We start from the raw sequence: 57,671 nt of genomic DNA on the forward strand, positions 1-57,671 counted from the left end.
GATCTGGATTAACCCCCCGCTTTTTTTGGCGATTTCAGCCTGAAATCCCTGCCCTGACGGCAGGGATTGTTTGTATTACCAGCGCGTTGCCTGCATATCAATGACGAAGCGATACTTCACGTCACCCTGCAACATACGTGTAAACGCCGCTTCAATCTGTTCCCCGGCAATCAGTTCGATATCCGCCGTGATGTTGTGCTCACCGCAGAAATCCAGCATCTCCTGGGTTTCTTTAATGCTGCCAATCGACGAGCCGCTGATACTCAGGCGGCGGAACACCATCGGCGTCACGTTGGGTGCCGGATGCGGCTGATCGGGAATGCCCACCAGCACCAGTTTGCCGTTGGTTTTCAGCGTGGCGAGATAAGGATCGAGGTCGTGCGGGGCGGCCACACAATCAACAATCATATCCAGCGAGGTCTGGCAGGCCGCCATCTGCGCCGCATCACGCGACACCACCACCTGCTTCGCCCCTAAGCGGCGTGCATCGGCACCCTTCTCCGGCGATGTGGTGAACAGCGTCACGTCCGCCCCCAGGGCCGTCGCCAGTTTCACTGCCATATGGCCTAAGCCACCCAAACCGACCACACCGACGCGGTCTCCCGCTTTGACATTGAAATGACGCAGCGGCGACCAGACCGTCACGCCAGCACATAGCAGCGGAGCAACTCCCGCCAGCGCCAGCTGCGGCGGCACTGCCACCACAAAATGCTGATCGACCACCACATGCTGCGCATAACCGCCCCAGGTGCGGTCGCCGGTATATTTATCGATGCCGTTATAGGTCGCAGTAAACCCGGCTTCGCAATATTGTTCTTCCTGCTGCTGGCAAAAATGGCACTCGCGGCAGGAATCGACCATCACGCCCACCCCGACCACATCGCCCACTTTAAAGCGGGTGACATCGCCACCGGTTGCCATCACGCGCCCGACAATCTCGTGCCCTGGCACCAGTGGATAGTGACTGACGCCCCATTCGTTACGCGCCATATGCAGATCTGAATGGCACACGCCGCAGTACAGAATCTCGATTTGGACATCCTGCGGCTGCACGCTTCGCAGCACGATTTGGCCGGATGACAAAGGTTGTGTGGCATGGGGTGCGACTAACGCGTTGATTTTCATTGCGCCTCCGAAAGCTTACTGGCAATGGCTGAGTGAAGGCGGCAGACTATAGTGAAGATGGTTCGATATTGATAGTAGTCACCATTTGGTGACCATAAAGCGAGAAACTGACTATGCCTGCCTGGGTTGATGGCAAACTGATGTTCTACGCGGATTCCCCGCCGCGTCGCCTGATGGATCTTTTTTCACTGAAATGGAGCAGCATGGTGCTGCATGCGTTATATCACTGGCCGGGACATCGCGCCCGTACCGGCGAGTTACAACGCAGTTTGCAGGGGATTTCGAAGAAGATGCTGTTTCAGACCTTAAAAGAACTGGAGCAGCGCGGTTTGATTGCCCGCCATGTCTATGAAGTGATCCCGCCAAAGGTGGATTATCGCCTGACGCCCCTCGGCATGACCTTTGCCGCGCCGATTGAGCAGATGTATCAATGGGGCCTGGAAAATCAGGCAGCGCTGGATGAGATGGCCGCCAATTATCAGGCCGCTATGGACGAGCCATCAGCCGCGTCATACACGCATGATCCTGCTCCCGATGTGGATTAAACACCACCAGGCTGAGTCCAGGTTTGCCCTCTACCGCGAAGGTGCTGTACTCCAGTTCCAGCACCCCTTCGTCCGGTAGCCACAGTTGCTTGATGCCTTCCCCGTGCTGGCTGACTTCATGCGATTGCCACAGACGGCGGAAGGTCTCGCTCATGGCACACAGCTCCTCCACCAGCGCCCGCACATGCTCGCTGGCACCGGTACGCGCCACGTCAGCGCGGAAATTCGCCACCAGCCCACGCGCAACGCTCTCCCATTCGGGTAAGCGTTTTTTCATCTGTTCATCGCGGAAGATCATCAACAGGATATTGCGCTGCGCAGGCGGCAACTGTGCGTAATCGACAAAGACCTTCGTCGCAGCCCGATTCCAGGCCACCACCTGCCATTCAGCGGTTTTCACCAGCGCCGGGGTCACGGGCATACTGTCGAGCACCCGTTGCAGTGAAGGTGAGACGCTGACGCCCGCCTGCCAGGTGACGCCGGGCAGGCGGTTCTGCGCCAGCAGAAACAGGTGGTCACGCTCTGCCGCACTCAGTTCCAGCGCTTGCGCCAGGCGTTCCAGTACCACTTCTGATGGCGCGCCACCCCTGCCCTGTTCCAGCCAGGTGTACCAGGTGGTACTGACACAGGCGCGGATCGCGACTTCTTCCCGGCGCAGGCCTGGCGTACGGCGACGCTGCATCGGGTAGCCCAGTCGGGCCGCATCCAGCCGCTGGCGGCGTTCACGCAGATAATTGCCCAGCAGATTGTCGTCTTGCATTGTCATGGTTTTATCCTGTTAGTCCCGATACCCGTATAAGCTCACGACTTTTCGCCGCGCCGCAGGCTTTTATCATAGTGCCTGTTACCAGCCAGTGAGGAGCACGATTATGCGAATTTTTGTGACCGGGGCGAGCGGCTTTGTCGGCTCCGCCATTGTGAAAAAACTCCACGCCCGTGGATATCAGGTGCTGGGTCTGGCGCGCAGCGACGCATCAGCAGAGAAGCTACAGCAACAAGGGGTGACGGTGATACGCGGCGACCTGGAGGATATCAGCAGCCTGCGTGCGGCAGTGCAGCAGAGTGATGGCGTGATCCATGCCGGTTATATCCATGATTTCAGTCGTATGGATCATGCTGCGGCCGTCGATCAACGCGCCATTCTGGCGATGGGGGAAGCACTGGCGGGCTCAAATCGCCCGCTGATTGTCACCTCCGGTACCGCACTGGTGGCGCCGGGGCGTATGGCAACCGAACAGGATCCACCGGCAGCGGGTGTGCATCCCCGTTCTGACTCCAACGTTGCCGCGCTGGCGCTGGCGGAAAAAGGCGTGCGCGTGGCGTTAGTCCGCCTGCCACCGACGGTGCATGGCGCAGGGGATCACGGTTTTGTCCCCATTCTCATCAACCTGGCGAGAGAAAAAGGCGCTGCGGTTTATATTGAGTCAGGCGAGAACCGCTGGCCTGCGGTGAATCGCTTTGATGCTGCTGAACTGTTTTGCCTGGCGGCGGAAAAGGCCGAAGCCGGTACGATTTTGCACGCGGTGCAGGAGGAAGGCATTGCCTTCCGGCAGATTGCCGAAACCATTGCCAGCGGGTTATCGCTGCCGGTGAAAAGCCTGACGATGGACGAAGCGCAGAGCTGGCTGGGCTGGATGGCACGTTTTGCCGCCATCGATAATCTGGCTTCCAGTGCGTGGACGCGCAAGACATTTAACTGGCAGCCAGATGGGCCGGGGTTGTTGCAGGATATGCGCGAGACGGATTATTTTCGTTAACGGTAATGGCGCGATCATTCGCGCCATTTCACATTAAAATCAGGCAAACGGAAATTCACGCGCCAGCAGGCGGGCAATGACATTCAACACGCCGTCGTCATTGTTACTTTCCGTTTTGTAACTTGCCACAGCACTGACTTGTGGGGCGGCGTTCGCCATCGCGAAGCTGTAACACGCCTGACGCAGCATTTCGAGGTCATTGGCGCTGTCACCAATCGCCAGCACTTCACAATCATCGATACCCCATTTCTCCTGCAACAAGGCGATGCCGTGTGCCTTATGGCATCCGGGGATAATCAGATCAACAAAACCGAAGCCGCTGGAGACCGGATGCATAATATTTTCAATCGCATTCAGTTCCGAGTGCAGGCGTTCCAGCAATGCATCCACCCCTTCGTGTGCCAGATTGAGGGAGAATTTAAAGATGGTGTCATCGATATTGTAGAGGTTGTCGCGCTTTTCCAGCCGATGATAATGATTAGCCAGCATCGCCATCACCTCATCCGGCATCGAGGTATGGACGTAGGCACCGTTACGACCACACACCACGGTGCTGATTTCCGGCTCTTTCGCCAGAATGTCGAGTACCTGACGCACCGATTCGGGAGCCAGTTCGCCACAGAAAATCTCTTCGTTGCTGTCTGATACCCAGGCACCGTTTTCCGCCACAAAGGCGATTTCATTTTTGATTTCGGGAAAATAGCGCAGCAGCTGGTAATACTGATTGCCACTGGCGACCACGAAGCGGATGCCTTTTTCTTTTAACAACGCGTACTGGCGCAGGAAACGCTGCTTGTTGTACTGCTTGTTGTCATCCAGAAAAGTGCCATCCATATCCACCGCAATCATTTTCACTGCCATATTACTCTCCCGTATCAGAGTGCCGTCGAATCCGTCCGGCGAAAAGGTTTTATAAAGCTTACTCGCGGTGTGGGTTCTTGAGAATGCGAATTCGCGCTTTCAGAGCTTTCCAGACCTCTTTTCGTGCATTTTTGCACCTTTTTCCTGTTCGCGGTTCTGAATATGGCGTGATCGATGTGATGAAACCGGTGGGACATCGTTAACATGCCCCACCCCGGCCTTAAACTATTGCCTTTTCCTCATTCAATCCAGCGAGTAGTTGCTCTGAAGTCGTAACCGCACCAAAGATACCCCCCTGCATATGAATCATACTTAATGCTGCTTCGTGATGTTTCAACTCAGTCGCCGCGCAGCAGTCCGACACGACAAGACACTCAAACCCACGGTCATTAGCCTCGCGCAGCGTGGTATGGACACAAACATCGGTGGTAATGCCGGTGATGATTAAATTCCGTATCGCGCGACTCCGCAGGATCAGCTCAAGGTCAGTGGCATAAAACGAGCCTTTTCCCGGTTTGTCGATGATCACCTCGCCAGGCAAAGGGGCCAATTCCGGGATAATTTCCCAGCCCGGTTCACCACGTACCAGAATGCGGCCACATGGGCCAGGTGTACCAATCTCCGCCTGCATCTGCCTGGAACGCCAGCGCTTATTGGCAGGCAGATCGCTGAGATCCGGGCGATGTCCCTCACGGGTATGAATAATGGGAAAACCCAGTGCGCGCATCTGCGCCAGCACGCGCTGTAATGGCGCAATTGGCGCGCGCGTCAGAGCGATATCGTAACCCATGCTATCGACATAACCGCCCTTGCCGCAAAAGTCGGTTTGCATGTCGATAATTAATAACGCGGTATCGGCAGCAGTGAAACGTCCATCGAATGGCCATGAATAGGGGGTGGAATCAATCGCATACTCAGGCATTTTCTTTCTCCATGCTCTGAACCGTCACTTTTCCCTGCATTTTCACAATCAGGGTGTAACTGATAGCCGCAGCCACCAGGCCAATCACCGCTTCACCAAACTGCGGGAATGCCAGATGCGCCAATACCGCACATAAACTGCCGATCGCCCAGGCCGCAAAAGCGCTACCACGCAAACGACGTGTGGGGCGTTTTTCACTCACTTTAGCCATGAAGATCAGATCAACAATCATCACCGCGCCAAACGGTGGCACCACGATGCCGAGCAGGCTGAGCCATTCGAGGAAATAAGACCAGACACCCGCCAGCGCCAGGACGCCGCCAATGGCACCCAGAATCAGGGTCCACAACCGCATTTTGCTGCTGAACAGGTGACTGAACCCCACCGCACCGTTGTACAGGCAATGGGTGCAGACAGAACCCAGGTTGATAAACACAAACAGGAAGGCGATGGTTGACAGCAAAGCGCCGTGCCCCATCAGCATCGGCAGGAAATTCCCCCCGTTGCTGGCCGGATCGACCGCAGCACCTACCGCAACAATCACCACGCCAAACAGATAGGAAATCACGTTAGCCAGCGGAAACGCGGAAAACGCGGCGATCACCGCAGAGCGTCCATTTTTAGACCAGCGAGTGAAATCAGCCGTCATGGTGCCGGAATCAGCAAAACCCGCCACCACCATTGTCACCGCTGTCCCCATGCTCATCGCGCCTGCGGCACTGGCGCTGCCGTGCCACTGCGTGATGGTACTGAAATCGTGATTTTCACCGATCAGCCATAATGCGACCAGGCCAAGCACGACAAATAAAGGGGCAGCGATCATTCCCAGCACCGAAAGCGCCCTGACGCCAAGGAAGGTCACGCCGGTATAGAGCACCATCGCCAAAGCCGTCACCGCCAGTGCATTCCAGCCGAACGTCTGGTTGATCACCGTTCCCGTCAGGCCAGTCTGAAACGCGTACCAGCCAATCACCACCGTAGACAGGAAACCGGACACCAGAATGTAACCTTTGGTGCCAAAGGTCCGCTTCGCCTGTAACGCGAAGTTCATACCGGTTTCCCCGGCAAACCAGCTCAGCGCACCGACATAAGCAAACAACACCAGATTACCCAGCAGAATAGCGATGAGCGCAGGCCAGAAGCCGAGATGCCAGGTAATGATGCCGCCAAACAATGCATTGGTTAGGATCATCGGAAAACCAAACCACACCGCAGAAACTGAACGGGTGGAATGGCGATGGCTCAGGGGAACAGGCTCGTGTTCAAATTCCTGCTCCAGCGCAGGGGAAGATTTATGTTTCATGGACGACTCCAGTGAAAGCAGGATAGAGATGATTCCAGGGTTGAATGCGCTCAAAGGCGGCGCTCGCCGCCAGCACCAGGCCATCGTCCAGGTGACGACCAACAATCTGCATACCAATAGGTAATCCGCTACGGGTTAACCCGGCGGGAACCGATGCCGCTGGCTGACCGGTAAAATTGAAGGGGAAACAGAAGGAGAGCCAGTGATCGCTACTGACCATACGGCCATCAATGACCTCCGGGCCTTGCATCCCCAGCGGGAATGGCGGCACGGCCAGGGTTGGCGTCAGCAGCAGATCGTAACGCTGCATAAAGCGCCACATCTGATTACTGAGTTTTTTCCGCGCCACAATCGCATCGGTGAATGTCTCCGCACGCCATGGCTGTTGCAGCATACCTGCGAGGTGGGGCGACATACGATCACCCAGCTGAACGGACATCTCACGCATGCCACTCAGGTCACTCTCCAGTGCGACCAGCGCCCGGAAAGCTGCTGCCTGATCGGCGATATCGGGATTGACCTCTTCCAGGTCCGCACCCAGTTCTCGGGCAAAGCGGCGCGCTGCGGCGGTGACCACACGGCGCACTTCGCTATCAACCGCCACATAACCAAAATCAGCGCTGAAAGCGATACGTAAACCGTTGAGCGGTTTTTCCGGCGCGCTTAGCCAGTCCACATCGTTGCAGGGGATGGAATGGCGATCGCGCATATCCGGCCCCGCCATGACCGACATCATCAATGCCGTATCCCGCACGGTACGCGTCATCGGACCAATATGTTCCAGTGATTCCCAACTGGATACCCCTGGGTAACGCTCGTCACGACAGCCAGGCCAAAGCGGAACCCGTCCCATCGATGCCTTGAATCCATAGACGCCGCAGTGTGCGGCTGGAATACGTACCGACCCCCCGCCATCGCTGCCGAGCGCAATCGGACAAAGCCGCGCTGCCAGCGCTGCACCTGAACCGGCGCTGGACCCGCCCGGTGTTTTACTCAGATCCCACGGATTACGGGGTGAAGGGAACAGCGGATTATGACCCACGCCGCTATAACCAAATTCCGGTGCAGTGGTTTTTCCCAGCAGCACCGCATCAGCCGCCAGCAGGCGTTCAACGGTGATGTCATCCTCATCCGGGATAAAATCCGCATAGGCAGCCGATCCTGACGTGGTTTTTACCCCGGCAGTACAAATCAAATCTTTCACTGCCAGCGGCACCCCGGCCAAGGCACCGAGCGTTTCCCCCTTCGCTCGTCTGGCATCAATCGCGCTAGCCTGGGCCAGCGCCCGCTCCGGCACCGGGGTGCAAAAAGCCTGAATCTGCGGTTCCCGCTGGGTGAGGCGATCAACAGCCGCTTGCGTCAGTTCACGCGCGGACACCTCACCGTTACGAATCAGCGCCGCCAGCATGGTGGCATCGCCATCCAGTAACTCATCAAACATGGCTTTCTCCAGGTTAATCATTGATACCTGGAGTCATTGCAGATCGCATGCCAGATCGCGCAGGTAAAGGCGGATAAAACAGAAAAGTCAGTCAGGATACGGGCCTGGATACAAGATCGAATTCTTATGGGCTTTTTTTGATAGCACAATTGCTAGCAATGCACCAAAACCGTTCGTCGGATGCGCTATGACTTGGCAAAACCCGGCATCGTCTGTAACGAGATGTTGAGGAACTCGACCAATGCTCTGACCCGCTGTGGGATAAACCGCGCATCAGGAAAAACGGCATACAAATAGCGATCCGGCAGGCGATAGTCTGGCAAGATGTGCACCAGCCTGCCGGAATCCAGTGCCGCCGCGCTGAGCGGCCGTTGCAGGCCCCCGATGCCAATACCCGCTTCTATGGCCTGCATCAACGCCTGGCTGGTGTTGGCCCTGAACACGGTATTCACCGCCAGCGAACATATTCCTGCGCTGCTGAGCAAGGTTAACGGCGCATCTTTGGCGATACCGCGGAAGCGCACATGCGGCAGTTGCGCCAGTTGCGTCACCTCGTTAACCGGCGTGGCCCTGATGAAGGCCGGTGCTGCCACCAGCACCGTTTCCACTCGCGCCAGGGAACGGGCCGCCATGGTTGTCGGCGGCTGTTCTGCCAGGCGTAGCGCCACATCAACCCCTTCACCAATCACATCCGATAAGCGATCGTCGAGCGCGATATCCAGCCTGATCCCCTGATGCTCCCGCTGGAAATTGAGTAAATAAGGCAGGAAAAGCTGCCCGATCCCACTGGGCAACTGCATATGCAGATTTCCCTGCAACTGCTGCTGCGCCGGGCGCAGCTGGGTTTCAATCTCATCCATGGCCTCCATCAACGGTAATATCTGCTGCAAATATTGCGTACCCGCCTCGGTCAGCGCCATGGATCGGGTGGTGCGTCGCAGCAACACCACCCCCAGCTCCGCTTCTAACGCGGCAATCTGCTGACTTATCGCCGATTGTTTAAGGCCTGCCTGCCGCGCCGCCGCTGAGAACGAACCGGCTTCCGCGACCCGGATAAAAGTGCTGATGGCATTAAGTTTGTTATTCATCTATTAAATTTCGTGATAAGTGCTATCGAATGGATGGGATATAACCACAAAAAATAATAGATGAGAATGCAACCACAACCTCATGCGGAGACGGTCAAATGCATCATTCATCACACAACAAGGTAGCCCTGGTGGCGGGGGCAAGCGGGATTGTCGGTAGCCAGCTGGTTAATAGCCTGCTGGCGCAGCAGTGGCAGGTGATTGGGCTGACGCGTCAGCCAGCGCGGCAACATCAACCGATTCCCTATGTCAGCGTTGATCTGCTGGATAGCGCCGGGAGCACGAAAGCGCTGGCACCGCTGACAAACGTCACCCACATTTTTTATAGCGCCTGGCTCGATGCAGCGGACTGGTCAGCGATGGTCGAACCAAATGTGCGGATGCTGCGCAACCTGGTACAAGGCGTTGAGGCGCATGCCCCGCTACAACACGTTAGCCTGATGCAGGGCTATAAGGTTTATGGTGCACATCTTGGTCGTTTTAAAACCCCGGCGCGCGAAACTGATCCTGGTGTACCAGGCGCGGAGTTCAATGCGGCACAGCTGGCATGGTTGTCGGCATTCCAGCAGGGAAAAAACTGGCACTGGAGTGCTCTGCGCCCAGGCGTAGTGGGTAGCGCGGTGCCGGGTAATATGATGAATCTGGCACTCAGCATCGCGGTTTACGCGTCATTATGTCAGGCAGCGGGTTTGCCGTTACGGTTTCCGGGGTCTGAACTGAGCTGGCAAAGTATGGTGGATCATACCGATGCCCGCTTACTGGCTTCGGCCAGCGTCTGGGCGGCCGAAGCCCCGGCGGCACACAACCAGGCGTTTAATGTTAACAACGGCGATCTCTGGCGCTGGAGTGAACTCTGGCCAGCCATTGCCCGCTGGTTTGAACTCGACTGTGCCCCGGCGGTCGCGTTGTCGTTCCAGCAGCTGTTCCGCGACTCGCGGGATAACTGGCAGGCGCTGGCACAACAGCACGCGTTGCAGCAGGAGGATATCCTGCAACTCAACGATGGCCGTTTTGCTGATTTCGTTTTTGGCTGGGATTACGACATGTTTGGCGACGGCAGCAAACTACGTCGTGCCGGTTTCAGCCAATATCGCGCCACTGATCAGATGTTTTTTGATCTGTTCAGCGCCTTTCGCCAGGCGAGGCTGATTCCTTAGCTTCGGATTCGTAGAAGAAATTACACAGCAGCTGCCAGAGATAGCTGGCAGCTGGGGTGAAGCGATGATCGGCACTGCGCAACAGGTGGCTCTGGCTTTCGCGGGCAATACGATGATCAAGAGGAATCGCCCTGAGTTCCTGCTGGCGTAACACCTGTGGAATGGCCTGCTCGGTCATAAACGCAATGCCCAACCCGGCCTGACACAGCGACAGCGCACTGGAAAACAGGTTGCAACAATAAGCGGGGGCCAGCACCTGCCCTTCGCTTTTGAAGATGGCGCTGAGATAACGTTGCAAGCCAAAGTTTTCACTCATGGTAATCAGTCGGTGCTGGGTCAGCTCGGCAATGCTGATTTTGCTATATCCGGCTATCGGATGGTCCGGGCGCACGATGGCGCAAATGGGTCCACGCCGAAAGCTGTGGGATTTCAGCCCCGGCGGCCCGGCGGTGCCAAAACCGACCGCCATATCCACTTCGCCGCGCATGATCAGATCCACGGTGCTTTGCATATCACCCGAGCTGATATCGACAAACACACCCGGCCAGGCCACGGAAAACTCCTTCAATACGTTGTTGACCACCTCTTCCACGATGCCCTGCCCCACCCGCAATGTCACCGAGCCACCACGCATATGCCGCATATCGCGCAACTGCCGTTCCAGCAGCTTGCGCCGTTGGCTGGTTTGCGCGTAATCATCTGCCAGTAGCTTACCGGCTTCCGTTAACACCACATTGCGGCCACGCCGTTCCAGCAAGGGTAATTGCAGGCTACGTTCCAGCAACGATAACTGACGACTGACGACCGAAGGGTTGATGCCCAGCGCATCGGCGGCGCGCCGTATCCCGCCATGCATCCCGACTTCATATAAATAACTTATCGCCTTCTCCGGATAAGTGGCCGTTGTCATAAGTTGTTCCTATCTGTTGCTATCAGGTCAACAATTCTAGCATTCCCACCTCATTTTTATACGCTGAGTTTTCTGCGCATACTGCCGTCTGGACTCAGGCAGGAAACGATAAATGAACAACATAAAAAATTACTTACAACAGCATGCTGATGACATTCTGGGTGATATCAAACGACTGGTGCAGGCGGAGTCACCGTCATTAGATAAAGCGGCGGTGGATCGCTGTGGCGAGGTGCTGCAAAGCATTTTCAAACAGCGCCTGGAAATTGAGGCACAGGTGGATCACCAGACAAAATATGGCAACCATTTGCGTTTTTCACTCGGGAACGAGGGGCCGCAAACCACCCTGATGGGTCATTTCGACACGGTCTGGGATCACGGTGATTTAGCCCTGCGCGAAGAGGATGGCAAACTGTATGGCCCCGGCGTGCTGGATATGAAAGCGGGCCTGGTGCAGGCCATCTGGGCGGTACGCGCCCTGCAACAGCTGGATTTGTTAAGCGGGCAGCGCATTGTGTTCCTGTGCAACAGTGATGAAGAGGTGGGTAGCCCCAGCTCCAGTGACTGGATTGGCCGCAACGCCGCAGGATCACAGCAGGTGCTGGTGGTGGAACCTGCGGTAGTAGGCAGCAACGACCTGAAAATTGCGCGTAAAGGCACCGGACGTTATGACGTGGTGATTACCGGCCAGGCAGCACATGCTGGCAATAATCCTGAAGAAGGGATCAGTGCGGTGCAGGAGATGGCGCATCAAATCCATTTCCTCCATGCCTTAAATGCACCGGAACGCGGGACCACGGTCAACGTGGGCATCGCCAATGGCGGCAGCCGGATCAACGTGGTGGCCGACCATGCTGAACTGGGCATTGATACCCGTGTCACCAGCGAAGATGAAGCCCAGCGCATCCATGATGCTATCACCCAACTGCAACCGGTGCTGCCGGGCATTGTGTTGTCCGTTACGGGTGAACAGGGCCGCCCGCCAATGCGTCAGACTCCGGCGTCACAGCAGATGCTGGAACGCGCCCAGCAGATCGCACAACAGCTCGGATTTGCCGTTGAGGGTAAATCCGTCGGCGGCGGCAGTGACGGCAACTTCACGGCGGCGCTGGGTCTGCCCACCCTTGATGGTCTCGGTGCCACCGGCGCGGGCATTCACGCACGCCATGAACACATCATCGTTGCCAATATTGTCCCGCGTGCCGCACTGGTGGCAGGCATGGTGCTGGGCAACCGTGCAGCAGGGGATGCGGTATGAGCCAGGTAAACCTCGCACAGACAGCAACAGCACCGGCCGCCCGCCCCGTCGGGCAAAGTCCGTATCTGCTGCTGTTTATTATGCTGGTGGTGGCCGCTGTTGCCACCTGGCTGATCCCGGCAGGCGCATTCGATTATGTCACCCGTGAGGGGATCAAGTTTGCGGTGAAAGGCAGTCTGCATGCGGTGCCGCAGTCTGGTGTCTATCCGCTGGAGATTTTTACCGCCATCGCTGAAGGCATGGTCAAAGCCGCGCCAATTATCTTTTTGATTCTGTTTACCGGCGGTGTGCTGGCGGTGGTGGAATCCACCGGGGCGATTAAAACCGCGCTCAACTCGCTGGCCCGCAGTACCAGCCTGAGTGATACCCGCATCATCCTGATCTTTGGTGTGATTTTCGCCATTCTCGGCACCACCGGCGCGGTGATCAATGCGGTCGTGGCTTTTGTGCCGATTGGCCTGCTGGTGGCGCGTTCGCTGGGGCTGTCGCCGATCCTCGGAGCATCGCTGGTGTACCTCTCCTGCGCTGCCGGGTTTAACGTCTCGGTATTAGGCCCGGCGACCACTGGCCTGACGCAACATCTGGCGCAACTGCCGATCTTTTCCGGCATGCTGCTGCGTGGGATAACCTTCCTGTTGTTTGCGCTGAGCGCCATTGCTTACCTGATCTGGTCGGTACGTAAAGCGCGTCGCGAAGGTCATCTGCGCCCGCAACAGGCTGAGGAACAGGATGCAACGCTGGTCGTCACCGGTCGCCATAAGCTGATTCTGATCACCTGTGCGCTGGCACTGATTATTTTCATCAGCGGTGCCGTGCGGTTGCACTGGGGCACCAATGAAATGTCCGCCATGTTTATCCTGCTGGCGATTGTGGTGGGGCTGATTGGCCGCATGTCCGGGACGGATATCGCCAATACTTTCCTTTCCGGCTGCTCTGGCCTGGTGAAAGGTGGTTTTATTGTCGGCCTGGCGGGCGCAGTGTCGCTGGTGCTGCAACAGGGCCATGTGCTCGATCCTATTGTTGGCTTCCTCACCGACCTGCTGGCACCGGTGCCGCAAAAGCTCGCGGCGATTGGCATGTTTATCAGCGCAGCGTTGATTCACTTTGGCATCTCATCAGGCTCTGGCGAATCGGCGGTGCTGATCCCAATCTTTTCTCCGCTGGGGGATAACCTCGGCCTGACACGTCAGGTCACGGTGCAAACCGTATTGCTGGGTGAAGGCATTGTTAACTGCATCAGCCCCACCTCCGGCGTACTGATGGCGGTGCTGGCGACCGCCGGTATTCCTTTCGGTAAATGGCTGCGTTTTATCGCGCCGCTGATCGCCGTGTGGTTCAGTATCTGCGTGGTGATGCTGTTGATCGGTGTGTCGATTAAGTGGGGGCCTTTTTAAGCCATTGAAATAACAACATCTCTGTAGCGGCGTGATTTATCACGCCTGTTCTGGCAATACATGCACCGTTCCTAAAGGCGCGCGATAAATCGCGCCGCTACACCATCTGAAAAATTTCCCCTGGTGATCTGTGAGCAAGCACAACATTTTGATGTTGTGCTTTTGTTATTTACGTTTAATATTACGAATGAAAGTTAATTTAGATTCATTCGAAACACACCGAACCGACCAGGAGTTGCTATGAACACCTCTTTTACCTCAGTGACCCTACCTGACGATCACAAAGCAAAAATCCGGCTGATGAAACAGCAGCTGAGAGCGCAAATCGGCGACGTTGAAGGCTTATTCCTTCAGGTGAAAGCCAAAATCACCCAGGCCATTGCCGAAGCAAAGGAAGATGAAGCACAGCGGGGAACAGCCTGGCCGGTGGTGAGCTGGCGTGATATCGCGGGAAAAAACATCTCTCAGGAGCAAATCGACTTTATTAAGCGTCGCGGCTGCGTGGTGGTGAAACAAAACTTCGCCCGTGACGAAGCCCTGGCCTGGGATAAGGCGATGCTGGATTACCTCGAACTGAATGATTTTGACAACCTCTATCGTGGCCCCGGCGATACCTTCTTCGGCAGTCTGGAAGCCTCGCGACCGGAAATTTATCCCATCTACTGGTCCAAATCGCAGATGGAAGCACGCCAGAGCGAAGGGATCTCCCTGACGCAATCCTTCCTGAACCGGCTATGGAAATTTAATAGCGGCGGTGTGACCTGGTTCGATCCTGACGTCAGCATTATCTATCCCGACCGCATCCGTCGCCGCCTGCCGGGCACCACCTCGAAAGGGCTGGGCGCGCATACTGATTCCGGCGCACTGGAACGCTGGTTGCTACCCGCTTATCAGCAGGTATTTCGCAACATCTTCAATAACCAGTTTGCTGACTACGATCCCTGGGATGCGGCGCACCGTACCGAAGTGGATGAATATGATGTCGCTAATACCACCAAATGCTCGGCTTTCCGCACATTCCAGGGCTGGACCGCGCTTTCAGATATGGAAACGGGTCAGGGCTTGCTGCATGTGGTGCCGGTGCCTGAAGCCATGGCATATGTACTGCTACGTCCGCTGCTCAGCGATGTGCCAGAAGATGAACTCTGTGGTGTGGCACCCGGTAAAGTGCTGCCGATTTCGCAGCAATGGCACCCGGACCTGATCGCGGGTTTATCTTCCATTCCGCCGTTGCAGGCAGGTGACTCGGTGTGGTGGCATTGCGATGTGATCCATTCCGTCGCTCCCGTTGAATCACAACAGGGCTGGGGCAATGTAATGTATATTCCCGCCGCCCCCTTGTGCGACAAAAATCTGCGTTACGCGGAAAAAGTCGCCAATGCGCTGGATTTCGGCATCTCTCCCCCCGACTTCCCGCGTGAAGATTATGAGCGTGACTGGCAGGAGCGCTTCACCACTGCGGATCTGAATGCGATTGGCAAACGCAGCCTGGGGCTGGCCTGATGAAATCTGCCCGGTGGTCCATCGTTCGCCACCGGGCGCACCGCTTTCTGCTAGACTGGCGAGGTTTACCCTAACCGTGCCCCCTAAAAACTCTATGAATACCCGACACGAACAGATTATCCAGTTGGTGAACGAGCGCGGCAGCGTGAGCGTGAGCGAGCTTTCGCAGTTGACCGGCGTTTCTGAAGTGACCATCCGCCAGGACCTCAACGCACTGGAACGCGAAAATTTCCTGCGTCGCGTGCACGGCTCGGCGGTGGCCCCCGACAGTGATGATGTCGGTTCGCGCATGCGTACCCGCTATAAAATCAAACAGGCGATTGCCGAACACGCTGCGTCACTGGTTAATGATGGCGAAGCCATTTTCATTGAAGGCGGCAGCACTAACGCGTTGCTGGCACGTTGCCTTGCCAGCCGCAAAGATTTGACCATCATCACCGTGAGCCACTACATCGCCCAGTTACTGCGGGATTCGCAGTGCGAAGTGATTATCCTCGGCGGTCAGTACCAGAAAAGCAGTGAATCGATGGTGGGATCGCTTACCCGCTTCTGCCTGCAACATATCAATTTCCATAAAGCCTTTCTCGGCGTCGATGGCTGGCACCCGGATACCGGTTTTACCGGCCGGGATATGATGCGATGCGATGTGATCAATGCGGTGATGGCCAAACAGACTTACACCATCGCCGTGACCGACTCCTCCAAATTTGGCGTGATCCATCCCTACCCCAGCGCGCCGGAACACCCGTTTGATGCGGTGATTACCGATGACGGCATTCCCGCCACCGCACGCGAGCAACTGACGGAAACCGGGGTGCGGTTAGAACTGGTCGCTCAGCCAAAGTAACGTTATAACGCACAAATTGATCGTTGCCGGTTACGCTGATAAGCGCATGATGTCTTCCTTTGGCATGAAACCAGGATAAACCCATGAGCAAATTGTTTAGCCCAATCAAACTGGGTGCGCTTCAGTTAGATAACCGCATCGTGATTGCCCCGATGTGCCAGTATTCGGCACAACAGGGATGCGCCACGGCATGGCACCGTATCCATTTAGGCCAGCTGGCATTCTCCGGCGCAGGGTTGTTGATCATCGAAGCTACGGCGGTAGAACCGGAAGGCCGTATTTCGCCCCAGGATCTCGGCCTGTGGGATGATACGACGGAGCAGGCCCTGCAAACCGTGGTCAACGATATTCGCCAGTATGCTGATATCCGTCTCGGCATTCAGCTGGGCCATGCCGGACGCAAAGCGTCTACCTTCGCCCCATGGCAAGGCGGCACACAGATTCCGCTGGAGCAGCAAGGCTGGCAGACCGTCGCGCCTTCCGCTATCCCGATGCATGAAGGTGAGCGCCCACCCACCGCGCTGACCCATGCAGACCTCGAACGTATCAAACTGGCTTTTGTTGCCAGCGCACAACGCGCGGTGCGTATTGGTTTTGAATTGATCGAACTGCATGGCGCTCATGGCTATCTGTTGCATCAGTTCCTGTCGCCGCTTGCCAACCAGCGTGAAGATGAGTACGGCGGCAGCCTGGAAAACCGTATGCGTTTCCCGCTTGAAGTGTTAGCAGCGGTACGCGCCGCAGTGCCGGAGCATGTCGCGGTGGGTGTGCGAATTTCCGCGACTGACTGGGTAGAGGGTGGCTGGGATGTGCCGCAGTCTGCTGAGTTCTGCCAGAAAATCGAAGCGCTGGGATCGGCCTATGTTCATGTCTCCAGTGGCGGCCTTTCTGCCCAGCAGAAAATCACCGTATCAGCCGGTTATCAGGTGCCCTTCGCCCGTGAGCTGCGCAAAATCACCCGCATGCCGGTCATCGCAGTGGGGCTGATTACCGAAGCCCGCATGGCCGAAGATCTGTTGCAGGAAGGCGATGCCGATTTGGTGGCGCTGGCACGAGGTATCCTCTACGACCCACGCTGGCCCTGGCATGCCGCAGCCGAACTGGGTGCCAGTGTGCATGTACCGCCACAGTATCTGCGATCTGAACCGCACGGGGTGAAGGGAAGTATTAAGGCCCGATGACGTAGCTGTCCCCATTCGTAGCGGCGCGATTTATCGCGCGGTTTTTTAAAAGACGCGCGATAAATCGCGCCGCTACAAGGGGTTACCCGCCCAAAACACGCTTCAGCACGCTATAAATCCGTTCGTCATTTGACTGCGACACATTAAAACGCAAAAACCGATCGCCAGTGCCGGACTGGCTGAAAGTGTTGCCGGGGGCCAATACCACCCCCTGAGACAAACAGGCGCGCGAGACGTCTGCGGCATTCATCCCTTCCGGCAGTTCACACCAGAGAAACAACCCGCTTTGCGGCACCAGCCACGGTCGAATGCCGAGCTGCCCGAGCCGTGAGATCACCTCCACCCGGTTATCCGCCAGACGCTGCTTAATTGTCTCGATATGCCGCCGATAGCCACTGTCCTTCAAAATATTCAACAACACATCGGCCGCCAGCTGGCCGCTGCTAAAGCCGGTGGCGATTTTAAGATCGGTAAGTTTATCCACCCACGCGGGTTTAGCGGCAATAAAGCCACAACGTACCGAGGCGGAGACCGTCTTAGAGAAGCTGCCGATCAGCATGACCCGCGACAGGCCATCGAGCGCGGCCAAACGCGGTGCCGTGCTGCTTTCCAGATCGGCAAAAATATCATCCTCGACAATCACCAGATCCGAATCTTCGGCAATTTTCAGCAGCCGATGTGCCGTTGTCGGAGAAAGCGTGGCACCGGTCGGGTTGTGGATGCCGGAGTTGGTGATATACAGGCGCGGAGCGTGCAGCGTCAGTGCCTGCTGGAACGCATCAAGATCCGGCCCCTGTGCCGTCCAGGGTACGCCAATTACGTTAACCCGCTGCGCCCTGAGCAGCGCATGGAAATTGAAGTAACAGGGATCATCCACCAGTACGCTATCCCCCGGCTCCAGCAGAAAGCGACAGATCAGATCGATGGCATGGGTGCCGGAATCCGTCAGCACCAGTTGCTCAGGCTTCACCGACAAGCCATAGCCCGCCAGCCGTCGGGTCAGCAGTTGACGCAGCTCCGGGTTGCCTGCGGGCACGGCGTAATCGGTAAGCAACACGCTTTCACTGCGCGCGGCCTTACGTAACGCGCGGCGAATTCCCTCTTCATACATCCAACTCGCTGGCAGCCAGCCACAGCCGGGTTTCAGCATGTCCGGCGCAGCGTCGAGTGCCTGCCGGGTAATCCACAGCGGATCGATGTCGCGCTCCACCTGCGGTCCGAGCTGCGCAAGATCCAGCGGCGCAATCGGCCCGGAAACAAAGAAGCCCGCCCCCGGACGCGAGACGATGATATTTTCCGCTTCCAGCCGATCATATGCCTCCACCACGGTGGAAACGGACACGCCTGCCGACTGCGCTCTGGCACGCACCGAAGGCAAGCGACTGCCCGGCGTCAGCGCCCTGGACGCGATTTGCTGACGAATATCATCCATCAATTGCTCGATACGGGTTTTCATGTCGTTCCCTGCTGTACCGCCCTGGAGACCAGTACAGTTATTTAAAAGTGTACTGGATTGTATCTGGCCTGAGTGCCGTTGTCAGTGGTTTACTGCGCAACATTCAGGAAGGAGACGATGATGAAAATTGTATTAAATGGCTGGGTCAGTGGGTTTATTGGTGTGATGATTTTTGCCGGTTCGCTGCCCGCCACCCGCGCTGCCATCGCCGGTTTTAACCCGCTGTTTCTTACCTGCGCGCGTGCCACCATTGCCGCCTTGCTGGGGAGTTTATTATTGCTGGCGTTGCGCCAGAGACGCCCTGCCCGTAGCGATATTCCGGCGCTGACGATCACCGCGCTGGGCGTGGTTGTGGGTTTTCCACTGCTCACCGGCCTGGCTGTGCAGCATATTTCATCCGCACGTTCGATTGTGTTCCTTGGCTTGCTGCCGATGTCCACGGCGATCTTTGCCGTGCTGCGTGGCGGCGAACGCCCTCGCCCGCTGTTCTGGCTGTTTTCACTGACCGGCGGAGCCATCATCGCCGGTTATGCCCTGAGCGGCACAGCGGGAATGATGATGAGAGGTGATAGCCTGATGATCGGGGCCATTATCTTATGCGGGCTGGGCTATGCCGAAGGGGCAAAACTCTCCAGGCGTCTCGGTGGCTGGCAGGTCATTAGCTGGGCGCTGATTCTTTCCGTTCCGATTATGTTACCGATCGCCGTTTTCACTCGCCCGGTAACCTTTGCCAACATTGCGATGTCTGCCTGGCTGGGGTTCGCCTACGTTTCCATCTTCAGCATGTTGATCGGCTTTATCTTCTGGTATCACGGGTTGGCAAAGGGCGGCATTGCAGCGGTAGGACAATTGCAGTTGATACAACCGTTTATGGGATTTGCGCTGGCGGCCTTGCTACTGCACGAATCCGTCAGCTGGGCCATGCTGATGGTGGCATCCGCCACCCTTGTTTGCGTGTTTGGTGCTAAACGCTTTGCGGGTTGAGACAAGGTGCGCTTGAAAGCGCACCCTACGCCCGTAAGCTCGGCATTAATGCCGACGGTTATTTATTGTCCGGATAACTCAGCGTGATCGCATCGTCAGGGAAGGTGGTGAAATCTTTAATAATGGTATGGAAATCAGCGGTTGGATTGAGATCGCTAAATTGCTGCGGATAGAGATCTTTCGCCAGAATTTCCATGCCGATGATGTTGTACGGATGGTTATAGAAGTGGTGGTAAACCCCGTACACACGGCCCTGTTTCACCGGTGCGATCTGCGACAGACCGGTACGGCTCAGCAGTTTCTGGAAGGTGACACCCACATCTTTGGGATCCACACCGTAACCAAACGGCAGCACATTGGTATTCGGACGCTTTGAACCGGTCATGATATAAACATCCGGCTTCATGGCGATGATTTTTTCCAGCGCGACAAAACCAGAGCTACCTGGCAGCAACGCAGAACCGATATTTTTGCCACCGACGGCTTCAACCAGACCGCCCCAGCCATTATGACTGTGGGTAAAGCAGCAGTTGTCGCTGTTGCCCGCAATCGGCTCGATAAATACCGTAGGTTTATTTTTAATCTTATCAATCGTCTGTGTCAGCTTTTCCATATGCTGATGATAGAAATCAGTATAGGCTTTGGCCTGCGCTTCGCGGTTCAGCACTTTACCCAGCAGAGTAACAGACGGCGCGGTGTTCTGAGCGGGGTGCAGTTCGTAATCAACAAACACCACCGGGATATGCAGGTTGTTCAGCGTATCCAGCACACCCGATTGCTTCAGCGCCGGTTTGGCGCGCAGCTGCGCAATCATCAAATCCGGCTTTTGCGCCAGTACGCTTTCCAGGTTGACCTGTCCCTGATCGTTAAAGCCCATATCGACGATTTTCGTCGCTTCCGGCCAGCGCCCTTTCAGCATGTCCCAGGTCTGGGTGTCTTGCTTTTTCGGCAGGTTATTCCAGGCGACCACGCGTTTGAATGGGTCATCACGATCCAGTAACGCCAGCGTCAGGACATCACGACCATCCTGCAAAATAATGTGCTGCGGTTCTTTGTTGATGGTCTGGGTATGACCATCCATGTCGGTAATGCTCACTGGATAGGTGGTGGCCGAAGCCGCCGCTGAAGCCAGTAACCCCATAGCCAGTAACAAGCGCGTTTTCATCGCAAACTCCGTGATAAAAAGAATAGTTATTATTATCAATAACCTTAACACAACCTTAAGAGACAAAAAATAAACTGTACTTCAATCAGTTGTGTCGGAGTGTGTAGAAAACGCGAAGGGGTTCAGGTGAAATCAGACAGTCTCTGCCCGGATACGATCAGTTCCTGCAACAGCATCTGGCGACGCTCCTCAGGGGTATCACGGCTCACCATAAAGCAGATCGCCGCCACCGCTTGTCCGCTTCGCGAGCGAATCGGGGCGGCCATACAACAGGTGAAACTCTCCGACAGGCCCTCTGTCAGACAATAACCCAGCTGCCCAGCGCGGTGGATGTCAGTCAAAAACGCCTGTTTATCGAGGATTTGTCCATTCGCCAGCTGATAGTCTTCTTCCGGGATCAGATCGAGAATCGCGCGATCGGACCAGTTACTCAGCAGCAAACGTCCCGTGGCTGTCCAGGTGATGGGCACGCGTACACCGATGTCCGAGGTGATTTTGAACGGATGCGCATTACTTTCCGACAGCACCACGGTGTACTTATCCCCTTCCAGCATACAGAGCTGGACGGTTTCGCCATGACGCGCAACGATTTCTACCATTAACTGATGAGCACGGCGGATAAGATCGTTATGCGCCATGTAGTCTGCACCGTAGTAGTGCATTTCCCGTCCAAAGAAAACCGCGCCATCAGCATCCAGTTCCACCAGACCCGCTTCACTCAGCAGGCTGACTAACTCATAAACGCTGGAGCGAGGTGCGCCGGTGGCATCGATCAAATCACGCATCGCCATCGGCTGCCGGGCGATATGCAACTGGCGAAAAATGTCGATAACCCGGTCAACGCCGCGCGCCCGTGATGGCTTTTCATCCGGCATAAGCAAATTCTCCTCAGGCAATAATGCGGTGGCTGAACTGCGCCAAAAAGAAAAGCATCATACACCCAGCGCTGACGTTAACCCATCCCTGTTAATTAAATTTTTATTTTCTGTCTTTATATTTTCCTGTTCTATTTTGGGGCCTCATTTTAGCGCATGCCGCTTGATGTATTTTTTAAAACCACGATAAAGGTCACATTCCGATTAAGAAAACTTCAGCTTCATTTTTTTATTTTGCGATCGCGACAACATCACAAAAAATTAAATCCCCCCACACATATTGCAAAAGCAAAAATCCTGTGCAAATCTTGCCCTATCCGATATTGCAGATACGAGTCTGATATACCGGACAACCCAGTAAAGAGTTGTCCTGATTAAAAAGGAGCAGAGTTGCATGACGATCAAACGTTATGGCATTGAAGGTGGTACCGGCACCGGCGGCCAGAAACTGCCGTTCGCACGGGCGGTAGAAGCTGATGGCTGGCTGTATATCTCCGGCCAGACACCGATGCGCGATGGCGAAGTAGTGGAAGGCGGCATCATCGAACAGACCCGGCTGGCGTTCGATAACTGCCTGTCTATCATGCGGGAAGCTGGTTACCGGGTGGAAGATGTGGTGCACGTCACTGCGGTATTAACTGACGCCCGCTACTTCAGTTCATTTAATAAAGTATTCAGTGAGATATTTAGCGGAAACCCTCCCGCACGTATTTGTAGCGTGCAGGATTTAGTTGTCGACTGCAAAGTTGAAGTCGATATGAAATGTTTCCGTAGCGATCGTAAATAACATTACCTCACCAACAACAGACTGAATTTTTTATTTTTTGCCCACACCAGGGTGTGTCGTTAATAAGTCATGTTTTTTCATGTTGTCTCCATTAAATAAGAGAGCATAAAAAATGAATGCAATTTCGTTGAAGATGAGCGCCAGAATGGTTGCAGGTGCGCTGGTTATGCTGGCCGTGGCTGGCTGTACCCCCACCGAGGAGAAAAAAGAGGCGGGAGCGGCACCACAATCTGCGCTGCAAACCGTGTTACAACGCGGCACGCTGCGCGTCGGTGACTGTCTGAGCTTCGCGCCTTTCGGCTTTTACGATAAGGACGGCAATCCCGATGGCTATGACGTCGATTTAGCCAAAGCGCTGGCGAAAGAGATGGGCGTTAAACTGGAAATGGTCAATACCACCAGCGCCAACCGCATTCCCAACCTGCAAACCAATAAAGTGGACGTGGTGTTCTGCAACTTCACCCGCAATCTGGAGCGCGCCAAAGAGATCGGTTTCACCAACCCGTATGTGGTAGCAAGTGAAGCGATGCTGGTACGCAAAGAGAGCGGCATCAAATCCGCCCATGACATGGCCGGTAAAACCATTGCGACCGTCAAAGGTTCAACCAACGGTGACGAAGTGCGCAGCATGGGTATCGACGTGAAAATCCAGGAATACGACTCTTCACAGGCAGCGATCCTTGCCGTGAAACAGGGCCAGGCAGATGCGATGATCGAGGATAACAACTTCCTCGCTTATCAGGCCAAACTCGATCCGACGCTGACGGTGACCAACGAAGCGCTGGTGCCGCTGGAATACAACGCCTTTGGCGTGAAACAGGGCGACCAGGTATGGCTCAACTATCTGAATGAATTCCTGTTTGAAATCAATGCCTCCGGCGAGAATGCCACGCTGTACCAGAAATGGTTTGGCAGCAAACCGCGTTACCCGCTGAACCCGCAATTCTGATTGTCTGCGGCGCAGCGCTGCATGCTGCGCCGTCAGAAGGAGTAAGCCCATGAGTTATCAATGGTTAACCCTGTGGAATTATGGCGAAACCTTTCTGGCCGCCGCCTGGCTGACGCTTCAGGTCACCCTGCTGGCTTTTGTGCTGGCCGTGGCGCTGGGACTGCTGGCGGCACTGGCGAAAGCCTCTCCACTGGCACCGGTGCGCTGGGTAAGTCACTGTTATGTGGAATTTATCCGTAATACGCCCGTCCTGCTGCAAATCTTTATTATCTTTTTCGGGCTGCCTTCTCTCGGCATCACCATGAGCGCCTTTACCGCTGGTGTGCTGGCGCTGGGCATCAACGTGGGTGCTTATTTGTCGGAGACTTTTCGCGCCGGGATTCAGTCCGTGCCGAAAGGACAGCTGGAGGCGGCGTGGATTCTGGGCATCCCGCGTCGTCAGGTGTTTCTCAGCGTAGTGCTGCCCCAGGCCGCGCGCGCAGTATGGCCAGCGATTATCAATAACCTGATTCAGTTGTTACTCGGCACGTCGCTGCTGTCCGCGATTGCCTTGCCCGAACTGACCGGCACCGCAACGGTGATCAACGCCCGTACCCTGCTCTATATCCAGACTTTCAGCGTGGTGACGGTGGTGTATTTGCTGTTCAGCAACCTGTTTTCCTGGCTCGGCAATCTGGCAGGACGACGGATGTTTCATCCGCCGCTGGTGACCCAGGTAAAAAAGTCCGCCTGGTGGTGGGCAAGAAAATGGCTGACTAACCCACTGAAACGGGAGAACGCACTATGAGTGACCTGATCATCAGTTCGTTACCGCTGCTGTTAAAAGGGCTGGGTATCACCCTGCTGCTGTCGGTGGCGGCGATTGCTGGCAGTACCTTACTTGGTCTGCTCGCGGCGGTGTTGCGTACCAGCCGATTACCGGTCGCGCGTCAGGTTGCCGTGCTCTATACCGAGCTGTTCCGTGGCACACCGGTGCTGATCACCCTGATGTTTATTTACTTCGGCGTGGCGTATTTCGGCTATGAAATCAACCTGTTTGCTGCCGGGATTCTCGGCCTGAGCATTTATCAGGGCGCGTATATCGCCGAAGTGTTTCGTGCCGGGATCGAAGCCGTGCCGAAAGGACAATGGGAAGTGTCATGGATCCTTGGCCTGTCTAAACGCCAGACCTTTCTTAGCGTGGTCCTGCCGCAGACGCGCGGCATCGTGCTGCCGCCGCTGGTCGGGCAGTACCTTTCCCTGATTAAAGACACCTCAATTGTCAGCATGATCGGCATGTCGGAGCTGATGCATCAGGGTCAGGCGATTGTTGACCGCATCGGCCAGCCGGTGGTGGTGTATGGCCTGGTGGCCGTGCTGTATTTCGTTGTGTGCTTTCCGCTTTCCCGCTGGGTTCAACATCATCAAACCAGGAGTCAGTTATCATGAGCAAGTCCGCCATTACGCTGAGCCGTATTACTAAATCGTTTGGTGCCACCCAGGTACTGAAAGAGATCAGCCTTGATGTCTCACCTGGCGAAGTGCTGGTGTTGATCGGTGCATCGGGTTCGGGAAAAAGTACCGTGCTGCGCATTATGAGCGGGCTGGAAACTGCCGACGGTGGCGAGATCTGGGTTAATCAGGTGCCATTGCACGATCGCAAACGCAGCCGGGAAATCTGTGGTCACGTTGGCATGGTGTTTCAGCAGTTCAACCTGTTTCCGCATAAAACGGCACTCGGTAACGTCACACTGGCGCTGATCAAAGCGCAGAAACTCTCCGAAGCGGAAGCCAATAAACGCGGCATGGCGGCACTGACACGCGTCGGTCTGGCTGAGCGTGCACATCACTATCCAGCGCAGCTGTCCGGTGGACAGCAACAACGCGTGGCGATTGCCCGTGCCCTGGCAGTTGAACCTAAAATTATGTTTTTTGATGAAGCCACGTCAGCCCTCGACCCGGAACTGGTGGGTGAAGTCATGGAAGTGATGCGCAGCCTGGCACGGGAAGGCATGACGATGGTCGTCGTGACCCATGAGATGGGTTTTGCCCGTAAAACGGCTGACCGTGTGGTGTTTATGGACCAGGGCGTGATTGCCGAACAGGGATCGCCAGAGCAGATTTTCGTCCATCCACAAAATCCACGCACGCAGCAGTTTTTATCGCGCGTACTTGAACATTGATCGGGGGTGCTATGTCGATTCAATTCCCGCTGGTGGCGGATGGCAGGCTGGATGCACAACAACCCGCACCACGATTCAAATCGGTCGCCGGGGCGGGTGACGCGCCGCTGCCGATTGGCACCGCCGTGCTCAGCAGTGAACAGGTGTTTTCACCGTTGCTGCTGATGAAGCAATCGGCCCTGGAAAATAACCTGCGTCAGCTGGCTGACTTTTGCCGTGAACAGGGGGTGATGCTGGCGGCACATGGCAAAACGTCAATGTCACCTGCCATTCTGCGCCGCGCCATTACCGAAGGAGGAGCCTGGGGGCTCAGCGCCGCCACCCCGGCGCAGGTACGCGCGCTACGTCAGTTTGGCATTCGCAACGTCTTTCTCGCCAATCAACTGGTCGATCCTGCGGGTATCCGCTGGATTGGTGAATGGCAAAAGCAGCATCCCGACCACGGTTTTCTCTGCTACGTAGATTCACTACAGGGAGTACGCTTGCTGGAACAGCACCTCGGTGACAGTCAGATTGCGGTATTGCTGGAGATGTCGGTCAGTGGCGGACGCACCGGTTGCCGCACCCAGGCTGCTGCACTGGAGATTGCGACGGCGATTGCTGCCAGCCCTGCCCTGCAACTGGTGGGCGTGGCAGGCTATGAAGGCGCATTGGGGGCGGGTCGCGATAGCCTCGGTATCGCCAGGGTACACGACTATTGTCAGATGCTGATCGCCACTGCCGCACGGCTGGCAGAAAAACAGCTGTTCGCACGCGACCACATTATTCTCAGCGCCGGTGGCGGAGCCTGGTTTGACGTTGTCACCGCCTGTTTTACCGAAGCGCAGTTGCCATTACCCGTAACCCCGCTGATTCGTTCCGGTGCTTATATGGCGCACGATAACGGGCTATATGCGCGGATCAATCCCTTCTCGCAACCGGGTGCCACGCATCATTTTGACGCCGCGCTGGAAATCTGGGGCCGCGTGTTATCACGCCCGGAGCCGGGACTGGCATTTGTGGATTTTGGCCGCCGCGATGTGCCGTTCGATCAGGATTTGCCGAACCCGATGTGGGTACGTGATGCCGATGGCAGTGCACCTCGTGCGGCTGGTGCGATGCGCATCAGCGAAGTGAACGATCAGCATGCGTATTTGCAGCTAGCAGAGGACGACGAATTAAAGGTGGGTGACTGGGTTGGTTGTGGTATTTCGCATCCCTGCACCGCGTTCGATAAATGGCGCTATCTGCCGCTGGTGGATGATGATTATTGCGTCACAGATTCACTGGAAACAGCATTCTGAGTGATATGTCGCCAATGGCGGCCGGGAGTCCCGGCCGCATACTTCTTAGTTCAGGGTCGACATGTCGATCACAAATCGGTATTTAACGTCGCCTTTCTCAAGACGCACAAACGCCTCATTAACCTGATCTGCGGTAATCAGCTCAATATCGGCAGTGATGTTGTGTTCGGCACAAAACTCCAGCATTTCCTGGGTTTCATCGATGCCACCGATATTGGAACCGGCAAAGCTGCGGCGTCCTTTAACCACATTAAACGCACCAACTTCGATAGGTTCCGGCGGCAGACCCACCAGTACCACGGTGCCATCAATCGCCAGCAGTTGCAGACAGGCATTGATGTCATGTTTCGCTGATACCGTATCGATAATCAGATCGACTTTGCTGGCAAATTTTTTCATTTGCTCAGCATCGGATGTCAGCACAGCCTCGTGGGCACCTAAACGCTGGGCATCTTCAACTTTGGCTTGTGATGTGGTGAAGACCACAACGTGAGCCCCCATCGCGCGCGCAATCTTAATCGCGACATGTCCCAGGCCGCCAATGCCCAGCACGCCAACCACCTTACCAGGCCCCGCCTGCCAGTGCTTCAGCGGCGAATAGACGGTAATACCGGCGCAGAGTAACGGTGCAGCCGCTGCCATATCATCAAAGTGCGGCATTTTCAGGGTATAGCGTTCTTTGCACACATAGGTTTGTGAGAAACCACCAAAGGTCATACCGCCCAGATGTTTATCTGGCGTATTAAAAGAATAAGTGGTGCCATTTTCACAGAATTGTTGCAGATCGCGTTCACATGCCGGGCAGGTACCGCATGAATCGACAATGCAGCCCACGGCAGCATAATCGCCGATAGTGAAGTTTTTAACGTCTGAACCCACAGCGGTTATCCGGCCGACAATTTCATGCCCTGGCACCATCGGATAATGGCTGGCGCCAAAATCATTCTTCACCTGATGAAGATCTGAATGACAAATGCCGCAGTACAGGATCTCCATTTCAACGTCATCCGGTAACAATCCGCGACGCTGAATGCTGAAGACATTTAAAGGATTGATAGATGAATCAGTGCCAATCGCTTTAATGGATTTGATCATGGCTTCCTCGCAAACTACAGAAATTAAAAAAGTCATCATACTGGCTGGCATCGGGGGGATTAAGATGCCCTGGCATAATGAGGATATGAATGGCATTCATGAAACCTGCGCGATAAATCGCGCCGCTACGGCTGGCTCCCAGGCCGGTATCAATGTCCGCCCTTGATTAATGAACGCCATTTATAGGGGCTAACGACCGAAAAAATCCATTCCGCCGCCCACCAGGCGCTATGCTTTTTAGTTCTCCATCGTCACAGGAAAGATAAAAATGCAAAGCGTCCTGTTAAATAACGGCGTCAGTATGCCGATGCTGGGATTCGGCGTTTACCAGATTACCGACCCGGCAGAATGTGAAAAATCAGTGCTGGATGCCATTGAGGTCGGCTATCGTCTCATCGACACCGCAGCTGCCTATCTGAATGAAACCCAGGTCGGAAACGCTATCCGCCGCAGTGGGATCAAACGTGAAGAACTGTTTATCACCACCAAGCTGTGGTTGCAGGACACCAGCTACGAAGGGGCTAAAGCTCAGTTCGAACGTTCCCTTAACCGCCTCCAGCTTGATTACGTAGATTTGTATCTCATCCACCAGCCGTATGGCGATGTGCATGGTGCCTGGCGCGCAATGGAAGAATTGTCGGAGCAGGGAAAAATTCGCGCCATTGGCGTGAGCAATTTCCACCCGGACCGACTGGCAGACCTCATCGCCTATAACCGTATCGTTCCGGCAGTGAATCAGATTGAGGTCAATCCCTTCCACCAGCAGCTGCATCCTGTTGCGTGGATGCAAAGCCGCCAGATTCAACCGCAGGCATGGGCACCTTTCGCCGAAGGACGCAATAATCTGTTCGAAAATCCCCTGCTCACCGCTATCGGCCAGCGCTATGGCAAATCGGTCGGACAAGTGATTCTGCGTTGGTTATGGCAACGTGGCGTGGTGTCACTGGCAAAATCAGTGCGAAAATCACGGATGCAGGAAAACTTTTCCATCGAAGATTTCACCCTCAATGCGGAAGAGATGCTGTTGATCACCGCGATGGATAGCGGCACCAGCGCCTTCTTCTCACACCGCGACCCCGCTCGCGTTGAGGCGATCACCAAACACAAGCTGGATATTTAAGCCGTGTGACTCTGGCCATACCGGGTGGCCAGAGCTCCGCCTGATTAACCCGGTGTTTGCAATTTTCCTGCGCGCATCGCCGCAATCACACCGCCATCAATCAGTAAATCGCTGCCGGTAACAAATCCGGCATCCGGACCCAGCAGGAAAGACGCCGCAACAGCAATTTCCTCGGGAGGAGCCATACGTTTTACCGGAGAGGCATCGACCATCGCGCGATAGATGTCGCCAATGTCGGAGTTAAGTTCATGCTGCGCCAGCGGAGTCACCACGACCCCAGGGCTGATTGAGTTCACCCGTGCGCCCTTCTCACCCCAGCTGATAGCCGAGGCCTGCACACGCAGATGATTGGCACGCTTCGCCATCATATAAGCCACCAGGGTATTCGGGATGGCATCCTGTTGCAGGAAAGGTAAATCCAGTAACTCATCGGCTGGCGTAAAGGCTAACGCCTGATCCTGCTCCGGGGGAAGCGCAGGCATCATATGGCCTGCCATGCTGGAGATAATCAGGCCAGCACCACCGGGAGCGATAACTTTTTCAAACTCATCAAACACCAGTGCGGCACCGTAGAGATCCACTTCCAGCACTTTGTCTACCGGAGCCATATTCGGTGACAGACCCGCGGTATTGACCACCTGCATCACATTGCCGAGTGACGCCGCATAAGCAGCCAGCTGTTGTACCGAGTCACGCGATGTCACATCAACATGTTGCGTCTCGACGCGATAACCCGCTGCCACAATTTGATCAGCAGCCTGTTGCAGCGTTTGCGCATTGAAATCGGCCAGCAGCAGCGTTTTGCCAAATCCCTGACGGCGTGCAATCGCCTGACCAATGCCACCCGCGCCGATAATTACCACGATATCTTTCGTCATATTGACCTCTCAATAGTTCGTCAAAGGTGATTGCCGCCCTGCGGTTCAATCAATGAGCAAAAGTCTATACGCGGGTGATTCAGGTGATAAGATGCTTAATAGTTAATGAACTTATATCTGAGATTTATAAATGCTGCGAGATGAGCTGGGCGACCTGGCCGCTTTTTTGGTGGTGGCCGAAGAAAAAAGCTTCACGCGTGCGGCGGCAAGGCTTGCCACTTCGCAGCCGTCGCTGAGCCAGACCGTGCGACGACTGGAAGAACGCCTCGGCGTGCGTCTGTTAATACGGAACACGCGCAACGTGGCGGTCACCGAGGCCGGTGAACAGCTGGTGAATACCCTGCGTCCGGCGTTTAGCGATATCGACAACCGCTTACAGGCGTTGAGTCAATTCCGTGATAAACCCGCCGGAACGGTACGCATCACCGCCGGTCAGCATGCGGCAGACACCCTCATCTGGCCCGCCATCAACGAGGTGCTGCATAGCTATCCCGATATTAAAATTGAATTGTCGCTGGACTCCGCGTTGACCGATATCGTCAGCGAACGCTTTGATGCCGGTATTCGCCTCGGTGAGCGGGTGGAACAGGATATGATCGCTGCACGCATTGGCCCTGAGTTGCGCCTGGCGGTGGTGGCGACACCCGATTATTTCGCCAGGCATGGTCTCCCCACATCGCCACATGATTTAACCCATCATTCCTGTATCAATATCCGTTTGCCCAGCTCGGGCGGAATCTACGTGTGGGAGTTTAATCAGGGAGAACGCGAACTTAACGTGCGCGTGGAGGGGCAATTTATTGTTAACAACATCGTCGCGACGCTGAAAGCGGCCGAAGCCGGGCTGGGGTTAGCCATGGTGATGGAAGATATGGTTGAGACCCAGCTTGCGGCAGGCACGCTGGTACGGGTGCTGGAAGCCTGGTGTGAGCCCTTTGCCGGTTATCATATTTATTATCCCAGCCGCCGCCTGCTTTCTCCGGCGTTTCAGGTGTTTTTACAGACCTTACGCCAGAGAAATGAGACGGCAGAAAAACAGCGCAGAGAGAAACGTTTAGGCTGAAAGCGCCAGCTGCACCGCGTCCTGGGCATGAATCAGCGTGGTATCGAACAACGGCACTGTCGCATCTTCTGGTTTTACCAACAGAGTGATTTCAGTGCAGCCGAGAATGATCGCTTCAGCGCCGTCGGCCACCAGTTGCGCGATAATCTCGCGATACTGCGCCCGTGACTCCTCACGGATCACACCGAGGCACAACTCCTGATAGATGATGTCATGCACCACTTTACGCTGCGCTGCCGCGGGCACCAGCACGTCGATGCCGTATTCCTGTTGCAGGCGGCCTTTGTAGAAGTCTTGCTCCATGGTAAAGGCCGTTGCCAGCAATCCCACGCGTTTAACTCCCGCCTGACGAATACGTTGCGCCGTGGCGTCCGCAATATGCAGCAGCGGAATCTGCACCGCTGCGGTGATCTGGTGAGCGACTTTATGCATGGTATTGGTACAAAGCACGATGAAATCCGCCCCACCCCGCTCCAGACTGATGGCGGCAGCTGCCAGAATTTCCCCGGCTTTTTCCCATTCCCCTGCCACCTGCAACTGCTCGATTTCCTGAAAATCGACGCTGTACATCAGGCTGCGCGCTGAGTGTAAGCCACCCAGTTGCTGCTTCACCTGCTCATTGATGATGCGGTAATACAGCGCGGTTGATTCCCAGCTCATCCCGCCAATCAGGCCGATCAGTTTCATTGTGCGTCCCTTATTTTGTCCGGCCATCGTGCCGTCGGAAATAACGATAACCGAATATTAAATAAATGGAACAGCGGAACGAACAGGGCGCGATCCTGTAACGCCCCCGCCTCCAGCCCCAGCAATAACCGGTTCAACTCCTGCAGCAATGCCGCTTGCGGCTGGGTTTGCAGCGATTTCAGACGCTGCTTCAGGAACAGACTCAGCTCGTGAAACATCGCTCCGCTATCAATGTTATGCGCTGCCAGTAAGGTCTGATGACGTGTATAGAAGTCATAGCAATTGGCTCCCAGCCAGGCTTCAGCAATCAGGTTTCCTCCCGCCACCAGGTCCGGCACCGGATCAACGCGTTTACGTGGCAGGATCACATTCACCTTATCCAGCGTGCGTGCCACAAATTGCTGGCGCATCGACATGGTTACGCCATTGAGCCGCATCTCCGTAAGAAATTGCAGTAGCTCGCGGATGCCTTTACGCATGGCTCGTTTCGCCGTCCATGAGGGCCGTTTATTACGGATCAAGGCGGTAATCACCACCCCAAAGACGATACCCAGCATGGTGGAGAGCACAGCGTTCACTATAAGCAGTAAATCCGGTTTGAAGTGATGGCTCATCCCGATAAAGCCAGGTATCTGCGTCGCGACAATCAGGCCAATCAGGTTAGTGGAAGGATTGGCGATCACCAACCCCAGTGCCAGCAGGCCCGGTGCCAGGCAGATGATCAGCGCTTCAAAGGTGATGGCCTGGGGTATCAGAAACACGATATACATCAGGCTGATAGCGACCGCGATAATCACCCCTTTCAGGAACAGCTTCATCGGAGCAATCGGGCTATCCATACCGGCAAAGAATGAACACAGCACTGCCGCCATCATTGGCGCGGTCGAACCATCTACCCATCCACTGCCGATCCAGAACAGACAGGTGGCAAAGGTGGCGATAAACGCGGTAAAGGATGAGAGCAGCAACAAACCTTTGTCGATATGTCGATGAGTACGTGCCACGGTTTTTCCGGGCTTCACCGTTAGTGTCCACTCACTCACACGTTCGCTAACGCTGTGGTAGGCATGGGCGATACGCACAAAGTTCAGCAGCCGCTCCAGCAATCCGAGCAATAAAATGCTCTCCTCACTGTTCAACCTGCCCTCTTCCCACGCCTGTTTCAATTGATCCTGCGCCGCCACCAGATTGGCATGCACCGGTTGATCGTCGTCACCATTCAGCCACAGCAGGAATTGCTGAAACGCCTGCGCAACATACTCGGGGAAAAGAATCCCCTGTTGCGCCAGCAGGTTAAGCCGCGACTCAATGGCTGTCAGCGTCGGGATCAGATACGAAAGATGTTGATACTGCACGCTGACCAGACGCACCAGACGACGCGCAGAGTCTCCTTCGTAGACGCAATGGGTAATCAGCGTTTCCACGTTCAGCGGGTAGTTCGCCATCTGAATCAGGATACCTTCCCGTTCAACCGTCTTATCGGCTGGCATCGCGGTCACCAGCTCGCGGCACAGATTGCGTGCGTTCTGATACCACTGGCTGACGCTCTGCTCCAGCAGATGACGCATTGACACCGGCATAATCAGGCGATGTACCAGGCTGCTACACACAATCGCCACGGTGATTTCTTCAATACGTGAGATGACGGTGTAAGTAATGGACGCCGGTGACGTTACATCGGGGAAACCCATGATGGCTGCGCTATATCCCGCCAGCATAAAGACATAACTTTTCGGCGTGCGGTCGTGCAATGACAGATAGAGGCAGCCTGCCACCCACAACGAGATGGCGAAACTGAATAGCATCGGATCCTGCACCGTAGCCGGGTAGATCAGCAGCGTGAACAGGCCACCCAGCAACGTACCAAAGAATCGGAAGACCGATTTCGACACCGTTGAAGCGGAGTAGAGCTGGGAAGCAACGTACACTGTAGTCAGCGACCAGGCCGGTTTATCGAGATTGAGTTCCAGAGCAATGTAAAAAGCCAGAAAGGCAGCAAGACAGGTTTTGGCAGAAAATAGCACTGCGCTTTGAGAAAACCACTTCATAAAGCTTAAAAGACCTTGAGCAGGCAGGGAGGAACTCTATCCTGGCAGAAGCCTCTGTGGTTGGCATTTTGATTTGTTATACAAATTATTACCGTGCTAATTATATGGGCATCTATGGAAATTCCACGCGACATTTTTTACCGGTTTACTGATTACAGTGAACGTGAGAAAACACGCAACTAAAGTTATAAGCGATCGAAAATTGTTATTTATTGGTTATATATGCGCTTTGCTATGGTGGTGAAAAAACCACGAGAGAACAACGATGAAACGTAAAACGCATGTATTAAGCACGCTGGCGTTAAGCCTCGGGCTGCTCTCCGCACACAGCTTCGCGGCGAATCCGCAAACCGTCACTATCGGTTATCAGAAAGCCAATATCTTCGCGCTGTTGAAATACCGTGGCACGCTGGATGACACCTTTAAAAAGGAAGGGATTAACGTGCGCTGGGTCGAGTTTCCTGCCGGGCCACAAATGCTGGAAGGACTGAATGTCGGCAGTATCGATCTCGCGGCTACCGGAGATGCGCCACCGGCCTTCGCTCAGGCGGCTAAAGCGGATTTGGTCTATCTCGCACATTCACCGGCTAACCCGAAAACGGAAGCCATCGTGGTACCCAACGATTCACCGATCAAAAGCGTGGCCGACCTTAAAGGGAAGCGTGTTGGCCTGAACAAAGGTTCCGACGTCAATTATCTGCTGGTGAAAGCACTGGAAGAAGCCGGGCTGAGCTACAAAGATATCAAACCGGTTTACCTGCCTCCCGCTGATGCCCGTGCTGCATTTCAGAAAGGCGCGATTGACGCCTGGGTGATTTGGGATCCGTTCCTCGCCGAAGTGGAAGCGCATACCGGCGCACGTCAGGTGCGCAATGCCGAAGGCCTGGTGCCGCATTACACCTTTTATCTCGCCAGCCGTCATTTTGCGGAAGAGTATCCGCAGGCAGCGCAACAGGTGGTGGATGAGCTGAGTAAACTGAGCGACTGGGCTAACCAGCACCAGGATGATGCCGCCGCGATTCTGGCGAAATCAACCGGGCTGGATAAAGCCATCTGGCAAACCACGCTGGCACGCCTGCCTTATGGCGCGCAACGCATGACACCGCAGGTGTTTGCTGAACAGCAGGCCCTGGCGGATAGCTTTACCCGTGTCGGCCTGCTGCCGGTGAAGGTGGACGTGCGCAGCGCAACCTGGTCGCTGGATAAACAAGCGACCCAATAATTTGCATATGCCGTAGCTACCGTCTTGAGCGTCAATCCCTAGGTGCGAATAAATTCGCACCCTACGCCTGTAAGGTCGGCATTCATGCCGACCAGGCCAATAACCGCACGGAGCCGTAGCGGCGCGATTTATCGCGCTATTCTGTGCACGGAGCCGGTTAACACCGCGCAATAAATTGCGCCGCTACGCCCGGTGCGGTATCGGGTCACGGCGTCAATATCCCACACCGGCCGTCCTGAACGTCAGGCGGTCGCTACGTAATTTTCATCCCACTTCATCCGGGTTTTCAGCACGCCGAAGCACTGATGAACCAGCTTTCGCATCACCGCCCCCAGCGCGGCCTTTTTCGCTTTCCCTTTCGCCAGTAATCTCTCATACAGCGCTCTGGCCGGACCGTTCCACTTCGACGCCACCACCGCAGCCATATACAGTTTCGCCCTCACATCCGCCGGGCCCGTTTTGGACATCCGCGCAAGCCCCCTCACGTAACTTCCCGATGTCTTCTCTACTGGCACCACCCCCAGCCACGATGCGACCTGCGACGCACTGCGGAACGGGCACGAGTGCAGCACTGCCAGCATCGTCGTTCCCACCACGCTGCCTATTCCTTTTATCGATTCCAGCAGCTCACGGTCCTCTTTCAGCCCCGGATGATTATCCGTGTGGTCTGAAATGAGGGCTTCAATACGCTTCAGTTCTTCCTCATTCGCTTTCCGGGTTCTCGTCAGGGAGTCGATGACCTCCCGTGACGTCCGGGTTGAATGGGCTTTTTCCAGCCGGTTTACTGCCCGCTGCACATCCGCCTGAAGCGAGTCCCGCAGGCGCATCAGTTCCCGCAGCTTACGCACTTCAGGTGACGGTGGTACCCACGCATCGGGCTGTTTCAGCTCACCGTAACGGGCCAGCACCCAGGCATCGGCGGTATCATTCTTGGTGAGCATACCGATCCCACGGGCAAATTCCCTGACCCGCTGAGGATTCCCCATGCAGACCGTGACGGGGGTGTTTTCATGCAGCCCGAACGCCACATTCTCGTGGTAGACACTGGTGGCTTCCAGCACCGCGGTAACCTGTTCAGGCGGGCACTTCTGCATGAGGAGCCAGTCGTATATCTCACGCTCCGCACCGGGCTGGTTCTTCATGGATTTGGTTTTCTTTTTGCCGTTGCCGGGTAACAGGCAGAGGTCAAGTTTGTTTTTACTGACATCAATACCGAGATAAATCATCAGATAACTCCCTTTCACATGAACCATCACGCCATCTTGCCTTGTACATACGAAGTCAGAGCTTCTGGTTACCGTTCAGAGTAGATGCTGGCGTGAAAGGAGAAACGGAGGGCTTAAACTACGATGCAGGATTTTCTCCTGAGCGGCGCGACAAGCTTCCTCCGTTTCCTGTTACTGGTAGCTAACCAGCAACAGTTTCAAGATACAAGCGGCGCGATTTATCGCGCAATTCCGTTCGTCGTACCGGAAAACACGCGCGATAAATCGCGCCGATACAAATCAATGCCAACCTGAACTACACCTCTCCCCTGCCGATTTAGTGGCGGTCCAGCGCTTTGCTTAGACGGGTATCGTAAACACCCCCGCACATCGGCGATCAACAGCTCGTCAAATTTTCCGCGCTCCAGCAGACGGGCTAAATCGACCGAATATTCCAGATCTTTGTATTGCCATTCGCGGTCATGCGGATGCGCCCACAGACCCGGCGACTAATGTTGGGGAATTAAGGGGCGGAAGGGGGAGATCGCTCCGCGTGAGCGAGTGGCAGCGATGCCAGAATCTGGCGTGCGACTTCAGCGGCATGATCAGCCACCTGCGGCAAGCCCATCAGCTCACCAAAACGCGCCCGCGCTGCCGGGCCGACAACGAACAACCTGGGGTTCGGCTGGCCGGATTGCGTCAGCGTACGGGAGTGGCGATCAACATCAATGCCAAATCCCAGCGCATCGGCACGAATCATGCCCTGCTGGCTGAGCGACTTCAGCAGCGGCTGGCTGGCGGTTAATGCCTCATGGCCGGGGCCGGTCGTGACAATCAGATGATCGAGTTGATGATTTTCCGTCACGCCATGGCGCGTATGCAGCTGAATTATCAGTTGCTTGTCGCTGGCATCGATCCTGATCAGGCGTGCGGCTAACACGCGCAGGCTCCCCGCCTGCTGACGTTCGGTTATGGCCGCCGTCACCTGTGGCGCGATGCGGTAACGATGTACATCCCACCATGAACGCAGATGGCGCACAAAACGTTGCTGCTCCCGTAGCGGCAAGGACTGCCAGATATCCTGCCCCTGCACGCGCACCTCATCCAGCACGCGCTGCCACGGCAATTGTTGTTCGGCGGCGCGTACGACTTCCGCACGGATATGGTGTAGCCACTGACGTACGCTCGGTTGCTGCTGTGGAGCAAGCGTCCACTCCGGCCAGTCACCGCTCAGATTAGCACGCGATAGTTGCCCACGACGCGAGAAGGCCAGCAACGGCCCGTGGTGCTGGCGCGTTGCCAGCGATGCCACCACATCCGCCATACTCAGGCCGGTGCCGATAATCGCGACCGAGGCATGACCCGCAATGTTATCCAATCCCCCTGGCCGCCACGGGTTGGTAATCAGCGCCGGATGTGCCGCAAAAGGAAGTAAGGCGCGAGGTAATGCCGGTGGCGGATGGCTGATCGCCAGGGCCAGCACATCGCCTTGTAGCGCTTCCCCGTTACTCAGCAGCAGTTGCTCTCCTTCCCAGGCGATAGCGCTGGCCTGAATGTGCTGCAATGTCACCTGTGGATGTTGTAAGGCTGCCTGCGCAAATTGCTCCGCCAGATAGCGACCAAACATCCCACGCTGCGGGTAAACCGCGCCATCAGCGCAATGTGCTACTGAATCCAGTGAACATTCGGGTTGCTGACGATACCAGCGGTCGAACGCACCCGGCTCGTCACCGCTCAGTTGCATACGCGCAGCGGGTACGTTGATGCGATGCGCAGGCTCCTGGGTCGAATACGCCACGCCTGCTCCGAGGCTGTCTCTTGGTTCAATCACCGTCACGCGCAGGGGTGCCGTTGCCGTTCGGGCAAGATGAATCGCCAGCGCCGTACCACTGAACCCGCCGCCAACGATAATCACATGCGGTGTCTGCATCGCCTTTTCCCCATTGCCTGTATGCATTTCCTATATAACTTTAATAAAAGATGAACAGATGAAAGTTATCCACTTTTTCTGTGGATAAATCGTTGCATATCATCTGGCTAATTTTAGCCAGTATTTATGATGGCGTTACGGCAGGGTGCATCCATGTGGCGATTTCACCCTGAAATCCTTTTCTAAAAATCATTATATTCATAGAGATAGGCGTGAAATCGGCGTGGCGAGCTTTATAATTTTCCGACCAGTACGAATGCGGGCAATCATAATTTAGTGGATTGTTGCCTTCACAGAGGGATGGTTAATTTGCCGTCACCGGTTGTGTTCATTGATCGGAAGGATTGCCCGTGATGAGTGAAATCATGGCGATTTCAGCCTGAAATTTTAGGCCTCATTACTGATATTTCATGCAGTTAGCGGTGAAATTACGCTGGCGAAGGAAAAGGAGGTAAAAAAAACCGCCCGAAGGCGGCATTGCTCATTGATTGAGGTATTTGTTCAGGGTCTCGTTAATCACCCGATCCAACTCGTCCTGGAGTTCTTTTGACTGTCGATTAAATTCATAGCTGAACATGCGACCACGCGTCTTTTTACGTGCAAAGCGGTCTTTGTCGGCAAAGGTCCAGAGCGCGGTGGCGACGACTTTATCTTTAGCGGGTGACTGCACCAGCGTCTGGCTGCCATTACGCACCAGACGCAGAATTCCATTCTTCACTTCATCTTCCGCTAATCCATCTCTGGCACAAACGGTATCAACATCCATACCAATGGCATCAATCAGCGCATCAACCGTCTGACCCGTCTCCTGCAGCTTCTCATAAGCCTGCAACAGAGATTTATAATCGGGATAGGTCAGCTCTGAGTGGTTAGGGAATAACGTGATGAGATCGGCAGGCACACTGGCCGCCTGCAATGCGCGTGTCACTTTGGCCTGAGAAAGACCTTCGCTCTGGGCAATTTCTTTTTGCGACAAACCACCATCTTTCAGCGCCAGCAGACGCATGCCAACCTCACGCAGGTTGTGTTCACGGGCAGTCTGAATATCCTGTGCCAGACGACGGGCTTCTTCTGCCGTGATTGAGGCGTCAGTAACCAGAACATCAAGACCTGTTTTACAATGCAGCGCAGCAGCACGGCGGCGTGAACCATCGAGAATCTCGATACGGTCATCACGCTTGACGCCAATAGCCGGAAAGAACTGCTGGAGTTTGATGGTACGGATAATGTCGCGCAGTGATTCGGGTGTCAGACCTGATTGGTCACGGCCGTTGGTTTCCATCACCACAAAGGTTTTATCTTCGATATCTTTTGCTGCAATGTGCTCCAGTGTGAACTGGGCGCGTTTACCGGTGGACAGGATAAAAGTCTGGGTATGGCCTTCTGATGTTTCTTCTGTTTGCAGCGGTGTCTGGCTGAAAGTTCTGCCAATCGTTATGCGTTTTGCGCTCATAGTAACCTCAGTTCAGGCGAATAAATTCAATGCGGTCAAACACGGCTTTGGCAAAATCCTCCGCAGCCGAACGCGCATTCTTCAGGGCTTCACTGCTGCCTACATAGGTAGAAGGATTGGCCGAAATTACAGTGTCAAACGACTCTCCGCAGCGCTCAAAACCATCAAGCCTTGGTAAGGCGGCATCCAGCATGTCACCGCCAAAAATCTCTTTAGCAAGGCTGTGGCAGAGTTTGTGGTCAGCTTTGTTGGAGAGCTTCGACATAAATCCAATATTGCCCTGTAAACGACAACTTGCGCCGGATTCTTCAATGATGCCAATCAGCTCTGGCAGACGCGTCAGATACTTCAAAGTGGAGTGAAAATCGACCTGTGCCGGGGGAACTGGCGTCATCAGCAAATCAGATGCGGCAATGGCGTTTTTCAGGAATGCGTCGAGGTGAGGGCCACTGTCGATAAAGATGAAGTCATAATCTTTCTTCAGTTTGGCGATAACATTATCGTGCAATACAGAATGGACATTATGCTGAGGCAGATGCTCGGCACAAAGCTCATCCCAGCGTGAAGCGATAAACGCATCATCGATGGAAGCGGGCAGCACATCCACACCAGGAATAATAGAAGGAACGATAAATTCGTTCAGCAATTCTTCGCGGCTGACATTCTGCAACATCGCCTGTGCCGCGGTGGCTTCAACTAATCCCACTGAACGCTCATGATTGAGGAACATGGTTGCGGAAGATTGCGGGTCAAGATCGATAACCAGAATGCGTAAATCTTCAAATAACAGGTGTGGATGTGCGCGCAGCGCGTGGGCCAGCGAAACGGTTGATACCGTTTTCGATACGCCACCTTTCAGGTTACCAACAAATAACGTGAATGCATCACCGTGACGATCACGGTACTTGGGCACACCACGATGGTGATAGATGTCGATAATGTTCTGAATCGACATTGCATATTTGGTTGAGCTACCGGCGGCACGCTTATCAAACGGATAACCGTTTTCTTCCATCTCATTCACAGCATAATCGACACTGGCGCGCGTCAGCTTGGGTAACTTTGCCAGTGCCGCTTTAGCGTAAACCTGGTAAAAAGTATTTTCCTGCAACTCTTCTTTTTGTGCCTGGATCTGTTCCGTCAGGCTCATGAGCATTTTCTCAGAACGTTGAGCGACCTTCAGAACCTGCTTTTCATCGTTAGCCATAGTTGCTCCACACATGTAGGATTTATGACTTTATACCGAAATCCTGCACATCAGGCAAATATATCTCATTTACTCAGAAACAACTGATGTGAACGAAACACCTTGTCCAGGAGGATGTTATTACAAACATTCACTGTAATCAGTGCGGCAATCCTGAGCAGCCGGATGAAATGAATAAAAGATGAGCTGATCATTTTTCGAGCTAACCTGCCAGAATTCACTGTAATCAGTAGTGGCGTGAGTAAAAGTACGGAGCAGGGAGCAGGGAGCAGGGAGCAGGGAGCAGGGAGCAGGGAGCAGGGAGCAGGGAAGATTCACTGTAGTCAGCAAGCTTTACAAGCAACGCGGGCATAAACCCACTGTAGTCGGCAAAAGATTCACTGTAATCAGCAAGCCATCACTAAACATTCACTGTAATCAGTAACCGCATCTACACGGATAAGCTAACGATAGCCTGTTTAACACCGGCTGAAGGGACAAAATCATTCACTGTAATCAGTAAAAGAGAACCCCATTCTGGTTTTCCGTCAAACATTCACTGTAATCAGCAGTCGCAATTTGCGAAATCCATAATCGTTCACTGTAGTCAGTAAGACAATTCTCCGCCCACCTCAAATGTTCACTGTAGTAAGTAAGCCAAATTTCCCGGCATCCGGAAACGTTCACTGTAGTGAGCAACCCTGGTTATATAACCCGCAGGTGTTCACTATAGTCAGTACAAGGTGTCATCAAATCGGCAAACATTCACTGTAATCAGTCGCTGCTTTCGTACTCCGATCAACCATCATCTGTCCCTGACTGATGCTTTTACCGCGATAAAAAATCAAAACATTCACTGTAGTCAGCAAGATTGAGAGCGCACTTCAGAGGATTTTCCATGCGTTACGTACCTCAGGCCGAATCAGCAACATTCACTGTAATCAGTGGAGGGTATGCGGACGTATTACGTCAGCAGTTCTCCGGGAGCGGGAACTGGCGTGAGCTCAACAGTGAGAATCGGACGTTCACTGTAATCAGTAAGTGGTATCCATAAGGAAGAAGTTAAACATTCACTGTAATCAGCAGAGGGGGATCAACAGAAGTGAAATGTTCACTGTAATCAGCAACGGACCACACAAAGTCGATGATGGCTAGTAAGCAGCGATATCCCAAATTCACTGTAATCAGTAAGAGGTCATGTTAACGCCTGAGCCGAACATTCACTGTAGTCAGTACCCGGTCACACACAACCCCACTGGCGATGTTCACTGTAGTTAGTAGAAACGAACATCGGCAGCCGCTGACCTCTGTATATCAACAGCTGAAACAGAAGATTCACTGTAATCAGTGACACCGTGACGTTAGCAGTGAAAGGCTTAACCCATGCTATCAGGTGCCAATCTGGTGTTCACTGGAGTCAGTAACCGGGGTAAATATTCACTGTAATCGGCAAACGTGACCAACCCTGTCACTTTTTTGTTCCTGAAAATACGTGAGATGCTGATTACAGTGAACATAATGGCTATCAATTCAATAAGACATTGAAAATCATATACATATAACAAAACACCCACTGTAATCAGTAAGTTCATCACAACGTAAGCATTCACTGTAATCAGTGGGGACGTACGAGTTGATAGCGTTCACTGTAATCAGCAAAAACCCCTCGGATACTCATCTTTTAACGATGAAAACAATAAATGTAAGCACTCACTATCAATTTATAACAATGAATACTGTATCTGGCAGCAATAATATGGATTATGGTTTTGTGATCACAGGCAGGAATGCTGATTACAGTGAACGTTACTGATTGCAGTGAATCTGATAGGCGCTAGCTGATTACAGTGAATGTCTGAAGGGAGGGAAGTGTCACTTTTCGGCTAAAAGTGACACTGCAACGCGTGATGTACTGATTACAGTGAACATGATGACTTAGTCGTCAAAATCCAGATCGTCGAGTGCATCAATGCTCTCAAGATTGCTGATCCCATCCAGTTTTGGTGTCCGGCTGTGGATAATAAAAAACACAGAACGACCACGTTTCACTTCTGAATAGTCGAGATAACCAATCTCTTTCAGTTGCTCCATGGCACGGCGTACCACATGGTTCTGGGTGGTGGTTTTTGAACCCAGGTTGAGGCGCATACGCAGACGAGCCAGTGATATAGGAGCAGGGTTTGTTGGCAGGCTCTCCAGATAGGTATAAAGCGCCTGAGCAGATTCCTTACGCTTAAGCCGCGAGATGGCGCGGAGCTGCAGCAAAACCTTATGGTCAAAGTTATACAACTCGAACAGTTTAGGATCCGCCTGAATCTGCACCACATCCTTTTCACGATCGTAATAGGCCGATTGTACCAGGTGGGTATGATAGGCTTTGCCGTTACCTTCAAAGGAGAGGGTATTGGTCGCGATACGACGTAATGAGGCATCTAAACGCTTACGTAAGGCCGCAGAGGAGTTTGCCGAGGGGATCCCGCACATTTTTACGAAATCGATAAACGGCAGCGTCACCGTGTCGCCTTTCGACGGATAACGGGAGAATGACTGAATGATCCCGGCCCAGGTTTTGAAATCATTATCCATATCCAGCCTTGCGCCGGTAATGGTAATCTTTTCATAGCCTTCAGCTTTAACCAGTGACAGGTTTTTCAGCTCTTTCGTGGCATCGGTTGAAGCCATCGCGCCAGATTTACCGCGCGCGGTGGATTTCAGTGTCGGAACAAACAGTCCCAGGCGCATCAAGGCGACCGGTTGTACGGTGTTATTTTTGTTAGGGTGGAGCTGAATAACTTCACCGCTGTTTTTTGTCACCGACAGAAAAGGTTCAAGTAACGCCTTGTTTTCACTCTCTTTATCTGCCATAGCCTGAGATCTTCATTCTGTGGATGAAAAGGGTCGGTTTCTGATTACAGTGAACATTAACACTGTTTATAGTGAACATTCTACTGCTTACAGTGAATATAATGCTGATTACAGTGAACACTTTGCTGATTATAGTGAACACGATCACCTTCTCAGCCCTTGTCCGGTGCGGCCTGCGACGATCGGGGATCTCTTTGGATCTCTTTTAGATCTCTCTATGATCTTTCTTAGAGATCTAATCACTGTATAACTGGATAACTCTTTGAAAAACCCAGTCAGAACGTGGAATAAAGCACGATCGGGAATAAAACACCGCCAACTGCATATTCAGGATCCTGACATTAGCCGCACGCAAGTTAGATCCCTGTACGTTCTTCTACTGAGAACAACTTTGTCATTAATATTCATTTTTCAACAATTCAACCACGGCGTATGGTAAGCCTCATTGACGACACAAACTCACGATGAAGGTTGTTATGACTGAAAATGTAATCTCACGTAACCCCACCAGCGGTGAAATCCTGGCAACGTATCCGCTGCAAACGCCTGCTGAACTGGAAAAAGCGCTGCAACAAAGTGCACATGCTTTCAACCAGTGGCGTAACACAACATTGGAGCAGCGCGTGCTGGTTCTGCGCCAATTAGCAGAACAGATCCGTCAGCGTCAGGATGAGCTGTCCGCGATGGCGACACTGGAAATGGGTAAACCTATTGCTCAGGCTCGCGCTGAAGTACTGAAATGCGCCAACCTGTGTGACTGGTATGCTGAACAAGGCCCGGCGATGCTGGCTGACAAACCGACGCTGGTGGAAAATCAACAGGCATGGCAGGCATTTCGTCCGCTTGGTGTGATCCTTGCGGTCATGCCGTGGAACTTCCCTTACTGGCAGGTACTGCGTGGCGCAGTCAGCATGTTACTGGCAGGAAATACTTACCTGCTAAAACATGCCCCAAGCGTGATGGGCTGTGCCAACCTGATCACCAGCCTGTTTGATGCGACCGACCTGCCGAAAGGCGCTTTCAACGTCATCAATGTTGATAACGATGGTGTCTCGGTGGCGATAAAAGATCCGCGCGTTGCGGCGATTGCCGTTACCGGCAGCGTACGTGCAGGCGGTGCGATCGCCGCACAAGCGGGTGCCGCACTGAAGAAAACCGTACTGGAACTGGGTGGTGCCGATCCTTTTATCGTTCTCGCCGATGCAGATCTGGACGCCGCAGTGGCTTCAGCGGTCACAGGACGCTACCAGAACACCGGACAGGTGTGTATGGCAGCCAAACGGTTCATCATTGAAGAAAGCGTCGCAGAAGCGTTTGAGGCGCGTTTTAGCGCAGCGGTGCAGGCACTGAAAATCGGTGATCCACTGGATGAAGCAACCTATATCGGTCCGATGGCCCGTTACGATCTGCGTGATGAACTGGATAAGCAGGTGCAACAGAGCATTGCCGAGGGTGCGCGTCTGGTTATTGGTGGTCATAAGATCGAAGGTGTGGGTAACTACTATGCGCCGACGATCCTGGCAGATGTCACACCGGAAATGACAGCATTCCAGCAGGAGATCTTTGGCCCGGTTGCCGCGATCACCATTGCTCGTAACGCAGAGCATGCATTAGAACTGGCAAATAACAGCGAGTTTGGCCTTAGCGCTACCGTGTGGAGCGGCAATGAAGCCGTTGCGGCGGAACTGGCCAGCAAACTGGAAACCGGTGCAGTCTTCATCAACGGCAACGGTGCTTCCGATCCGCGCGTAGCGATTGGCGGCGTGAAGAAAAGTGGTTATGGCCGCGAGTTGTCAAGCTTTGGTGTTTACGAGTTCTGTAATATCCAGACTGTCTGGAAAAATCGTCGCTAACTCGACCGGGGCGCGCGATACTACGCGCCCCGACTTAGCAACGATGACTTCGTATGAACACACCTGGCATCATCATCCTTGCTGCTGGCCTCGGTGCACGGTTTACCCGTGCCGGAGGGCAGGGCAACAAACTGCTGGCACCGCAGGAAAACCAACAACCCCTGCTGGCGTTGACGTTGCAACAGGCGCAGGCTTCCGGCCTGCCTGTGCTGCTGGTTACCCGTCCTGAATATCACGAGATCCTTGCACTTGCGGAGCAATACCAGGTACCTGCCATCACTGTTGCCAGTGCAGGCAGTGGCGAAAGCATTGCGGCGGCAGTACGGGAAACCCGAGCCTGGTCAGGCTGGCTGATTCAGCCGGGTGATATGGCATGGGTAACGGCACAGGATCATCAACGCGTGGCGAGCCTGCTTACCGCCGGGGCGCAACAGGTACGTCTGTGCTGGGATCAACTGCCAGGACATCCGGTAGGCTTTGCGGCACGTTATGGTGAGGCGCTGAGTCAGCTAACCGGTGATAATGGCGCACGCGCCTTGCTGGACCCGGCAATCCTGCAAAAAATCAGTGCGCACGCCGGGGTGATTCGTGATGCGGATCTTCCCGGTACTACAAACCATTCCTGACACGAACAATATCCGCCAGCGTCGCGAGGGCGATTTCTCCCGGTGTTTTGCTGCCAATTGGCAAACCGATCGGCGCATGAATCCGAGCCAGCGCCTGTTCGGATAATCCCCCCAGGTCTGCCAGGCGTTGAAAGCGGCGCTGGCTATTCTTCGCCGACCCCATGGCACCAATATAAAACGCTGGCGTATTGACCGCTTCCATCAGCGTCAAATCATCGACGCGTGGATCATGGGTAAGACAAAGGATCGCTGTTCCCGCCGAAGCCCCCGATTTTTCCAGATAGCGCGCCGGATGCAGCTGTGTGCAATGCAAATTTTCATTTGGCTGCACCGCTGCACATAATTGACCGAATTCGGTATCGCGATGTTCACACACCACCACACGAAAACCGAGCATCAGCGCCAGACGAATACAATCGTTCGCCACCGCTGAATAACCCGCGATAAACACCGTGGTCACGGCACCCACCGGCAATACCGCGCTGTTATCGTCATAGCGCAGCAATGTTTGTGGTGAACCGGGAGCGAGAACCTGCCATTCATGATCAACCCCCAGCGTGATATAACGCGTCAGCAACGGGCCACCACTCAGCGCGGCCTGCATCGCACTCAGTAACGCCAGCGAGCGTTCCTGCGGTACAAAACGTTCCACCAGCACATCCAGGACACCACCACAGGGCAGTTGCACCGGAGGTGCCAGCCCTTCGGCACCGTAACGCACTTGTTCACTTGGCTGCGGATAAGCACCCTGTTGCAGCCGCGCCAGGAAATCCTCCTCAATGCAGCCGCCCGAAAGTGATCCCACCCAGTTGCCTTGCGCGTCAGCCACCAGCATGGCGCCGGGTGAGCGGGGGGCAGACCCCCAGCTATGCAGCACGGTACACAGCCAGATGGTCTTACCCTGTTGCAGCCACAGCAATGCCTGGTCGATAACGCGTTGATCGAGTGACAACATAGGTTTCCTCCGCGTTAGTGGCTGCTGGGATTCGCGCGTACCTGCGCCACTTTTTCCGTTAAGTCAGTCCAGGCGGGCTGGTCCGGGGCATAACGCTGGCGCAGATAGGCCGCAATATCCGCCACCTGTTTATCCGACAAACTGGCAGCAAAGCCCGGCATATAACCGAGTTCATCCGTCGCGGGTTTATCGATGCCATGCAGCACCACCTGCAACAGGTTATCCGGCGTCGCACTGGTCAGGCTGCTGCTGTTAGCCATGACCGGACTGACGCCAAACAGCTTCGGCCCGCCCTCGCTGGCGCTGTGGCATGCCTGACATGCGCCTTTGAACAATCGTTCTCCGGCAGCGGTGTTCCATGCCGGTTTGATCGACGGTTGCGGCACCGGCTCAGGCATAACGGTCTGGCCATTAATATCCGCCAGATAACTCGCCATCGCCCGCACATCCGCTTCCGGCAGCGTAGCCAGATGGCTTACCACCGGTGCCATTGGCCCGGCTGCAACCCCATGTTTATCGTCGTAACCCTTCCGCAGATAGTTGTAGAGCGAATCCGCTGTCCAGGGTTGCGGCGATTTGCTGAGCTGATTCAACGCAGGCGCTTCCCAGCCATCAACCCAGCCACCCGCGAGGAACTGATCGCCGGATTTTTCCGCTCCCATCAGGTTACGCGGGGAGTGGCAGGCGCCACAGTGACCGGCCCCGTTGACCAGATAGGCGCCGCGATTCCATTCGGCGCTCTTGGCCGGATCGTTCTGGTACTCGCCACTGCGCAGATACAACGTATTCCAGCCCGCCATCAGGAAACGCATATTGAACGGGAACCGCATACTATTAGGCGGCGGCGTCTGTTCAACGGCAGGTTGCGACATCAGATATGCATACAACGCCTGCATATCTTCTTCGCTCAACTGACGAAACGAGGTGTAGGGAAATGCCGGATAGAGATGATGACCATCACGGCTGATGCCCTGGCGCATGGCGCGATCGAAGGCGGTAAACGACCAGCTACCGATACCCGTTTTCTTATCCGGGGTGATATTGGTGGTGTAGAGGGTACCAAACGGCGTATCCATCTTCAGTCCACCGGCGTTGGTGGTTCCGCCCTCGGTGGTGTGGCACACCGCGCAATCACCGGCAGCGGCCACCTGACGACCGCGCTCCAGCATCTCCATTGACCAGCTACCCGCCTGCGGCGGAGTGACCGGCGCGATAGCCGCACGCCAGGGTAGGGCATTGGTGGCGATGCCGATTGCCGCACCGAGTAAACCCGCCGCACCGCCAAAGGCCCATTTACGGCGGCGGGTGGATTTTTTGCGTTGCGGCGCGGGCAATGCGGGTTCGGGTTGTGGGTCCGGTCCGTTCAGGGCCTGGCGCAGTTTGTCCGAGGTGATGGGCAGTTCGCGAAAGCGGATGCCGGTGGCGTCAAACACCGCGTTGGCAATGGCGGCCGCGCTGGGAACCGAAGCGGATTCCCCGGCACCGAGCGGAGGCTCATACGGGCGCGGCATCATCATCACATCGATATCCGGCACTTCCGGGAAAGTGAGGATCGGATAACCCCCCCATTCCTGGCTGGCGATCATATTGCTTTCAATCGTCACCTGTTCTTTCAGCACGCGGCTGGTGGACTGGATAACGTTGCCGTGGATCTGGTGTTTCACCCCGGCAGGATTGACCATCATGCCGGCATCGTGGCCGACGGTAATGCGCGTCACGGCAATTTCGCCGCTTTGCTTATCGATAGCCACATCCGCCACCCAGGCAGCCCAGGCGGCACCAAAACCGGGGAATTTGCTGTGGATGTAACGCGCATAGGCGAAGCCGCGACCGCGTAACACGCCGGGTTCGCTGCTGTTCTGCATCGGTTCGGTACGTGGCGTCCAGCCTGCGCGGTCGGCGGTGGAGCGGATCAACTCAGCTGCGCGTTGGTCCTGGATATAGCGCAGCCGGTATTCAACCGGATCGACGCCTGCTGCGTGCGCCAGTTCGTCCATATAAGATTCATGGGCGAAGGTATTTGGCAATGCCGACACGCCACGCATCCATGAGGCGCGCACAATCGGGGCCATATCTTCGATGGTGACGCGCATATGGGGAAAGTCGTAAGGCGGGATCGAGGTGCGATCGCCCATCTCGTAGGCCAGCGCAACCGGGTCAACGCGTCCGGTCAACAGCAGCGCCAGAGTTGGCGCGCCGTTGGAAGGGTAGGAAGTGGTGAAGTCGTAAACATGCGGGTTACCCTCAGCATCGAGGCCGCCATCCACATCCATCAACTGGGCGGTGCCTTTCGGCTCCCAGACGTGTTCCTGCGCGCGCGTCAGCTGCACGCGCACCGGCTTACCGACGGCACGGGAAAGCAGTGCGGCATCCGCTGCCACATCATCCGCGCAGTTGCGGCCATAACAACCGGCCGCCTCCATGCGGTTCACCTCGATATCACTTTCCGGGATTTCGAACAGCCAGGCGAGGTCAGCACGCAGCAGGTGAGGATTCTGGGTACCGCTCCAGACCTGCAACCCCGCCTCGTCATAAGCAGCCACCGCACAAGACGGGCCAATCGAGCCATGCAGCTGATACGGCCAGACGTAATTGCGGGTAAAGCGCTGCGTCACGTTTTCCAGCGCCGTATCAACCTCGCCGGTATCGTGTACCACACGCGAGGTGCGGGGGTTATCGCGAATGGCTTTTTCGACGTCACGCATATCCGGCAGCAGATGTTCCCAGGGTTTCCAGCGAACTTTCAGGGTTTCCATCGCGGCGATGGCCTGATCTTCGCGTTCCGCCACCACGCCAATAAAGTCAGCGATTTGCACCACTTTGACGATACCGTCGAGATGCGCAATCGAGCTTTCATCAATGCTTAGCAGCGACGTCCCGACAAACTGGCCGGTGTCATACCCGGCATAGGGCGGGCGGATCACCCGACCATGCAACATCCCCGGCAGGCGCATATCATGCACCCAGGTCAGTTCGCCGGTGGCTTTGGCCGGGATATCGACACGTTGCGAGCTGGTGCCGACTAAGCGATATTCACTGGCGGGCTTTAGCGGCACATCGTGAGCAATAGGTAACTGGCTGCGTTGACCGTTGACCAGCTGCGCGAAGTTCAGGGTGGTGCCATCGGCCAAGCGAAACTCACCGGCATCAAGGGTTAATGCATCGACCGTGACCTGTAAACGCGCTGCTGCCTGCTGGGTCAGCCACTGGCGCGCAACGGCGGCGGCTTTGCGCAGCGGCACAGCGGAAATCTGTAAGGTAGCGCTGGCAATGGTCGCTCCCTGATTCGGGACGCGGAGCGTATCGCCCAGCACCATCTGCACCTGATCCATGCGCAGATTTAATTCTTCTGCGACGATTTGCGTCAACGCGGTTTTCACCCCGGTGCCGAGATCAACATGGCCGTTAAACGCCCAGACGTTGCCCGCACCATCAATGGCGAGGAACAACGCCAGTTCTTTCGGTTTGAGGCTCGGCGTTTGTCCTTTTGGCACCAGGCCAGGCGGGGGCTGAATCTCATCAACGATCAGCAACACATTATCGGCATCCAGCAGCTGTTGCTGGGTGGGTACAGCGGAATGGCTCATTGCTGTGCCTCCGCCTGCTGTAAACAGAGTTGTACCGCACGCTTCACTGCGCAGAGGATTTCCTGATGGGTGCCGCAGCGGCACAGGTTGCCACTCAGCGCGGAGCGGATTTGCTGGTCACTGGGGCAGGGGAGATCGCGCAACAGCGCGGCGGTGGTCATGATCATGCCATTCAGGCAATAGCCGCATTGTGCAGCCTGTTCATCAATAAACGCCTGCTGCACCGGATGCAGCGCGTCACGGCTGCCCAGCCCTTCGAGGGTGGTCACCGCGCGCTGCCGCACGCCATACGCCGGAATGACACAGGAACGCGCCGCAACGCCATCGATCATCACGGTGCAGGCACCGCATTCGCCGAGGCCGCAGCCATACTTGGGACCGTTAAGCGACAATTCATTACGCAATACCAGTAATAACGAGGTATCGCGGTAGCTGGTAACTTCCCTTTCTTCGCCATTAACCTTCAATGAATAACAGCGTAAACCTGCAGGTGAAACCGGTGTGGCAGACTGTTGTGCCATCATTTTCATTATTGACCGCCTTACCGAGGCGGCTCACTCGCCCCGGGTTATGGCTGGCTCGTGTCGTCCAGCATTTTCCTGAGCAGATAAACCAGCGCGACTCGTTCGGCCGGATTTAACTGCCCATACGTCATTTCAGTAATACGAACCGCGTTGTCGGTGGTGTGCTGAATCAGCGTCTGTCCGGACTCGGTCAGCATCACAATCACCTTACGCTTGTCAGTCGGATCGGGACCGAGGCTGACCAGATCGCGGGCTTTTAAGCGTTCGACCACGCCGCGAATGGTGGCCTGATCGACAGCGGTGTAACGTACCAGGTCATTCTGCGCACTGGGACCGTGGTCACGCAGCGCACAGAGGGTAATAAATTGCACCGCCGTAATCTGTGAATCACCCACATGTTGCTGAAAAATAGCCACATGACGCTGGTAAACTTTGCGCAGCAGATGGCCAACCTGTTGGGTGTAGTCGTAATTGTCTTCCGCTGAGGAAGTATGGTCGTGTGACATAAAAAGGTCCTTTTTCCCGGATACTGCCAGGCAGTGTAATGCATTGTCACTGCGCTGACAGCCGCTCCCTGCGCAAGATTAACGCGCGCGCGAGGCTTCCGGTGCCACCACTTCCCCTTCGGCCACCACCAGCAGATCGTCAACTTTGATATCGCAACGGCGCAGAGCGATGTCCATATGGCAAGGCGTTTTGCGTTTGCCGCCGACTTCGGTGTTCGGCCCGGTGGAGAACAGGAAATTGCCGTAAAATGCGCGGGCATCCATACACATGCCGTCGTTTTTGTCGTGCAGCCCCATGGCTGTCCACTGCGCACGTGGCTGCAATCCCCAGCCAATATGCGAAATACCGTACACTTCCGGATCGTTGAAGTAGCCCATGTAATCGCGCAGATATTCCGCTTCAAAGCCACCGTGGATCTTCGTCACAAAGCCTTTTTCAATTTCCAGCGTGATACGTTCACGGGCATAGGATTTAAACGGCAGCAGGATGTCGCCCACTTCCAGTACCAGCACCCCTTCCGCCTGATCTTCATTCGGCCAGGTGAACAGGAAACCGCTCGGCCAGTGGTCCCAGCGACCCGGCTCATCGGCATAACCGTATTCGGTCACCGTCGGATACTGTCCCAGCGGTGCGCGGAAATCGCTGCCTGCCTGTGATTTCACCGTCATCATGCGCGCTTTCTCCAGCACCGCCGCAGCGGCCAGCACACGCGTTTTGTCCTCTTCGGTTGGCAACATTCGTGCCAACACTTCCGGCGGTTCAACAGCCAGCAGGATACGCGTCCCGGTTTTCAGGATTTGCTCCTGCTCCGGCGAGTGCAGCAGCATCATGGTATCGACAATCAGATCCGCCGCTTCCAGCGCACGTTGGGCCGCGATGTTGCCGGTCAGCGCGGTATCACCGCAGTAGGCGGTCATATCGTTACCCATCGCGGTGGGGTGGTTAAACGACGGCAGTTCAACGCAATACACTTTTGCGCCCAATCGTAGTGCAGCGTCGGTCGCTGCCTGCACCGTGCGTGCATCAGAATAGTGACTTTTCAGAATAGCGACGCTCTGGGTGGCATCGACTTTCGACAGACGTAATACCTGTTCAAACATCTGTCCTAACTGACTCTGATTTACAGCCATTGTGGGTTCCTCTCAGGTTAGATGCCAGATGATATCTGGTGGTTAAAACTTCATCTTTTTATAGCGAATACGCTCGATATATTTGTTATAGACGTGTTGCGAAGAAGAGTGCAAGCATTTCTTTTTGTCATAAGAAAAGCCTATTTAACGCAGTGCCAATGCTGTGATTAACATCATGACATGCAGTTTTCACCACAATAACCATTGCAATTCACAAAAAAATAACGCCAATAATTATAGCGTACACACTCAATAATTTGAGCCGGAGTCGAAACGGATACCGCAGGTGTACCTTCAAATCAGCGTGAGTTTTGAGAGGAAAATATGAGCAATATGAAACGCATCGCCATCGTCGGCGCAGGTCTTGGCGGCCTCGCAGCGGGTTCGCTGTTACAGAAAGCGGGCTTCAATGTGCAGGTTTATGAACAAAGTCCGGCGTTTTCCCGTCTCGGGGCAGGTATCCACATGGGACCGAACGTCCTGAAGGTGTTCCGCCGTATGGGGATCGAGCAGCAGCTGGAAGATCTGGCGTCACACCCGGATTTCTGGTTCAGCCGCGACGGCGAAACCGGGGAATACCTGTCACGCATTCCGCTGGGGGAGTTTGCCCGCAAAGAGTACGGCGCGGCGTATGTCACGGTACATCGCGGTGATTTACAGGCGATGCAGATGACCAGCCTGGAGCCGGGTTCAGTGCACTTCGGCAAGTGCCTCAGCAGCGTGGAAGACAGCGGCAGCGATGTGGTGTTGCGTTTCCAGGATGGCAGCGAAGAACGTGCCGATATCGTGATCGGTGCCGACGGCATCAACTCAAAACTGCGTGAACACTTGCTGGGCGCAGAAGCGCCGACCTACAGCGGCTGGGTGGCGCATCGTGCGCTGATCCGTGGCGAGCAGCTGCGCAAATACAACCTCAATTTTGAAGATTGCGTGAAGTGGTGGTCGGAAGATCGTCACCTGATGGTTTACTACACCACCAAATCACGCGACGAGTATTACTACGTTTCCGGGGTACCGCATCCGGCGTGGGATTTCAAAGGCAGCTTTGTCGACAGTAGCCAGCAGGAGATGCTGGACACCTTCGGCCATTACCATCCGGTGGTGCAGGCGCTGATCGAGTGCAGTGAAAACGTCACCAAATGGCCGTTGCTGAATCGCCAGCCGTTGCCGGTGTGGAGTGAAGGACGCATTGTGTTGCTGGGCGACGCCTGTCACCCGATGAAACCGCATATGGCGCAGGGTGCCGCGATGGCGATCGAAGATGCGGCGATGCTGGCGCGCTGCCTGACTGAAACCGGTCTGGAGGATTACGGCACCGCGTTCCGTCTGTATGAAGTCAACCGCAAAGAACGTGCTTCCCGCGTACAATCCGTCTCCAACGCCAACACCTTCCTGCGTACTCAGGAAGATCCGGCCTGGGTTTATGGCTATGACGTCTTCGCCGCGCCGCTGAAAAGCGAGGGGGCGTGATGAGCACGTTTATCAGTGGTGGACAGGTGCAGGCGAACGGTATTCGCCAGCACTACCTGCGCTACGGTGGCAAAGGCCCGACGCTGATTCTGGTGCCTGGCATCACCAGCCCGGCCATTACCTGGGGTTTTGTCGCAGAGGTATTGGGTCAGCAGTTTGATACTTGGGTGCTGGATGTGCGCGGACGTGGTTTATCCAGCAGTGGTGAGGGGCTGGATTACGGCACCGAAAGCTGTGCCGATGACATCAACGCGTTTGCCAACGCGCTGGGTCTGACGCAGTACCATCTGGTCGGTCATTCGATGGGCGCGCGTTTTATTATGCGCGCGGCCGTCAAGCAGCCTGATGGCGTGTTATCGCTGTCGCTGATTGATCCGCCGGTATCGGGGCCGGGGCGTCGTCTCTATCCGGGACAATGGCCGTGGTATCAGGATTCGATCCGTGAGGCGGAGCAGGGCATGGACGCGGAAGCGATGAAGAAATATTGCCCGAGCTGGACCGAAGAACAGCGTCAGCTGCGTGCGGAATGGCTGCATACCTGCTACGAACCGGCGATTCGTCGCGCCTACGACGATTTCCATCAACTGGATATCCATCAATATTTCCACGCGCTGCCAGCCAAAACTCTGCTGATGGTGGCAGGCAAAGGTGGGGTGATCCTGCCGGAAGATGAGGCAGAGATCCGCGAACTGCTGCCCTCCATTACCGTCGCGCATGTGGAGCAGGCCGGACATATGATCCCCTGGGATGATTTTCCCGGCTTCTTCGCCGCCTTTGGTTCTTTCCTTGGTGCAATCCTGCAACCGGAGACTCAGCAATGACCCGTCAATACCGTATCGGCCAGATTGTGCCGAGTTCTAACATCACCATGGAAACGGAAATCCCGGCCATGTTACAGGCGCGTCAGCTGATTCGCCCGGAGCGTTTTACTTTCCACTCCAGCCGTATGCGCATGAAACACGTCAACAAAGATGAGCTGGCGGCAATGGATAAAGAATCGGACCGCTGTGCGCTGGAACTGTCGGACGCGCAGGTTGATGTGCTCGGCTATGCCTGCCTGGTGGCGATCATGGCGATGGGACCGGGTTATCACCGCCAGTCACAGCAGCGTCTGACGGCGGTCACGCGGGAAAACGACGCACTGGCCCCGGTGATTAGCAGTGCCGGTGCGCTGGTGGACGCGCTGCACATCATGGGTGCGAAAAAAATCGCGCTGGTGGCCCCTTATATGAAGCCGCTGACTGAGCTGGTGGTGGATTACATTCAGCGTGAAGGCATTGAGGTAAAAGTCTGGCGAGCGCTGGAAATTGCCGATAATCTCGCGGTCGCCCGTCACGATCCCAGCAATCTGCCGGGCATTGTTGCTGATATGCCGCTCGATGACGTTGATGTTGTGGTGCTGTCGGCTTGCGTGCAAATGCCTTCCCTGCCAGCGGTGGCCAAAGTGGAAGCGCAGACCGGTAAACCGGTGATCACTGCCGCGATCGCCACCACCTACGCGATGCTCAAGGCGCTGGAACTGGAGCCGGTGGTACCCGGAGCCGGTGCGTTGCTGTCCGGAGCCTGGTAAGGAGAAACGTGATGACACAAAGCGCCAGTGACAATTACGCCGGTGTCTGGGGCAACCGTATTGGTTTTGGTAAGCGTCCCGCGCTGCTGATGATCGATTTTCTGCAAGGCTACACCACCGAGGGCGCGCCTTTATTTGCGCCGGGCGTAGTGGAGGCGGTACGGGAATCAGAAGCGCTGCTGGCAACGGCGCGCCGTTGCGGTATTCCGGTGATCCACACCCAGATTCGTTACCACCCACAGCACCAGCGTGACGGCGGTATCTGGGTACAGAAAGCCCCGGTGATGCGTGACATGGTGGAAGGCAATCCGCTGGCGGCGTTCTGCCCGGAAGTGCTGCCGTTGCCGGAAGAAGTGGTGATCACCAAGCAATATGCCAGCGCTTTCTTTGGCACCGCACTGGCATCGCTGCTGGTGACGGAAGGCATCGATACCCTGATCATCGCCGGTTGTTCCACCAGCGGCTGCGTGCGCGCCAGCGCCGTGGACGCTCTGCAATACGGCTTTCGTGCCATGGTGGTACGTGAATGCGTCGGCGATCGCCACGCTGCCCCGCATGAAGCCAACTTGTTTGACATCGACAGTAAGTACGGCGATGTGGTGTCCAAAGCCACCACACTGGAATATCTCGGACAGTTCAGCGCCCGTTAAGGGCGCTTATTCACCTGCACGGAGTGCGCACAAAGAACAGGTTTCGCTGGTAAGCGAAACGCATAACAACATGCCCATCAGGGTTTATGGCGCCCGGAGAAAATCATGACTGTTGCTACAACCCGTCCTGCTGTGCTGGCAGCCGAGGACACTGCCGCGATTTACCGCAAGATCACCTGGAAACTGATTCCTTTTCTCTGTTTATGTTACCTGGCGGCATATCTGGACCGTATCAATATCGGTCTGGCGAAGCTGCAAATGGCGAGCGATCTGTCGCTGAGTGAAACCGCGTTTGGCCTGGGAGCCGGGCTGTTTTTTGTCGGTTACATTCTGTTTGAAGTGCCGAGCAACCTGATTCTGCAACGTGTTGGCGCGAAGATCTGGATTGCGCGCATCATGATCACCTGGGGTTTACTCTCCACCGCGACGTTGCTGGTGCAGACGCCGATGCAGTTCTACATTGTGCGTTTCTTACTCGGCGCGGCTGAAGCCGGTTTCCTGCCGGGGGTGTTGTTCTATCTCACCAAATGGTTTCCCTCGTGGCGTCGCAGCCGCATCATCGCGCTGTTTATGATTGGTCTGCCGCTCTCCAGTTTGATTGGCGGGCCGCTTTCCGGCTGGATCATGGGTAATTTTCATGAGGTTTACGGCCTGCGCGGTTGGCAGTGGTTATTCCTGCTGGAAGGCATCCCGAGCGTGCTGCTGGGCGTGATGACTTTCTGGTTACTGCCGAACAGCGTGGAAAGTGCCAGTTGGCTTAGTGAGGATGAAAAGCAGGCGGTGCAGCGCGAGCTGGCCGCTGACGAAGGTGAAGCGAAAGGGGTGAAACACCGTTTGCGCGATGGCCTGCTGAATATCCGCGTGGTGATGCTGGGTGGGATCGACTTCTCCATTCTGCTGAGCGCCTATGCGATGGGCTTCTGGATGCCGACCTTTATTAAAAACGCCGGAACCACCGATATCGCCACAATTGGCTATCTGACGGCGATCCCCAGCCTGGCGGCGCTGATCGGCATGCTGGCGATTGGCGGCAGTTCAGACCGGATGCGTGAGCGCCGCTGGCATATCATCGTGCCGTTTATTGTCGGCGCAGC

Annotated in this window: 51 protein-coding genes and 1 pseudogene (2 of these 52 running past the window's edge); 26 read left to right on the forward strand and 26 right to left on the reverse strand. The window is 55.2% G+C overall.

What is annotated here, in order from left to right; genetic code table 11:
• On the forward strand, nucleotides 1-12 hold the 3' portion of the coding sequence (locus HA50_RS30615) for a 6-phospho-beta-glucosidase (RefSeq protein WP_084881142.1). 1,419 nt of this gene lie to the left of the window's left edge; the window shows 12 of its 1,431 coding nt (coding positions 1,420-1,431); its start codon lies beyond the left edge, outside the window; its stop codon occupies nucleotides 10-12.
• A 63-nt stretch (nucleotides 13-75) separates the two neighbouring features.
• Here HA50_RS30615 and HA50_RS30620 read toward each other — a convergent pair whose 3' ends face one another.
• Nucleotides 76-1,125, reverse strand: a complete 1,050-nt coding sequence (locus tag HA50_RS30620) for an NAD(P)-dependent alcohol dehydrogenase (protein ID WP_084881143.1) — start codon at nucleotides 1,123-1,125, stop codon at nucleotides 76-78.
• 113 nt (nucleotides 1,126-1,238) lie between these two features.
• On the opposite strand from HA50_RS30620, the gene HA50_RS30625 reads away from it, so the two are divergent.
• A complete protein-coding gene (locus HA50_RS30625) occupies nucleotides 1,239-1,670 on the forward strand; it encodes a winged helix-turn-helix transcriptional regulator (RefSeq protein ID WP_084881144.1) in 432 nt (143 codons plus the stop codon).
• Here HA50_RS30625 and HA50_RS30630 read toward each other — a convergent pair.
• Complete coding sequence (locus HA50_RS30630; RefSeq protein WP_084881145.1) at nucleotides 1,612-2,436, reverse strand: helix-turn-helix transcriptional regulator; 825 nt, start codon at nucleotides 2,434-2,436, stop codon at nucleotides 1,612-1,614. The two genes, HA50_RS30625 and HA50_RS30630, sit on opposite strands and share 59 nt — an antisense overlap.
• A gap of 103 nt (nucleotides 2,437-2,539) precedes the next feature.
• Between HA50_RS30630 and HA50_RS30635 the strand changes: the two genes are divergently transcribed.
• Nucleotides 2,540-3,427 carry an SDR family oxidoreductase gene (locus tag HA50_RS30635; protein WP_084881146.1) on the forward strand — a complete coding sequence of 296 codons (888 nt, stop codon included), beginning with the start codon at nucleotides 2,540-2,542 and terminating at the stop codon, nucleotides 3,425-3,427.
• Nucleotides 3,428-3,466: 39 nt separating this feature from the next.
• On the opposite strand, the gene HA50_RS30640 is transcribed toward HA50_RS30635, so the two are convergent.
• From HA50_RS30640 to HA50_RS30660, 5 genes are all read right to left on the reverse strand, one after another.
• Complete coding sequence (locus tag HA50_RS30640) at nucleotides 3,467-4,288, reverse strand: Cof-type HAD-IIB family hydrolase (RefSeq protein ID WP_084881147.1); 822 nt, start codon at nucleotides 4,286-4,288, stop codon at nucleotides 3,467-3,469.
• A 220-nt stretch (nucleotides 4,289-4,508) separates the two neighbouring features.
• The gene (biuH, locus tag HA50_RS30645) at nucleotides 4,509-5,210 is read right to left on the reverse strand and encodes a biuret amidohydrolase (protein ID WP_084881148.1); all 702 of its coding nucleotides are present in this window, start codon (nucleotides 5,208-5,210) and stop codon (nucleotides 4,509-4,511) included.
• Nucleotides 5,203-6,513 (reverse strand): purine-cytosine permease family protein, encoded by a 1,311-nt coding sequence (locus tag HA50_RS30650; RefSeq protein ID WP_084881149.1) that lies wholly within the window; start codon nucleotides 6,511-6,513, stop codon nucleotides 5,203-5,205. Before HA50_RS30650 ends, biuH begins: the two co-directional genes overlap by 8 nt.
• A complete protein-coding gene (locus HA50_RS30655) occupies nucleotides 6,503-7,954 on the reverse strand; it encodes an amidase (RefSeq protein WP_084881221.1) in 1,452 nt (483 codons plus the stop codon). Before HA50_RS30655 ends, HA50_RS30650 begins: the two co-directional genes overlap by 11 nt.
• A 185-nt stretch (nucleotides 7,955-8,139) precedes the next feature.
• Nucleotides 8,140-9,042: a LysR family transcriptional regulator gene (locus tag HA50_RS30660; protein WP_084881150.1), complete on the reverse strand. Its 903-nt coding sequence runs from the start codon at nucleotides 9,040-9,042 to the stop codon at nucleotides 8,140-8,142.
• 98 nt (nucleotides 9,043-9,140) lie between these two features.
• Between HA50_RS30660 and HA50_RS30665 the strand changes: the two genes are divergently transcribed.
• The gene (locus tag HA50_RS30665; protein ID WP_084881151.1) at nucleotides 9,141-10,199 is read left to right on the forward strand and encodes an SDR family oxidoreductase; all 1,059 of its coding nucleotides are present in this window, start codon (nucleotides 9,141-9,143) and stop codon (nucleotides 10,197-10,199) included.
• Here the strand turns inward: HA50_RS30665 and HA50_RS30670 are convergent.
• Nucleotides 10,165-11,109 carry a LysR family transcriptional regulator gene (locus HA50_RS30670; RefSeq protein ID WP_084881152.1) on the reverse strand — a complete coding sequence of 315 codons (945 nt, stop codon included), beginning with the start codon at nucleotides 11,107-11,109 and terminating at the stop codon, nucleotides 10,165-10,167. The two genes, HA50_RS30665 and HA50_RS30670, sit on opposite strands and share 35 nt — an antisense overlap.
• Nucleotides 11,110-11,221: 112 nt before the next feature.
• Here HA50_RS30670 and HA50_RS30675 point away from each other — a divergent pair, with 112 nt between their 5' ends.
• From HA50_RS30675 to HA50_RS30695, 5 genes are all read left to right on the forward strand, one after another.
• On the forward strand, nucleotides 11,222-12,367 hold the full coding sequence (locus tag HA50_RS30675; RefSeq protein WP_084881153.1) for a M20 family metallopeptidase: 1,146 nt from the start codon (nucleotides 11,222-11,224) through the stop codon (nucleotides 12,365-12,367).
• Nucleotides 12,364-13,761: a YfcC family protein gene (locus tag HA50_RS30680; RefSeq protein WP_084881154.1), complete on the forward strand. Its 1,398-nt coding sequence runs from the start codon at nucleotides 12,364-12,366 to the stop codon at nucleotides 13,759-13,761. Before HA50_RS30675 ends, HA50_RS30680 begins: the two co-directional genes overlap by 4 nt.
• Before the next feature lie 240 nt (nucleotides 13,762-14,001).
• Nucleotides 14,002-15,264 (forward strand): DUF1479 domain-containing protein, encoded by a 1,263-nt coding sequence (locus tag HA50_RS30685; RefSeq protein ID WP_084881155.1) that lies wholly within the window; start codon nucleotides 14,002-14,004, stop codon nucleotides 15,262-15,264.
• 94 nt (nucleotides 15,265-15,358) lie between these two features.
• Nucleotides 15,359-16,111, forward strand: a complete 753-nt coding sequence (locus HA50_RS30690; protein ID WP_084881156.1) for a DeoR/GlpR family DNA-binding transcription regulator — start codon at nucleotides 15,359-15,361, stop codon at nucleotides 16,109-16,111.
• An 83-nt stretch (nucleotides 16,112-16,194) separates the two neighbouring features.
• Nucleotides 16,195-17,292 carry an NADH:flavin oxidoreductase/NADH oxidase gene (locus tag HA50_RS30695; protein WP_084881157.1) on the forward strand — a complete coding sequence of 366 codons (1,098 nt, stop codon included), beginning with the start codon at nucleotides 16,195-16,197 and terminating at the stop codon, nucleotides 17,290-17,292.
• 82 nt (nucleotides 17,293-17,374) lie between these two features.
• On the opposite strand, the gene HA50_RS30700 is transcribed toward HA50_RS30695, so the two are convergent.
• Complete coding sequence (locus HA50_RS30700) at nucleotides 17,375-18,748, reverse strand: aminotransferase-like domain-containing protein (RefSeq protein ID WP_084881158.1); 1,374 nt, start codon at nucleotides 18,746-18,748, stop codon at nucleotides 17,375-17,377.
• 120 nt (nucleotides 18,749-18,868) lie between these two features.
• On the opposite strand from HA50_RS30700, the gene HA50_RS30705 reads away from it, so the two are divergent.
• Entirely contained in the window at nucleotides 18,869-19,732 is an 864-nt protein-coding gene (locus HA50_RS30705; protein ID WP_084881222.1) for a DMT family transporter, read from the forward strand.
• A 58-nt stretch (nucleotides 19,733-19,790) separates the two neighbouring features.
• On the opposite strand, the gene HA50_RS30710 is transcribed toward HA50_RS30705, so the two are convergent.
• Both HA50_RS30710 and HA50_RS30715 read right to left on the reverse strand, forming a co-directional pair.
• Nucleotides 19,791-20,897: an ABC transporter substrate-binding protein gene (locus tag HA50_RS30710; protein WP_084881159.1), complete on the reverse strand. Its 1,107-nt coding sequence runs from the start codon at nucleotides 20,895-20,897 to the stop codon at nucleotides 19,791-19,793.
• A gap of 122 nt (nucleotides 20,898-21,019) precedes the next feature.
• Nucleotides 21,020-21,772 carry an IclR family transcriptional regulator gene (locus tag HA50_RS30715; protein WP_084881160.1) on the reverse strand — a complete coding sequence of 251 codons (753 nt, stop codon included), beginning with the start codon at nucleotides 21,770-21,772 and terminating at the stop codon, nucleotides 21,020-21,022.
• 394 nt (nucleotides 21,773-22,166) lie between these two features.
• Between HA50_RS30715 and HA50_RS30720 the strand changes: the two genes are divergently transcribed.
• The 6 genes from HA50_RS30720 to HA50_RS30745 all read left to right on the forward strand — a co-directional run bounded on the left by HA50_RS30720 (nucleotide 22,167) and on the right by HA50_RS30745 (nucleotide 26,953).
• On the forward strand, nucleotides 22,167-22,559 hold the full coding sequence (locus HA50_RS30720; RefSeq protein WP_084881161.1) for a RidA family protein: 393 nt from the start codon (nucleotides 22,167-22,169) through the stop codon (nucleotides 22,557-22,559).
• A 112-nt stretch (nucleotides 22,560-22,671) separates the two neighbouring features.
• Entirely contained in the window at nucleotides 22,672-23,508 is an 837-nt protein-coding gene (locus tag HA50_RS30725; RefSeq protein WP_084881162.1) for an ABC transporter substrate-binding protein, read from the forward strand.
• A 49-nt stretch (nucleotides 23,509-23,557) separates the two neighbouring features.
• Nucleotides 23,558-24,295, forward strand: coding sequence for an amino acid ABC transporter permease (locus HA50_RS30730; RefSeq protein ID WP_084881163.1), 738 nt, complete (start codon nucleotides 23,558-23,560; stop codon nucleotides 24,293-24,295).
• Nucleotides 24,292-24,936, forward strand: a complete 645-nt coding sequence (locus HA50_RS30735) for an amino acid ABC transporter permease (RefSeq protein ID WP_084881164.1) — start codon at nucleotides 24,292-24,294, stop codon at nucleotides 24,934-24,936. The genes HA50_RS30730 and HA50_RS30735 overlap by 4 nt, the downstream gene beginning before the upstream one ends.
• Entirely contained in the window at nucleotides 24,933-25,670 is a 738-nt protein-coding gene (locus HA50_RS30740) for an amino acid ABC transporter ATP-binding protein (protein WP_084881165.1), read from the forward strand. Before HA50_RS30735 ends, HA50_RS30740 begins: the two co-directional genes overlap by 4 nt.
• A gap of 11 nt (nucleotides 25,671-25,681) precedes the next feature.
• A complete protein-coding gene (locus tag HA50_RS30745) occupies nucleotides 25,682-26,953 on the forward strand; it encodes an alanine racemase (RefSeq protein ID WP_084881166.1) in 1,272 nt (423 codons plus the stop codon).
• Between the two features lie 45 nt (nucleotides 26,954-26,998).
• Here the strand turns inward: HA50_RS30745 and HA50_RS30750 are convergent, their stop codons facing one another.
• Nucleotides 26,999-28,045 carry an NAD(P)-dependent alcohol dehydrogenase gene (locus HA50_RS30750; RefSeq protein WP_420851481.1) on the reverse strand — a complete coding sequence of 349 codons (1,047 nt, stop codon included), beginning with the start codon at nucleotides 28,043-28,045 and terminating at the stop codon, nucleotides 26,999-27,001.
• 271 nt (nucleotides 28,046-28,316) lie between these two features.
• Here HA50_RS30750 and HA50_RS30755 point away from each other — a divergent pair, with 271 nt between their 5' ends.
• On the forward strand, nucleotides 28,317-29,168 hold the full coding sequence (locus tag HA50_RS30755) for an aldo/keto reductase (RefSeq protein ID WP_084881168.1): 852 nt from the start codon (nucleotides 28,317-28,319) through the stop codon (nucleotides 29,166-29,168).
• A gap of 44 nt (nucleotides 29,169-29,212) precedes the next feature.
• Here HA50_RS30755 and HA50_RS30760 read toward each other — a convergent pair whose 3' ends face one another.
• The gene (locus HA50_RS30760; protein WP_084881169.1) at nucleotides 29,213-30,046 is read right to left on the reverse strand and encodes an SDR family oxidoreductase; all 834 of its coding nucleotides are present in this window, start codon (nucleotides 30,044-30,046) and stop codon (nucleotides 29,213-29,215) included.
• A 130-nt stretch (nucleotides 30,047-30,176) separates the two neighbouring features.
• Between HA50_RS30760 and HA50_RS30765 the strand changes: the two genes are divergently transcribed.
• On the forward strand, nucleotides 30,177-31,109 hold the full coding sequence (locus tag HA50_RS30765) for a LysR family transcriptional regulator (protein WP_084881170.1): 933 nt from the start codon (nucleotides 30,177-30,179) through the stop codon (nucleotides 31,107-31,109).
• Here the strand turns inward: HA50_RS30765 and HA50_RS30770 are convergent.
• Both HA50_RS30770 and HA50_RS30775 read right to left on the reverse strand, forming a co-directional pair.
• Nucleotides 31,101-31,796, reverse strand: a complete 696-nt coding sequence (locus tag HA50_RS30770) for an aspartate/glutamate racemase family protein (RefSeq protein WP_084881171.1) — start codon at nucleotides 31,794-31,796, stop codon at nucleotides 31,101-31,103. The two genes, HA50_RS30765 and HA50_RS30770, sit on opposite strands and share 9 nt — an antisense overlap.
• Nucleotides 31,793-33,844 (reverse strand): FUSC family protein, encoded by a 2,052-nt coding sequence (locus HA50_RS30775; RefSeq protein ID WP_084881172.1) that lies wholly within the window; start codon nucleotides 33,842-33,844, stop codon nucleotides 31,793-31,795. Before HA50_RS30775 ends, HA50_RS30770 begins: the two co-directional genes overlap by 4 nt.
• Before the next feature lie 265 nt (nucleotides 33,845-34,109).
• Between HA50_RS30775 and HA50_RS30780 the strand changes: the two genes are divergently transcribed.
• Complete coding sequence (locus HA50_RS30780) at nucleotides 34,110-35,066, forward strand: sulfonate ABC transporter substrate-binding protein (protein WP_084881173.1); 957 nt, start codon at nucleotides 34,110-34,112, stop codon at nucleotides 35,064-35,066.
• Nucleotides 35,067-35,308: 242 nt separating this feature from the next.
• Here the strand turns inward: HA50_RS30780 and HA50_RS30785 are convergent, their stop codons facing one another.
• The 6 genes and pseudogenes from HA50_RS30785 to HA50_RS30805 form a co-directional block, all read right to left on the reverse strand.
• Nucleotides 35,309-36,292, reverse strand: a complete 984-nt coding sequence (locus HA50_RS30785) for an IS110 family RNA-guided transposase (protein WP_084881223.1) — start codon at nucleotides 36,290-36,292, stop codon at nucleotides 35,309-35,311.
• Between the two features lie 359 nt (nucleotides 36,293-36,651).
• Nucleotides 36,652-36,780: pseudogene (locus HA50_RS31970) on the reverse strand (hypothetical protein); the annotation flags it as partial.
• Between the two features lie 14 nt (nucleotides 36,781-36,794).
• A complete protein-coding gene (locus tag HA50_RS30790) occupies nucleotides 36,795-38,201 on the reverse strand; it encodes an FAD/NAD(P)-binding protein (protein WP_084881174.1) in 1,407 nt (468 codons plus the stop codon).
• Between the two features lie 481 nt (nucleotides 38,202-38,682).
• On the reverse strand, nucleotides 38,683-39,654 hold the full coding sequence (locus HA50_RS30795; RefSeq protein ID WP_084881175.1) for a ParB family protein: 972 nt from the start codon (nucleotides 39,652-39,654) through the stop codon (nucleotides 38,683-38,685).
• 7 nt (nucleotides 39,655-39,661) lie between these two features.
• Entirely contained in the window at nucleotides 39,662-40,861 is a 1,200-nt protein-coding gene (locus HA50_RS30800; protein WP_084881176.1) for an AAA family ATPase, read from the reverse strand.
• Between the two features lie 1,914 nt (nucleotides 40,862-42,775).
• Nucleotides 42,776-43,705, reverse strand: coding sequence for a RepB family plasmid replication initiator protein (locus HA50_RS30805; RefSeq protein ID WP_084881177.1), 930 nt, complete (start codon nucleotides 43,703-43,705; stop codon nucleotides 42,776-42,778).
• Between the two features lie 476 nt (nucleotides 43,706-44,181).
• Between HA50_RS30805 and HA50_RS30810 the strand changes: the two genes are divergently transcribed.
• Together HA50_RS30810 and HA50_RS30815 are read left to right on the forward strand one after the other, a co-directional pair.
• Entirely contained in the window at nucleotides 44,182-45,558 is a 1,377-nt protein-coding gene (locus tag HA50_RS30810; protein ID WP_084881178.1) for an aldehyde dehydrogenase family protein, read from the forward strand.
• Nucleotides 45,559-45,611: 53 nt separating this feature from the next.
• Nucleotides 45,612-46,184, forward strand: coding sequence for a nucleotidyltransferase family protein (locus tag HA50_RS30815; RefSeq protein WP_084881179.1), 573 nt, complete (start codon nucleotides 45,612-45,614; stop codon nucleotides 46,182-46,184).
• On the opposite strand, the gene HA50_RS30820 is transcribed toward HA50_RS30815, so the two are convergent.
• The 5 genes from HA50_RS30820 to HA50_RS30840 form a co-directional block, all read right to left on the reverse strand.
• Nucleotides 46,168-47,139 (reverse strand): XdhC family protein, encoded by a 972-nt coding sequence (locus HA50_RS30820; RefSeq protein WP_084881180.1) that lies wholly within the window; start codon nucleotides 47,137-47,139, stop codon nucleotides 46,168-46,170. The two genes, HA50_RS30815 and HA50_RS30820, sit on opposite strands and share 17 nt — an antisense overlap.
• A 14-nt stretch (nucleotides 47,140-47,153) precedes the next feature.
• The gene (locus HA50_RS30825; RefSeq protein WP_084881181.1) at nucleotides 47,154-50,726 is read right to left on the reverse strand and encodes a molybdopterin cofactor-binding domain-containing protein; all 3,573 of its coding nucleotides are present in this window, start codon (nucleotides 50,724-50,726) and stop codon (nucleotides 47,154-47,156) included.
• Entirely contained in the window at nucleotides 50,723-51,250 is a 528-nt protein-coding gene (locus HA50_RS30830; RefSeq protein ID WP_415860494.1) for a (2Fe-2S)-binding protein, read from the reverse strand. Before HA50_RS30830 ends, HA50_RS30825 begins: the two co-directional genes overlap by 4 nt.
• Before the next feature lie 44 nt (nucleotides 51,251-51,294).
• A complete protein-coding gene (locus HA50_RS30835; RefSeq protein ID WP_084881182.1) occupies nucleotides 51,295-51,756 on the reverse strand; it encodes a MarR family winged helix-turn-helix transcriptional regulator in 462 nt (153 codons plus the stop codon).
• Between the two features lie 78 nt (nucleotides 51,757-51,834).
• On the reverse strand, nucleotides 51,835-52,887 hold the full coding sequence (locus HA50_RS30840) for a 2,5-dihydroxypyridine 5,6-dioxygenase (RefSeq protein ID WP_084881183.1): 1,053 nt from the start codon (nucleotides 52,885-52,887) through the stop codon (nucleotides 51,835-51,837).
• 324 nt (nucleotides 52,888-53,211) lie between these two features.
• Here HA50_RS30840 and HA50_RS30845 point away from each other — a divergent pair, with 324 nt between their 5' ends.
• The 5 genes from HA50_RS30845 to HA50_RS30865 all read left to right on the forward strand — a co-directional run.
• Complete coding sequence (locus HA50_RS30845) at nucleotides 53,212-54,357, forward strand: FAD-dependent monooxygenase (protein ID WP_084881184.1); 1,146 nt, start codon at nucleotides 53,212-53,214, stop codon at nucleotides 54,355-54,357.
• Nucleotides 54,357-55,178, forward strand: coding sequence for an alpha/beta fold hydrolase (locus HA50_RS30850; protein ID WP_084881185.1), 822 nt, complete (start codon nucleotides 54,357-54,359; stop codon nucleotides 55,176-55,178). Before HA50_RS30845 ends, HA50_RS30850 begins: the two co-directional genes overlap by 1 nt.
• Nucleotides 55,175-55,927 carry a maleate cis-trans isomerase family protein gene (locus HA50_RS30855; RefSeq protein ID WP_084881186.1) on the forward strand — a complete coding sequence of 251 codons (753 nt, stop codon included), beginning with the start codon at nucleotides 55,175-55,177 and terminating at the stop codon, nucleotides 55,925-55,927. Before HA50_RS30850 ends, HA50_RS30855 begins: the two co-directional genes overlap by 4 nt.
• An 11-nt stretch (nucleotides 55,928-55,938) precedes the next feature.
• On the forward strand, nucleotides 55,939-56,577 hold the full coding sequence (locus tag HA50_RS30860) for an N-carbamoylsarcosine amidohydrolase (RefSeq protein ID WP_084881187.1): 639 nt from the start codon (nucleotides 55,939-55,941) through the stop codon (nucleotides 56,575-56,577).
• Between the two features lie 105 nt (nucleotides 56,578-56,682).
• Nucleotides 56,683-57,671 carry the 5' portion of an MFS transporter gene (locus HA50_RS30865; protein WP_084881188.1) on the forward strand. 322 nt of this gene lie beyond the right edge of the window, so only the first 989 of its 1,311 coding nucleotides appear in the window; it begins with the start codon at nucleotides 56,683-56,685; its stop codon lies beyond the right edge, outside the window.

The organism is Pantoea cypripedii (assembly GCF_002095535.1).
Classification (GTDB): Bacteria; Pseudomonadota; Gammaproteobacteria; order Enterobacterales; family Enterobacteriaceae; genus Pantoea; species Pantoea cypripedii.

Bases quoted from the DNA above. Each gene is read 5' to 3' on its own strand.
- HA50_RS30845 (WP_084881184.1), top strand. From the start codon at position 53,212: ATGAGCAATATGAAACGCATCGCCATCGTCGGCGCAGGTCTTGGCGGC.
- HA50_RS30800 (WP_084881176.1), bottom strand. From the start codon at position 40,861: ATGGCTAACGATGAAAAGCAGGTTCTGAAGGTCGCTCAACGTTCTGAG.
- HA50_RS30715 (WP_084881160.1), bottom strand. From the start codon at position 21,772: ATGCCGGATGAAAAGCCATCACGGGCGCGCGGCGTTGACCGGGTTATC.
- HA50_RS30795 (WP_084881175.1), bottom strand. From the start codon at position 39,654: ATGAGCGCAAAACGCATAACGATTGGCAGAACTTTCAGCCAGACACCG.
- HA50_RS30770 (WP_084881171.1), bottom strand. From the start codon at position 31,796: ATGAAACTGATCGGCCTGATTGGCGGGATGAGCTGGGAATCAACCGCG.
- HA50_RS30690 (WP_084881156.1), top strand. From the start codon at position 15,359: ATGAATACCCGACACGAACAGATTATCCAGTTGGTGAACGAGCGCGGC.
- HA50_RS30820 (WP_084881180.1), bottom strand. From the start codon at position 47,139: ATGTTGTCACTCGATCAACGCGTTATCGACCAGGCATTGCTGTGGCTG.
- biuH (WP_084881148.1), bottom strand. From the start codon at position 5,210: ATGCCTGAGTATGCGATTGATTCCACCCCCTATTCATGGCCATTCGAT.
- HA50_RS30725 (WP_084881162.1), top strand. From the start codon at position 22,672: ATGAATGCAATTTCGTTGAAGATGAGCGCCAGAATGGTTGCAGGTGCG.
- HA50_RS30635 (WP_084881146.1), top strand. From the start codon at position 2,540: ATGCGAATTTTTGTGACCGGGGCGAGCGGCTTTGTCGGCTCCGCCATT.
- HA50_RS30840 (WP_084881183.1), bottom strand. From the start codon at position 52,887: ATGGCTGTAAATCAGAGTCAGTTAGGACAGATGTTTGAACAGGTATTA.
- HA50_RS30665 (WP_084881151.1), top strand. From the start codon at position 9,141: ATGCATCATTCATCACACAACAAGGTAGCCCTGGTGGCGGGGGCAAGC.
- HA50_RS30670 (WP_084881152.1), bottom strand. From the start codon at position 11,109: ATGACAACGGCCACTTATCCGGAGAAGGCGATAAGTTATTTATATGAA.
- HA50_RS30680 (WP_084881154.1), top strand. From the start codon at position 12,364: ATGAGCCAGGTAAACCTCGCACAGACAGCAACAGCACCGGCCGCCCGC.
- HA50_RS30740 (WP_084881165.1), top strand. From the start codon at position 24,933: ATGAGCAAGTCCGCCATTACGCTGAGCCGTATTACTAAATCGTTTGGT.
- HA50_RS30685 (WP_084881155.1), top strand. From the start codon at position 14,002: ATGAACACCTCTTTTACCTCAGTGACCCTACCTGACGATCACAAAGCA.
- HA50_RS30705 (WP_084881222.1), top strand. From the start codon at position 18,869: ATGAAAATTGTATTAAATGGCTGGGTCAGTGGGTTTATTGGTGTGATG.
- HA50_RS30815 (WP_084881179.1), top strand. From the start codon at position 45,612: ATGAACACACCTGGCATCATCATCCTTGCTGCTGGCCTCGGTGCACGG.
- HA50_RS30835 (WP_084881182.1), bottom strand. From the start codon at position 51,756: ATGTCACACGACCATACTTCCTCAGCGGAAGACAATTACGACTACACC.
- HA50_RS30730 (WP_084881163.1), top strand. From the start codon at position 23,558: ATGAGTTATCAATGGTTAACCCTGTGGAATTATGGCGAAACCTTTCTG.
- HA50_RS30630 (WP_084881145.1), bottom strand. From the start codon at position 2,436: ATGACAATGCAAGACGACAATCTGCTGGGCAATTATCTGCGTGAACGC.
- HA50_RS30830 (WP_415860494.1), bottom strand. From the start codon at position 51,250: ATGATGGCACAACAGTCTGCCACACCGGTTTCACCTGCAGGTTTACGC.
- HA50_RS30790 (WP_084881174.1), bottom strand. From the start codon at position 38,201: ATGCAGACACCGCATGTGATTATCGTTGGCGGCGGGTTCAGTGGTACG.
- HA50_RS30660 (WP_084881150.1), bottom strand. From the start codon at position 9,042: ATGAATAACAAACTTAATGCCATCAGCACTTTTATCCGGGTCGCGGAA.
- HA50_RS30695 (WP_084881157.1), top strand. From the start codon at position 16,195: ATGAGCAAATTGTTTAGCCCAATCAAACTGGGTGCGCTTCAGTTAGAT.
- HA50_RS30850 (WP_084881185.1), top strand. From the start codon at position 54,357: ATGAGCACGTTTATCAGTGGTGGACAGGTGCAGGCGAACGGTATTCGC.
- HA50_RS30810 (WP_084881178.1), top strand. From the start codon at position 44,182: ATGACTGAAAATGTAATCTCACGTAACCCCACCAGCGGTGAAATCCTG.
- HA50_RS30720 (WP_084881161.1), top strand. From the start codon at position 22,167: ATGACGATCAAACGTTATGGCATTGAAGGTGGTACCGGCACCGGCGGC.
- HA50_RS30775 (WP_084881172.1), bottom strand. From the start codon at position 33,844: ATGAAGTGGTTTTCTCAAAGCGCAGTGCTATTTTCTGCCAAAACCTGT.
- HA50_RS30675 (WP_084881153.1), top strand. From the start codon at position 11,222: ATGAACAACATAAAAAATTACTTACAACAGCATGCTGATGACATTCTG.
- HA50_RS30785 (WP_084881223.1), bottom strand. From the start codon at position 36,292: ATGATTTATCTCGGTATTGATGTCAGTAAAAACAAACTTGACCTCTGC.
- HA50_RS30755 (WP_084881168.1), top strand. From the start codon at position 28,317: ATGCAAAGCGTCCTGTTAAATAACGGCGTCAGTATGCCGATGCTGGGA.
- HA50_RS30655 (WP_084881221.1), bottom strand. From the start codon at position 7,954: ATGTTTGATGAGTTACTGGATGGCGATGCCACCATGCTGGCGGCGCTG.
- HA50_RS30765 (WP_084881170.1), top strand. From the start codon at position 30,177: ATGCTGCGAGATGAGCTGGGCGACCTGGCCGCTTTTTTGGTGGTGGCC.
- HA50_RS30735 (WP_084881164.1), top strand. From the start codon at position 24,292: ATGAGTGACCTGATCATCAGTTCGTTACCGCTGCTGTTAAAAGGGCTG.
- HA50_RS30620 (WP_084881143.1), bottom strand. From the start codon at position 1,125: ATGAAAATCAACGCGTTAGTCGCACCCCATGCCACACAACCTTTGTCA.
- HA50_RS30710 (WP_084881159.1), bottom strand. From the start codon at position 20,897: ATGAAAACGCGCTTGTTACTGGCTATGGGGTTACTGGCTTCAGCGGCG.
- HA50_RS30780 (WP_084881173.1), top strand. From the start codon at position 34,110: ATGAAACGTAAAACGCATGTATTAAGCACGCTGGCGTTAAGCCTCGGG.
- HA50_RS30650 (WP_084881149.1), bottom strand. From the start codon at position 6,513: ATGAAACATAAATCTTCCCCTGCGCTGGAGCAGGAATTTGAACACGAG.
- HA50_RS30700 (WP_084881158.1), bottom strand. From the start codon at position 18,748: ATGAAAACCCGTATCGAGCAATTGATGGATGATATTCGTCAGCAAATC.
- HA50_RS30640 (WP_084881147.1), bottom strand. From the start codon at position 4,288: ATGGCAGTGAAAATGATTGCGGTGGATATGGATGGCACTTTTCTGGAT.
- HA50_RS30860 (WP_084881187.1), top strand. From the start codon at position 55,939: ATGACACAAAGCGCCAGTGACAATTACGCCGGTGTCTGGGGCAACCGT.
- HA50_RS30855 (WP_084881186.1), top strand. From the start codon at position 55,175: ATGACCCGTCAATACCGTATCGGCCAGATTGTGCCGAGTTCTAACATC.
- HA50_RS30760 (WP_084881169.1), bottom strand. From the start codon at position 30,046: ATGACGAAAGATATCGTGGTAATTATCGGCGCGGGTGGCATTGGTCAG.
- HA50_RS30825 (WP_084881181.1), bottom strand. From the start codon at position 50,726: ATGAGCCATTCCGCTGTACCCACCCAGCAACAGCTGCTGGATGCCGAT.
- HA50_RS30805 (WP_084881177.1), bottom strand. From the start codon at position 43,705: ATGGCAGATAAAGAGAGTGAAAACAAGGCGTTACTTGAACCTTTTCTG.
- HA50_RS30745 (WP_084881166.1), top strand. From the start codon at position 25,682: ATGTCGATTCAATTCCCGCTGGTGGCGGATGGCAGGCTGGATGCACAA.
- HA50_RS30625 (WP_084881144.1), top strand. From the start codon at position 1,239: ATGCCTGCCTGGGTTGATGGCAAACTGATGTTCTACGCGGATTCCCCG.